37 protein-coding genes, 2 tRNA genes and 2 pseudogenes are annotated in these 43176 nt (G+C 59.9%); 31 read left to right on the top strand and 10 right to left on the bottom strand.

The features are described from left to right. Window positions 1-119: 119 nt before the first annotated feature. A pseudogene (gene lnt, locus KJP28_RS19420) lies at window positions 120-920 on the top strand (apolipoprotein N-acyltransferase); the annotation flags it as partial. A gap of 9 nt (window positions 921-929) precedes the next feature. Here the strand turns inward: lnt and KJP28_RS19415 are convergent. Continuing rightward, window positions 930-1442, bottom strand: coding sequence for a L,D-transpeptidase family protein (locus KJP28_RS19415; protein ID WP_018001713.1), 513 nt, complete (start codon window positions 1440-1442; stop codon window positions 930-932). A gap of 63 nt (window positions 1443-1505) precedes the next feature. Further along, window positions 1506-3860, bottom strand: coding sequence for a heavy metal translocating P-type ATPase (locus KJP28_RS19410; protein ID WP_018001712.1), 2355 nt, complete (start codon window positions 3858-3860; stop codon window positions 1506-1508). Between the two features lie 182 nt (window positions 3861-4042). Here KJP28_RS19410 and KJP28_RS19405 point away from each other — a divergent pair, with 182 nt between their 5' ends. Beyond that, window positions 4043-4327, top strand: coding sequence for a hypothetical protein (locus KJP28_RS19405; protein WP_038068706.1), 285 nt, complete (start codon window positions 4043-4045; stop codon window positions 4325-4327). 25 nt (window positions 4328-4352) lie between these two features. Here the strand turns inward: KJP28_RS19405 and KJP28_RS19400 are convergent, their stop codons facing one another. Both KJP28_RS19400 and KJP28_RS19395 read right to left on the bottom strand, forming a co-directional pair. After that, complete coding sequence (locus KJP28_RS19400; protein ID WP_026155629.1) at window positions 4353-5018, bottom strand: L,D-transpeptidase; 666 nt, start codon at window positions 5016-5018, stop codon at window positions 4353-4355. Between the two features lie 531 nt (window positions 5019-5549). Then, complete coding sequence (locus KJP28_RS19395) at window positions 5550-6620, bottom strand: hypothetical protein (RefSeq protein ID WP_038068700.1); 1071 nt, start codon at window positions 6618-6620, stop codon at window positions 5550-5552. A 299-nt stretch (window positions 6621-6919) separates the two neighbouring features. On the opposite strand from KJP28_RS19395, the gene KJP28_RS19390 reads away from it, so the two are divergent. The 11 genes from KJP28_RS19390 (at window position 6920) to KJP28_RS19340 (ending at window position 19082) form a co-directional block, all read left to right on the top strand. Continuing rightward, window positions 6920-9097 (top strand): ParB/RepB/Spo0J family partition protein, encoded by a 2178-nt coding sequence (locus KJP28_RS19390; protein WP_093455102.1) that lies wholly within the window; start codon window positions 6920-6922, stop codon window positions 9095-9097. A 126-nt stretch (window positions 9098-9223) separates the two neighbouring features. After that, a complete protein-coding gene (locus tag KJP28_RS19385) occupies window positions 9224-9604 on the top strand; it encodes a DUF3768 domain-containing protein (protein WP_093455101.1) in 381 nt (126 codons plus the stop codon). A gap of 116 nt (window positions 9605-9720) precedes the next feature. Beyond that, window positions 9721-10017 (top strand): hypothetical protein, encoded by a 297-nt coding sequence (locus KJP28_RS19380; RefSeq protein ID WP_093455100.1) that lies wholly within the window; start codon window positions 9721-9723, stop codon window positions 10015-10017. A 79-nt stretch (window positions 10018-10096) separates the two neighbouring features. Further along, on the top strand, window positions 10097-10480 hold the full coding sequence (locus tag KJP28_RS19375; RefSeq protein WP_103911894.1) for a DUF6878 family protein: 384 nt from the start codon (window positions 10097-10099) through the stop codon (window positions 10478-10480). A 1-nt stretch (window position 10481) separates the two neighbouring features. Next, the gene (locus tag KJP28_RS19370; RefSeq protein WP_093455098.1) at window positions 10482-10958 is read left to right on the top strand and encodes a DUF6915 family protein; all 477 of its coding nucleotides are present in this window, start codon (window positions 10482-10484) and stop codon (window positions 10956-10958) included. Between the two features lie 104 nt (window positions 10959-11062). Continuing rightward, entirely contained in the window at window positions 11063-11710 is a 648-nt protein-coding gene (locus KJP28_RS19365) for a hypothetical protein (protein WP_093455097.1), read from the top strand. A gap of 50 nt (window positions 11711-11760) precedes the next feature. Further along, window positions 11761-12012, top strand: a complete 252-nt coding sequence (locus KJP28_RS19360; RefSeq protein ID WP_036784147.1) for a type II toxin-antitoxin system ParD family antitoxin — start codon at window positions 11761-11763, stop codon at window positions 12010-12012. Then, window positions 12005-12304, top strand: coding sequence for a type II toxin-antitoxin system RelE/ParE family toxin (locus KJP28_RS19355; RefSeq protein WP_103911893.1), 300 nt, complete (start codon window positions 12005-12007; stop codon window positions 12302-12304). Before KJP28_RS19360 ends, KJP28_RS19355 begins: the two co-directional genes overlap by 8 nt. A 126-nt stretch (window positions 12305-12430) precedes the next feature. Beyond that, on the top strand, window positions 12431-16828 hold the full coding sequence (locus KJP28_RS19350; RefSeq protein ID WP_093455095.1) for a strawberry notch-like NTP hydrolase domain-containing protein: 4398 nt from the start codon (window positions 12431-12433) through the stop codon (window positions 16826-16828). Then, window positions 16825-17871: a DUF7146 domain-containing protein gene (locus KJP28_RS19345; protein ID WP_093455094.1), complete on the top strand. Its 1047-nt coding sequence runs from the start codon at window positions 16825-16827 to the stop codon at window positions 17869-17871. The genes KJP28_RS19350 and KJP28_RS19345 overlap by 4 nt, the downstream gene beginning before the upstream one ends. 299 nt (window positions 17872-18170) lie before the next feature. Continuing rightward, a complete protein-coding gene (locus tag KJP28_RS19340) occupies window positions 18171-19082 on the top strand; it encodes a DUF2493 domain-containing protein (protein WP_093455093.1) in 912 nt (303 codons plus the stop codon). A gap of 121 nt (window positions 19083-19203) precedes the next feature. On the opposite strand, the gene KJP28_RS19335 is transcribed toward KJP28_RS19340, so the two are convergent. After that, window positions 19204-19539, bottom strand: a complete 336-nt coding sequence (locus tag KJP28_RS19335; protein ID WP_234994833.1) for a hypothetical protein — start codon at window positions 19537-19539, stop codon at window positions 19204-19206. Window positions 19540-20138: 599 nt separating this feature from the next. On the opposite strand from KJP28_RS19335, the gene KJP28_RS19330 reads away from it, so the two are divergent. From KJP28_RS19330 to repC, 4 genes are all read left to right on the top strand, one after another. After that, entirely contained in the window at window positions 20139-20477 is a 339-nt protein-coding gene (locus tag KJP28_RS19330; protein ID WP_103911892.1) for a DUF736 domain-containing protein, read from the top strand. A 496-nt stretch (window positions 20478-20973) separates the two neighbouring features. Further along, window positions 20974-22185, top strand: a complete 1212-nt coding sequence (repA, locus tag KJP28_RS19325; protein ID WP_093455149.1) for a plasmid partitioning protein RepA — start codon at window positions 20974-20976, stop codon at window positions 22183-22185. Window positions 22186-22288: 103 nt separating this feature from the next. Beyond that, the gene (gene repB, locus KJP28_RS19320) at window positions 22289-23284 is read left to right on the top strand and encodes a plasmid partitioning protein RepB (RefSeq protein ID WP_093455150.1); all 996 of its coding nucleotides are present in this window, start codon (window positions 22289-22291) and stop codon (window positions 23282-23284) included. Between the two features lie 160 nt (window positions 23285-23444). Beyond that, the gene (gene repC / locus KJP28_RS19315; protein ID WP_093455151.1) at window positions 23445-24728 is read left to right on the top strand and encodes a plasmid replication protein RepC; all 1284 of its coding nucleotides are present in this window, start codon (window positions 23445-23447) and stop codon (window positions 24726-24728) included. 12 nt (window positions 24729-24740) lie between these two features. Here repC and KJP28_RS19310 read toward each other — a convergent pair whose 3' ends face one another. Further along, the gene (locus KJP28_RS19310; RefSeq protein WP_093455152.1) at window positions 24741-25850 is read right to left on the bottom strand and encodes a tyrosine-type recombinase/integrase; all 1110 of its coding nucleotides are present in this window, start codon (window positions 25848-25850) and stop codon (window positions 24741-24743) included. 113 nt (window positions 25851-25963) lie between these two features. On the opposite strand from KJP28_RS19310, the gene KJP28_RS19305 reads away from it, so the two are divergent. From KJP28_RS19305 to KJP28_RS19295, 3 genes are read left to right on the top strand one after another with little or no spacing between them, the layout of a single operon-like run. Further along, window positions 25964-26917, top strand: a complete 954-nt coding sequence (locus KJP28_RS19305; protein ID WP_204114541.1) for a DUF1403 family protein — start codon at window positions 25964-25966, stop codon at window positions 26915-26917. Beyond that, the gene (gene scpB / locus KJP28_RS19300; RefSeq protein WP_204114542.1) at window positions 26914-27519 is read left to right on the top strand and encodes an SMC-Scp complex subunit ScpB; all 606 of its coding nucleotides are present in this window, start codon (window positions 26914-26916) and stop codon (window positions 27517-27519) included. Before KJP28_RS19305 ends, scpB begins: the two co-directional genes overlap by 4 nt. Then, window positions 27516-28457, top strand: coding sequence for a DUF2971 domain-containing protein (locus tag KJP28_RS19295; protein ID WP_204114543.1), 942 nt, complete (start codon window positions 27516-27518; stop codon window positions 28455-28457). The genes scpB and KJP28_RS19295 overlap by 4 nt, the downstream gene beginning before the upstream one ends. A gap of 31 nt (window positions 28458-28488) precedes the next feature. Here KJP28_RS19295 and KJP28_RS19290 read toward each other — a convergent pair whose 3' ends face one another. Both KJP28_RS19290 and KJP28_RS20145 read right to left on the bottom strand, forming a co-directional pair. Continuing rightward, a complete protein-coding gene (locus KJP28_RS19290; RefSeq protein WP_204114544.1) occupies window positions 28489-29052 on the bottom strand; it encodes an ImmA/IrrE family metallo-endopeptidase in 564 nt (187 codons plus the stop codon). After that, on the bottom strand, window positions 29052-29408 hold the full coding sequence (locus KJP28_RS20145) for a helix-turn-helix domain-containing protein (RefSeq protein WP_133357971.1): 357 nt from the start codon (window positions 29406-29408) through the stop codon (window positions 29052-29054). The genes KJP28_RS19290 and KJP28_RS20145 overlap by 1 nt, the downstream gene beginning before the upstream one ends. Before the next feature lie 1018 nt (window positions 29409-30426). On the opposite strand from KJP28_RS20145, the gene KJP28_RS19280 reads away from it, so the two are divergent. The 5 genes from KJP28_RS19280 (at window position 30427) to KJP28_RS19260 (ending at window position 36116) form a co-directional block, all read left to right on the top strand. Next, entirely contained in the window at window positions 30427-30642 is a 216-nt protein-coding gene (locus KJP28_RS19280) for a hypothetical protein (protein ID WP_142494279.1), read from the top strand. A 152-nt stretch (window positions 30643-30794) separates the two neighbouring features. Beyond that, on the top strand, window positions 30795-31109 hold the full coding sequence (locus KJP28_RS19275) for a type II toxin-antitoxin system TacA family antitoxin (RefSeq protein WP_142494278.1): 315 nt from the start codon (window positions 30795-30797) through the stop codon (window positions 31107-31109). Continuing rightward, window positions 31099-31647: a GNAT family protein gene (locus KJP28_RS19270; RefSeq protein ID WP_142494277.1), complete on the top strand. Its 549-nt coding sequence runs from the start codon at window positions 31099-31101 to the stop codon at window positions 31645-31647. Before KJP28_RS19275 ends, KJP28_RS19270 begins: the two co-directional genes overlap by 11 nt. A 174-nt stretch (window positions 31648-31821) precedes the next feature. After that, window positions 31822-34611: an SIR2 family protein gene (locus KJP28_RS19265; protein ID WP_218394089.1), complete on the top strand. Its 2790-nt coding sequence runs from the start codon at window positions 31822-31824 to the stop codon at window positions 34609-34611. After that, window positions 34608-36116: an argonaute/piwi family protein gene (locus tag KJP28_RS19260; protein WP_218394088.1), complete on the top strand. Its 1509-nt coding sequence runs from the start codon at window positions 34608-34610 to the stop codon at window positions 36114-36116. Before KJP28_RS19265 ends, KJP28_RS19260 begins: the two co-directional genes overlap by 4 nt. Before the next feature lie 163 nt (window positions 36117-36279). Here KJP28_RS19260 and KJP28_RS19255 read toward each other — a convergent pair. Both KJP28_RS19255 and KJP28_RS19250 read right to left on the bottom strand, forming a co-directional pair. Further along, window positions 36280-36365: transfer RNA gene (locus KJP28_RS19255), tRNA-Leu, on the bottom strand. 1 nt (window position 36366) lies between these two features. Beyond that, window positions 36367-36442: transfer RNA gene (locus KJP28_RS19250), tRNA-Ile, on the bottom strand. A gap of 272 nt (window positions 36443-36714) precedes the next feature. On the opposite strand from KJP28_RS19250, the gene KJP28_RS19245 reads away from it, so the two are divergent. From KJP28_RS19245 to KJP28_RS19220, 6 genes and pseudogenes are all read left to right on the top strand, one after another. Next, complete coding sequence (locus KJP28_RS19245; protein WP_204114547.1) at window positions 36715-37638, top strand: ArdC family protein; 924 nt, start codon at window positions 36715-36717, stop codon at window positions 37636-37638. 90 nt (window positions 37639-37728) lie between these two features. Beyond that, on the top strand, window positions 37729-38118 hold the full coding sequence (locus tag KJP28_RS19240; RefSeq protein ID WP_043754039.1) for a DUF3768 domain-containing protein: 390 nt from the start codon (window positions 37729-37731) through the stop codon (window positions 38116-38118). A gap of 148 nt (window positions 38119-38266) precedes the next feature. Next, complete coding sequence (locus KJP28_RS19235; RefSeq protein ID WP_043754041.1) at window positions 38267-40240, top strand: ParB/RepB/Spo0J family partition protein; 1974 nt, start codon at window positions 38267-38269, stop codon at window positions 40238-40240. A 70-nt stretch (window positions 40241-40310) separates the two neighbouring features. Further along, window positions 40311-40904, top strand: a complete 594-nt coding sequence (locus KJP28_RS19230) for a hypothetical protein (protein WP_043754043.1) — start codon at window positions 40311-40313, stop codon at window positions 40902-40904. Continuing rightward, on the top strand, window positions 40904-41560 hold the full coding sequence (locus tag KJP28_RS19225; protein WP_043754045.1) for a DUF6927 domain-containing protein: 657 nt from the start codon (window positions 40904-40906) through the stop codon (window positions 41558-41560). Before KJP28_RS19230 ends, KJP28_RS19225 begins: the two co-directional genes overlap by 1 nt. 112 nt (window positions 41561-41672) lie before the next feature. After that, window positions 41673-43058: pseudogene (locus KJP28_RS19220) on the top strand (TRM11 family SAM-dependent methyltransferase); the annotation flags it as partial. Window positions 43059-43176: the final 118 nt, after the last annotated feature.

The raw sequence follows: 43176 nt of genomic DNA, 5'->3' as shown, positions 1-43176 counted from the left end.
CCTGTCTCAGGTTTAAGGGCAAAAATATCGGATTTAAAGGCAAAATATCATATTTAAGGGCAAAGCAAGGCCGTTGATTTCGTTGGATTTCTCATCTCACAATTAAGGGCTACGCGACAGCTCCCGAGAACCGCGAGGCGACCTTCGCGCGCTATCTTGAGCTTTCAACCCGGCCCGGCGATTTCGACGTGCTTCTCTGGCCGGAAACCGCCTTTCCGGGTTTCCTCGATGAGGATACGGAGGCACGGGCCCGCATTGCCGCAGCGCTACCAGACGGCAGAGTGCTGCTTACCGGTGTGCCGGACCGTGTACCGAGCGAGGATGGCACCCGATATTTCAACACGGTCCAGGCATTTGACGAGACCGGCGAGATCCTGACCGGATACGCGAAACACCATCTCGTGCCCTTCGGCGAATATGTGCCATTCCGCGGCTGGTTGCCCATCGAGCGGCTCACGGCGGGTCTGGGCGATTTTACGCCCGGACCGGGCCCGAGAACGCTTGCGCTTCCGGGTGTGCCGCTGGTCGCCGTGGCGATCTGCTATGAGATCATCTTCCCAGGGCATGTGGTCGACGACCTGTTCCGGCCGGACTGGATTTTCAACGCGACAAACGATGCCTGGTTTGGCACCAGCATCGGACCCGAGCAGCATCTGGCTTCCGCACGTATGCGCGCCGTAGAGGAAGGCCTTCCAGTCATCCGAGCCGCGAATACGGGCATCTCTGCGGTCATCGACGCGAGCGGAGAGATCGTTGCGCGGCTCGATACCGGCGAAACGGGCATCATCGACGCTAGCCTGCCCTCCGCGCGACCGCCGACACTCTACGCGAGCTTCGGGGACTGGATGCTGTTGGCGCTCATCTTGGCTTCGTGGAGCTGGGCAATGGCGCCAATGCGACGGCTCACTACCGCCGCATGAGAAAGACCGTCATGCAAAGATGTGGATAGGTGTCCCGTCCTTCACCATTGCATAGATGTCCTCGATCTCCCGATCCGTGACCGCGATGCAGCCAGCTGTCCAGTCGCGGACATTTGTCGGGTCGATGCCGGGGCGTGGGCCACCATGGATGAAGATGTCGCCGCCGGGGGAAAGGCCCTGCGCTTCGGCAAAGGCGATGTCGGCCTCGTTCGGATAAGAGATGCCAATCGAAAGATGGTAGGTGCTGTTGGGGTTTCGCCTGTCGATTGTGTAAACTCCTTCCGGAGTCCGGCCATCCCCCTCGAATTGTTTGTGACCCTCAGGAGCGAAACCCAGCCCGACCGGATAGGTTTGCAAGACGCGATCGGCTCCGTCGAGAACAAGCAAGCGCTGTCCCTTGTAAAGCCGAACACGGGTGACTTCGGGTCCGTCATAGCTGCGGAACTTGCTGGCACACCCGGACAGAAACGCTACCAGCCCGCCCAACAGGACGGCGCGGCGGGGAAATCGGATGGTTTTCACTGCTCGATGCCTCTTTCGTGAGGTCTGTTATGGACATTACGTTACCTTGCAAATGCTGCGTGATCAATGTCCGTGGGCAAGCGCGGCCTTTGCCATCTGTGGGCCAACCTGCTCACCGCCGGACGGCGGCGCCTTGGCCTCTTGGCTGTTCAACAGGCGCAGGGCATTGGCCACCACCAGCAATGACACTCCTACGTCGGCTGCAATCGCGCCCCACATCGATGCCAGTCCGAACGCGGTAGCGACAACGAAAACGCCCTTGGTCGCCAAGGAAATACCGATGTTCTGATGAATGATCGACATTGTCCGGCGCGAATGACCGATCAGCCAAGGCACCTTGCCGAGATCGTCGGTCATCAGGGCTATATCCGCCGTCTCGATTGCCGCGTCCGAACCAACGGCACCCATTGCGATGGCGTAATGCGCGCGCGCCATGGCCGGGGCGTCGTTGACCCCGTCGCCGATCATGGCCACCATGTCATGCGTTTCGACCAGTTCTTCGATGGCAGTCACCTTGTCTTCGGGCAGAAGCTCGGCACGGACCTCGTCGATGCCGACCTCGGCTGCAACAGCGCGCGCTGTCCGCTCGTTATCACCGGTCAGCATGACGATGGTCTTCACACCCTGCGCGTGAAGCTGCGCCACGATGCCTTTGGCATCCGGGCGGATACGGTCGCGCAATTCCAAGATGCCGGTGACACCGGTGTCGTCGCCCACGGCAACAAGGGTGCTGCCAGCCCCTTCGATGCGGTCGCGCAAATCCTTCGGAATGGCGTCGCCGAAACCCTTCTCCTCGGCAAACCGGTCCGACCCCAGCCAGATCGACCGGCCGTCTGTGCGTCCTTCAAGTCCCCTGCCCGGAACGGTTCGGGTATCTTCCGCGGCGGATACCTTGATGCCGTCGGCTTCTGCCCGCGCAAGAATGGCGCGCGCCAAGGGATGCGAGGAACGTGCCTCCAGCCCAGCGGCGAGGGTCATCAGATCTTGCGCCGATGCTTTGCCCAGCGGATGCACCGCCGCCACCTCGGGCTCGCCCATGGTGATCGTGCCGGTCTTGTCCATGGCCAGTGCAGTGGTCTTGCCCGGTGCCTCAACATATGCACCGCCCTTGATCAGCACCCCGGCCCGCGCTGAGGCGGTGAGTGCAGCGACGATGGAGACCGGTGTCGAGATGACCAGAGCGCATGGGCAAGCGATCACCAGCAGCACGAGTGCATTGTAGAACCAATAGTCCCAGGCCCCCCCGAAAATGAGCGGCGGCAGCAGGGCAATTGCAATGGCGAGAGCCATGACGATAGGCGTATAGATGCGGGCGAATTTCGCCACCCACTGCTCCACCGGCGCGCGGCGGGCATGGGCGTCGCCGACCATGCGGATAATCTTGGCCAACACGGTGTCCGAGGCGGCCTTCGTGGCGCGCACCGTCAGTGTGCCTTCGCCGTTGATCGTACCGGCATAGACTTCGTCGCCCCGTTCCTTTGGGACCAGCGCACTCTCTCCGGTGATCGGCGCCTGATCGACGGCCCCTGCCCCATCGACAACCTCACCATCCAATGGGATGCGGTCTCCGCCGCGCACGATGAAACGTGCGTTGATAGCAACCGCAGAAGCCGGAACGTCCGCTTCCGAGCCGTCATCATGAAGAACTCTTGCCGTCGGCGGCGCGAGGTCGAGCAGAGCTGAAACCGCATTCCTCGCACGCCCGACGCTCCAGCTTTCGAGGTAGAGCGAGAGCGAAAAGAAGAACGCGACTGTCGCCGCCTCGAAAAATTCGCCAAGCCCGATGGCACCGGCCACGGCGACCACCATGAGCAGGTTCATGTCGGGCGACAGCCGCCGAGCGGACGACCATGCCTTGGGTGCCACGAGCCAGACACCGAACAGGATCGCAACCGCGAACAGCCCTGCCTCGACCAGTGGCATCGGCGCTTCGCCGTGACCCGCGAAGAGGCCGAGCGCCCCGCCCATGCCGGTCTCGATGATGTGCCACAGAAATCCCGCGGCCCAGAAGCCTCCACTGAGCGCCGTAAACAGCCGCTGTCTTGCAAGATGGGCCGCCTGGTCGACCGACGCGTTCTCGGCATCCCAAGGCTTGGCGGTCATGCCGGTGCTTGCGACCAGTTCTGCAATTTCGCCGTCCGATAAACTCTTGGCGCTGTCGAGAATAGTCATCCGCCCATTGATCACGTCGAACGCGAGATGCTCGGCCCCGCCGATCTTCGGGCCGACCACCTTGTTCAGGATTGCTACCTCCTCGGCGCAATCGAGGCCGGACACCTGAAAACTGCGCCCGCCCGCTGGCGCGGGGGTCGCCGGAACGATGTCGCCGCACGTTCCGGCGCTCCCGCAGCAGCTGCCGCCGCTTGTCTGGGCATCTTCGGCGTGATCGTGGTCGTGACGATGGGTGTCGGGCGGCATGAATGGACCTCTGGATTCGGGTGCTTTACCATGACATAGCCCCTACAGTAGCTAGAGCTTCAAGAGCAAAATACGGTGGTATTTCAGTTTGTTTTATTGCTAGAGGATGCGGCGACCGGCTCCATCACGCCTTGAGGCATGAAAAGCCGATGCAAAGAAAAACAGACACGAAAGGAAGCTTGATGCGGGTTTTGATGCTGAAGCAAAAAATAATTGTTGCAGTGGCGCTGTCTCTTACGGCCGGGTGCGCAATCCAGCCGACTGGACCGGGCGACTCGGCAGACCGGCGGGGCAAAGTTCCCGAAGCCGTGATTGCAATGGCTGCCCCGGATCAGGATGTTGCAACCGCGCGCTTGGTGCCCGAGGACGGGTGCTACTGGTACAAACACAGCGGCCCCGTAGAAACAACCTTGCTGCCGCTGCGCACGGCGAACGGCAATCGTATCTGCACCCCTCGCGAAACTTAATTGCGTTTGCCGTCCGCTGCTTGGCTTAGCTGCGGGCAGTCACGCTGTCCTCCGCCGAGTAAAGATAGGCGGTAGAGCCGGTCTCGACGTTCGGGTAAAGATCATTGATATGAGCCATGACCATCCGTACGCAGCCCGAACTTGCGCGGCCACCGATACTCCGTGGGCTCGGAGTGCCATGGATGCGCAAAAGGGTATCGCGATCCCCGACGTAGAGATACAGCGCCCTCGATCCAAGCGCGTTTTCCGGTCCCGGTTCCATGCCATCGGCAATGTCAGCATAAAGTTCGGGGTCGCGATTGATCATGCTCTGTGTCGGTTGCCAGTGCGGCCACCTGACCTTGCGCTTGATGGTATAGACACCCGGCTCGTAGAGGTTCCCCCGCGCGATGGCCACGCCGTAGCGCATCGCGGTTCCACCCTCTTCAATGTGGTAAAGATATCGTGCGACCGCGTCGACATGGATATCTCCCGGCACGAGACCGGCCTTCGCGACCACACGTTGCGGTAGGAACCGCGGGTGCAATCCCCATGGGTTGGAAGTCTCGGCAACATAACCCTGAGGCGTCACCTGTGCGTCCCATTCAGCCTTCTGAGCCTCGGTGGGCCAAGTGTCGGCAAAAGCCATACCGGGACCGGTCACCGAAAAAAGCGCCGTTGTTGTCTGAATGAAGTGTCGTCTTGTCAGCATTTCGTACCCTTTCGGTTCTCACCGGCGATTGATGGCAAGAACGGTATGTGTTCTCCTTGAACAGATAGGACTTCTAGTGGCTAGAGGTTCAAGGGCAAATTTTCGTAAGTAGACATGCGATCCTTGCAGTTTCCAGTTTGCTAGGGAGGAGAAAACTGCTCGCACAATACCTGGTCCGAAGTTGCGCAGCGACAATTCGTTAAGTCGCAGATTGTCTGGAAATTTAGGCACAGCGGCTTCGATATCGCGACCATGAGATCGGGAACGTCACGGCACAGGGAACTTGCGCCACTCGCAAATGCTACGATGCCATCTCTGGCTCCGGCTCTCATTCCGTTATTTCGCCCCGTTACAACCTTCACCCACTGGAGCTTCAAGCGATCAATTGTCACAAAAACGTGAGACGAATGGCTAACGAACGCTTTGGGCTGGAAAAGCCTTGTCGCATTCGAACGGAAAGTGGCTTAAACGATCATCTGGGGCGGCACTAAAGCGTGCCAGGTCAAGCCGGTGTCAGCCTCGACAAATGACCTATATTAGGTCAGCTTTCCACATGCGATACCTCCCGTTCCCCGTCACCTCGCGGATCAAACCGCTTGCCTCCATCCATGCGAGATTGCGCTGAACGGCGGCGCGGCTGGCTCCGGTCATGGCCTCAGCCATCGGGGCGGAGACCAAGGGCCATTCCGTGAAAACCTTTCGCAAGGCAACCGGCGTGCGGCCAGATAATTGCGCCATGACGTTTTCTGCCCGCCCGATCCACACTTCAATATCATCAAGTGTTCGCATCGCCGTTAGAATTGCGCTGTTCATCCCATCCAACCAGCGGGCCAAACGCTCGGGTGGCAAGCCCGAAACGCGCAGCCCCCCGGCCCCGGCCATAGCGAGCGGCGCGAAGATGGCACCGCTTCCATCGCTGGTCGCGATCCTAGACGCGGTGACGGCAGCTTCGATCTGGTCGCCGTGGCGTCCGAGGCCCGCCAAGCTCCACAGGTGATACCCCATGCACGCCCGCGTGATCGGGTGGAGACCCTTTGCGGCTGCCATGACGTCCAGCCACCCACCCGCGCGATCCTCGAAACGCTCAGCGCTGTCTTCAATGTTCTCGGGGTCGCGGCGATCCAGAAAAGCGGCCAGGTCAGCCATCGGTCCGGGACCGCCTGTCAAGCGCCGAACAGCCCATCCAACGCGTGCCAAGGCATTTGGGTCATCCTGTGCACCTGACAGCCGCATGGATACCCAGAGCGCCAGACGATCAGTACTCACCCGATCTCCTGCGACCCAGCTGAGGGCCGCTGCCTCGACAAGAGCGAGGCGATGCCGCCAGCCTTCCGGGCCGCGCAGCAGCCGGTCATCCAGAGCTCCCAGGCGTCCAGCCACCTTTGCTAGCCGCGCAGCGTGAACGCCTTCTGCCTTTGCCCAGTCTTCGATGACGGCAGTGTCCGGCGGTTCTGCACGCGGCCCGGGAGGCAAATCATCTGGTTCTTCTTCGAATGGTCCCGGCAGAAACCAGAGATCCTTTTCGTGAGCCTCTGCATCCTCCTCGGTAGTGATGAGGGGGTCGTCGTAACCATCAGTCAAAATAGAGGCTCTCGTATTCATATGTGCAAAATACTTATTTTTTGCACATTACCCAAGTGATTTTGTGGCGGTTGCCTACGCCCTTTATATAGCACGCTCGCGCGACTGCCGGCGGAACCTCTCAGATCGCGCTCAGCGCTAGGGAACCAAGGGTCTTAGGATGAACGCGACGAGAGAGCACCTACTTGCATTCGTTTACAAACGGTCGATTGCTGACGTGTTTCGCAATTGCAAAGAGCCAGAGAAAGGGAAGCCCGTGTGCCGGGCTTGAAAGGAAAGAGAGAGCCTCTTCCGGGTCCGGCGCGACAAGGATCCTGACCATGGCCAAGACCAAAACCACGACGCGTTCGAAACCCGCCACCTCAAAGAAAACCGAAACCGCCGGATCGGCTGCGCCTGACGGCGCCGCCGACATCCGGATGATCCCGCTCGACCAGCTGGAGCCGAGCCAACTCAACGTCCGCAAAGTCGCCGCGAGCGCTAGCGACGACGCCGAACTCCTCGCCAGCATCCGCGAGACAGGCATCAAACAGAACCTAGTGGTTCATGCGCTGTCAGAGACACGTTTTGCTGTTGACGCCGGTGGCCGTCGCCTCAAATCGCTGAAACAGCTGGCCGAGGACGGTGTGATCCCCGCAGACCACCCGGTGCCCTGCCTCGTCGAGGACGAACGCAACGCCATCCTCACCTCCGCCACAGAAAACCTTCAGCGCGCAGCCATGCATCCGGCGGACCAGTTCGAAGCTTTCGACAAGATGATTGGCGAAGGGCGCAGCGAGGACGAAATTGCGCTGAAATTCGGTGTCTCCGTCGACCTGGTACGCCGTCGGCTGAAACTCGCCCGTGTCGCGCCCGAAATCATCGAGCGATTTCGCGCGGGGGATCTGACCCTCGAATGCGTGATGGCGTTTACGCTGACCGACGACCACGATCGGCAACTGGCGGTCTGGAACGCGGTGAAGGGCGGCTATCACATCCACCCGCAAAGCATCAAACGCCAACTGACCGAGACCGCGCATTCTGCGAACTCGGCCTTGGGGCGTTTCGTCGGCATCGAAGCCTATGAGGCGGCGGGAGGCGTTCTGCTGCGCGACCTCTTCGACGATCGCGCCAGCGCCCATATGGAAAACCCTGAGCTCCTCGAGCGTCTCGCCATCGAGAAGCTGCAGGCCGCGGCCAAACCCTTTGAAGGGACATGGAAATGGGTCGAGGTGCATCTCTCTGTGGATTACGGGGCGTTTCGCAGTTTCGGGCGTGTCTATCCGCAGGATATCGAACCCGATCCCGATCTGCTCGCCGAGGAAGAGCATCTCATCGCCCGCGAAGAGGAATTGGCGGCGCAGAATGACGGCGAGGATTGGACCGACGCCGAGACCGAAGAATACTACGCCATCGAGCCGCGTTTGCGCGAGATCGAAGCCCTGCAGCGCGAGCGGCAACCTTTCGCGGACGCAGATCGCGCCATTGCGGGCGTGGTTCTGACCATCGGTCATGACGGTGCGCTACGTGTCGAGAAAGGCCTGGTGCGGCCAGAAGATATCCCTGCTGCGGCCATGCCGGACGAAGATAGTGCTGATGCGGGTGATGCCTCCTCCCCCGCCCGCCCACATGTGACGCCGCCGACGTCCTCCACGCCAGTGCCGACCTCTGACCCCGCGGCCACGTTGCGCAAGGCGGACGGCATTTCGGCGAGCCTGGCGGATGATCTGCGTGCCACGCGCCAGCACATCCTCAGGGCGCATCTGGCGGCTGATTTCGAGGTGGCCTTCGATGCGATGCTCTACGCGCTCTGCGAACAGGCTTTGGGGCGGTCCTACGGCAACGAGGCACTCGACATCTCGATCCGGCCCTTCCAGGCGCAAGACCGCGAAGTGCTGCACGCGGACACCGTCGCCCAAAAAATGCTCGAGGCGCTGGAACAAGACCTCGCCACGGACTGGATGAAGCTTCAGAAACCCGAGGACTTCCGGACGATGTCGGCGTTGCCCATTGCGGACAAGCAGGCGCTTTTCGCCTGGGCGACGGGTCTCGCGGTCAAACCCCAGCTTTCCTCCGACAATCGTCCTTCCCCGATCATCGAGGAGATCGGCGCGCGGCTCGATGTTGATGTGGCTGCCTGCTGGCGCCCGACTGCCCAAAACTACTGGGGTCGGGTCAACAAGGGGCATGCGGTGGCCACGGCGCGCAAGCTGATCGGTGACGACTACGCCGAGGATCGCAATCGCGAACGCAAGGGCGATATCGCGGCCGCGATGGAGCGGGCGTTCGCAGAAGCGGCGAGCGAGACGGAAGGTTTCGACGCCGCGACGGTTGCAAAGACGACGCGGTGGCTGCCCGACGGGATGGTGTTTGCCGGTGCGACGGAGGCTGGTGCCGACACGGCAGGCGCTGCGCCGGAGACCGAGGAGGGAGATCTGTCCGCCGAAGATTCTCTGAGCGACGCTGAGAGCAATGAACCGTCGTCCTTGCCCGCCTTCCTGAGCGAGGATGCGGCCTGACGCGGCGAAAACCGATCCGATCATGACCTAAGCCTTGGGCCGTCCTCGCGCAGAGGGCGGCCCTTTCCCGCTGACGGGTTTCACGCAGCCGGTGTCTGATCGGCTGGCCCGTCCCGGAGAATTCTCATGACCACCACACTCGATATCGATCCCGTCAAGGAAACCGAATTGATCGCCGGGCAAAATGATGCCTTTCGTCGCTCCATTCTCAGGACCACCCCCGTCGCCGATGCGCCGCAGGGCCAGTTTGTCATGACCCGTGGTGTTGCAGCACTAGGGCCGGACGCCCAGCTCGCTCTCACCCGCCGCGTCGCTTCGTTTGACGCGTTCAACGCTGACAGTGACCCCCATGGTTGGCACGAGATGGGGGTCATCGACTTCGACGGGACCACGACCTGGTTCAAGCTCGATTTGTACGACGTCGACTATCAATATGGCTCTCCCGAGCCATCCGATCCCGCGCAAACCCGCCGCGTCCTGACCCTGCTTCTGCCGTCAGAATACTGACGCCCCTCTTCTTCAACATCACCTCGGATCGCCCTTGCACAAAGGGCGGTCCTTTCGCGCTGGCGGGTTTCCATGGGGCGCGATGGTCGCGTTCCGCCCGCCGCAGGAGACCAGAGATGGCCAAGACACTCGACTATCAGATCACCCTCTATCCCGCGCACCGCGACGGCGCCTTCGTCGTCACACAGTTCCAGATGATGGCGAATTACCCGGAAAAGCGCATCCAGGCCGCGGGCATGGACGACCTGATCGACCAAGTGACGCAGTTCGCGATGGAGCATGGCGAGAGCTGCAGTGCCTCAGTGCGCTGCCTCGCCCCGCGCAAACCGCCGGGGTTCAAGCGCGCGACTGAGAATCTGTATTTCAACCTGGTTGACCGGACGGGTGACGAACGCGGCGACGCCGCGGCTTGAAGCCCCCCGCAGGAAACCTCCTGGGCGATCTGATGCAAAGGTCGCCCTCCCCTTCCCTCAATTCCAAAGGATCGAAGACATGACACAAGTGAATGATTTTTACGCGCAGATGCTGGAAGCCCAGCAACGCGCCGCCGAACAGAGGGTTGTGACCCGCGTGGCCCTTCTCTCCGAACTGCGTGCCGTCGGCGTGACGAAGATCGAGGTGCAATACGAAGGCTACGGCGATTCCGGCAATATCGAAGATGTCGTCGTGACGCCAGACACGATCTCTCTCTCAGAAGAGTTGCGCCGCCGGGTCGAAGATTTCGGCTGGGACTTCGCCTATGCGCTCAGCCCCGGGTTCGAGAACAACGAAGGTGGCTATGGCGAACTGACCTGGGTGCTCGCGACTGACAACATCGATGTCAGTCATTCGAACCGCTACATCGCGACCAATACCACCGAACATGAGGGGCTTTGATATGGCACATCCCCTCCACCACGCCGAAAGCTCGGCCCGAAAGTTCGGAGGTGTTCCAGATGATTACCAATATGTGCACGATTGGTTCGACTCATCTAAGGAACACCTCGCACTTTTCACCCACCGAGCACATCGGCACCACACGCTCGGGATCTTCGAAGCTGAGCGTTTGTTTGGGCGAAGCCTGACCAACAGCGCGGGCCGGGTCGTGCCGATCCGCTGGATCGGCGAACAACATGTGCGCGAAGACTGCCAAGGGCGCATCCCGTCGCTGGCCGACTGGCTTGGACGCATCCAACCGGAACCGTGGATGGCCAACGGCCGGATCGACAACGACCCGACGCAGATCGGCAGCGATCCGCGCGCGGTCTGGAGCCACGCGGTGGCAAATCACCAGACCATTCTCGGCTTCGAGGAATGGCTGCTGAAGGTCTCGGTCGAACACGTTCAGCACCGCCAGAACCGCGCCGCCGCCTGATCCGACGGGCGGCAACCTCACCAACCAACTCATCACAACCAGATCGACTCGCCTGCGCCCAATCGGCCTGGCGAGTCGATTTCGTTCCAAGAAAGGACATCGACATGCACGACCCTGTCTATGAGGAGGCCTATCACGGCCACACCATCAAGATTTTCCATGACCCCGATCCCGAAAGCCCACGGGAGTGGTCGAACCTCGGCACGCTGATCTGCTGGCATCGGAGATACCGGCTGGGCGAAAGCCACCATTTCGCAAGCCCCGAGTCGTTTCTGCGCGATCTCGCGGGTGTCTCGGATCAGTGTGATCTCTCAATGGACCAGTTGCGCGAGCGCGCCGAGCGCAAGGCGATCCTTCTGCCGGTGTTTCTCTATGACCATTCCGGCCTCGCGATGAACACCATCGGGTTCCACTGCCCGTGGGATTCCGGCCAGGCCGGTTACGTCTATGTGTTGCTTGAGGCGGTTCGGAAGGAGTTCGATGTGAAGCGCGTCACCAAGGCACTGCGGGAAAAGGCAGCCGACATCCTGCGCGCTGAAATCGTCAGCTACGACGCCTATCTTGGCGGGCGGGTCTATGGCTATGTCATCGAGCGTGACGGCGAGGAGCTCGACGCCTGCTGGGGCTTCTTCGGCGACTATGAGCTGGACTGCCTGTCCGAGGCACGAGCGTTTGTAGACCATCTCGTTTTACAGGCGAGATCCAGAGCCGTCGCCGCCGAAGAACTGGGCGCAAGCCCACCTCCGAGTTGAAATGCGTGAAGTACTCATATATGTTATTCATGCGTATTTCGGAGGTGAACATGGCAAGCACAAGCGTCACACTGGGCCCCCATTGGGACGAATTCATTGCCCTGATGTTGAAGGAAGGGCGCTACGGGTCAACCAGCGAGTTGATCCGCGCCTCCTTGCGCCTGATGGAAGAACAGGAAGGTCAGCGGGCGCGGCTTCGCGTTGCGTTGATGGAGGGCAAGCAATCCGGCGACGCTGGTCCGCTCGATATGGATGCGATCAAGCGCGAGGCGCGGAGCCGCTCCGGCGCTTCTGATGCGTGACATCCATCTCTCTGAAGCGGCTAAATCCGATCTCGTCGATATCTGGGTCGAGACAGACCGACAGTGGGGCGCGGCGCAGGCGGACCGCTATCTCGACGACATCGAGCGTGCCCTGAAGGGGCTGATCGCCAATCCTCAAATGGGGTCGGACTGCTCCGATCTCCTGCAGGGTGCGCGTAAACTGATCACGGGCCGGCACCTCGTGTTCTATGAGGTGGACCCGGACAGGATATTTGTGATCCGGATCCTGCATCAATCGATGGACGTGCCTCGCCATCTGCGGCCGTCCTGACGCAGGGCAAATTCGCACCAGGGCTTTGCCATGAAAGAGCGAGAGACAGGGCGGGAGGGGTGACCCCTCCCGGGTGCGAGAGTGCGCGCGGGGCCTGGGGCCAACCCTCAACTCCGGAGATTGCCGATGAACGCTCACCCCCATTCCGTCCCGCTTGCATGTCTTTCAGAGGCCCCTGCCCTGCCCGAGGCTGCAGGCGTTGCTCAAAACCTGATGCAGGCTGCAAATGCCCTCGTCCCTTTGTTCGAGGCTGGCAAACCCATTGACGCCGCCGCTGTTCGCGCCGTGATGGAGGAGGCCTTCGGTGCCAGCGACACGAGCGGCGCCTGGGTTTGGAAGGACGCCTACGAGGCCGTCGAGGTTGCGCAAATCCTGATGCTCGCGCGCTATGGCGCGCTGATGCAGCGCCAGGCGGCCTCGCCGCAGGCCTTCCTCACCATGATCGAGCGGCTGGCCAGTCTGGCGCCCTCGCACACACGGCGTTCTGAAGATAGCGTCCGCCTGCAACAATTTTCGACCCCCCTGCCCCTTGCGGCGATTGTCGCGCAGGCGGCGGGGTTTCGCGAGGGCGACCTGGTGCTCGAGCCATCCGCTGGCACCGGCATGCTGGCGATCTTCGCCCGGACTGCAGGCGCGCGGCTTGTTCTCAATGAGCTTGCGGAAACGCGCCGTGCCTTGCTGGAACAATTGTTTCCGGATGCTGTTGTCTCGGATCACGATGCCGCCTCGATCGACGACCGTCTCGACCGCGCAATCACGCCCTCGGTCATCGTGATGAACCCGCCGTTTTCGGCTGCGAACCATGTCGAAGGTCGGTTTCGGCAGGCGACCAGTCAGCATGTTCTGTCCGCGCTGGCACGTCTTGCTCCGGGTGGGCGGCTTGTCATCATCACGGGCGAGAGCTTTCGGCCCTCCACCAAGAGTTTCCAGCCGACGTTTCAACGCATAGGCCAGAGCGCAGACGTGGTGTTTTCCGCCGCGATCGACGGCAAGGTCTTCGCGCGGCATGGGACCACGATCGACACGCGGCTGACGGTAATCGACAAGCGCGCGGCGGGCGAACGCGAGACCGCACCTGTCGAAATCGAGGCCGTCTATCATCCCATCTGCGCAACCACGGGCGATCTTCTCTCCGCAGTGCTCACCCATTGTCCCGCGCGCCGCAACCCCCCGCCCTGCCCTACCAGCGCGGCATTGTCTGTGCCGAACCGCCAGTCCCGCACCAACCTGTACGCTCTGCGTAACGCCGCCCGCAAGGAAACCCGCGCCCGCGCCGAGGAGCGCGCCCGGCATCCCTTTGATGATGTCGTGACGGCCCCGCTCGACTACCTGCCGAAAGCCTGGAGCGTACCGGGCGTCGCGCTGCAGGACACGGTTTACGAGACCTATAATCTTCAGGCGATGCGGATCGGCGGCGCAGCGGAGCACCCGACAGCACTTGTCCAATCCGCAGCCATGGCGTCTGTCCCGCCGCCCGTGCCGACCTATCGCCCAGTCTTGCCGAAGTCCCTTGTCGCTGACGGCCTCCTCTCCGCTCCGCAGCTCGAAAGCGTGATCTACGCGGGCAATGCACACGAGGCGCACCTGAAAGGCTGGTTCAAGCGCGGGGAGATCGAGGGTCAGCTTATGGCCGCGGCGGAGGGTGACGAAGGTGCCTTCCGTCTGCGCAAGGGCTGGTTCCTGGGCGATGGCACCGGCTGCGGCAAGGGGCGGCAGGTGGCGGGCATCATTCTCGACAACTGGCTCAAAGGGCGCCGCCGGGCCGTTTGGGTCTCGAAGAGCGACAAGCTCATCGAAGATGCGCGGCGCGACTGGATGGCCCTCGGGGGGCGTGAAAGCGATATCGTGCCGCTCTCGAAATTCCGCCAAGGGAGCGACATCCGCCTGCCCGAAGGCATCCTCTTCGTCACCTACGCCACGCTGCGCTCCGCCGAGCGGGAAGGCAAAGCCTCCCGTCTCGACCAGGTGACGTCCTGGCTCGGCGCAGGGTTCGACGGGGTCATCGCTTTTGATGAAAGCCACGCCATGGCCAATGCTGCTGGCGAAAAGTCCGACCGCGGCGACAAGAAGGCCTCACAGCAGGGCCTCGCTGGCCTCGCACTGCAAAACGCTGTGCCTGATGCACGCGTCCTCTATGTCTCGGCCACCGGGGCCACGGTCGTCGGCAATCTCGCCTATGCCTCCCGCCTCGGGCTCTGGGGCACTGGCGATTTCCCCTTCGTGACACGTGCAGAGTTTGTCGCCGCGATGGAGGCCGGGGGTATTGCCGCCATGGAGATGATCTCGCGCGACCTGAAGGCGCTCGGGCTATATCTGGCACGCTCGCTCTCCTACGCCGGGGTCGAATACGAGATGCTGGTGCACGACCTGACGCCCCCTCAGATCGCGATCTACGACAGCTATGCCGATGCCTACCAGATCATCCACACCAATCTTGAGGCCGCGCTTCAGGCGTCTGGCATCTCCTCCGAGACCGGCACGCTGAACGCCCAGGCAAAATCCGCCGCGCGTTCGGCCTTCGAGAGCAACAAACAGCGCTTCTTCAACCATCTCATCACCGCCATGAAATGCCCCTCGCTTATCCGCGCGATCGAGGCGGATCTGGCGGCGGGGCATTCTGCAGTGATTCAGGTCGTCTCGACCAGCGAAGCGGTGATGGAACGCCGTCTCGAGGAGATTCCGGCCTCGGACTGGGACGATCTGCAGGTCGATTTTACACCGCGTGAAAACATCATGGACTACCTGATGCACAGCTTCCCGACGCAGCTTTTCGAGCCCTACACCGACGAGAACGGCGATCTGCGGTCGCGCCCCGCCCTCGATGCTGACGGCAATCCCATCATCTGCCGCGAAGCGGAGCGGCGGCGGGACGATCTGATCGAGCACTTGGGTGCCCTCGCCCCGGTGCAGGGCGCGCTCGACCAGATCCTCTGGCATTTTGGCGGCGATGCGGTGGCCGAGGTCACGGGGCGCAAGCGGCGCATCGTGAAAACGCGCGAAGGGCGGCTCAAGGTCGAGAACCGCCCCGCCTCCTCCAACCTCGGCGAGACTCAGGCCTTTATGGATGACGCCAAACGCATCCTGATCTTCTCAGATGCAGGTGGCACCGGGCGCAGCTATCACGCCGACCTTGGGGCAAAGAACCAGCGCCTCCGGGTGCATTACCTGCTCGAGCCCGGTTGGAAGGCCGACAATGCCATCCAGGGGCTCGGGCGCACCAATCGCACCAATCAGGTGCAGCCGCCGCTGTTCCGGCCGGTGGCCACCAATGTGAAAGGCGAGAAGCGGTTCCTCTCCACCATCGCGCGCCGCCTCGACACGCTCGGGGCGATCACCAAGGGGCAACGCGAGACCGGCGGTCAGAACATGTTTCGCGCCGAGGACAACCTCGAAAGCCCTTACGCACGCGCGGCGCGGCGCCAGTTCTTCTACAAGCTGCGCGCGGGCAAGATTGACGCCTGCTCCTACGCCAAATTCCAGGAGATGACCGGGCTGACGCTCGATGACGCGGACGGCACGATGAAGGAAACCCTGCCGCCGATCCAGCAGTTCCTGAACCGCTGCCTTGCTCTGAGGATTGACGTGCAAGACGCAATTTTCGAGGCCTTCGGCGGGTTCCTCTCGGCGATCATCGAAGACGCGCGGCAGGCGGGCACGCTGGATGTCGGCCTCGAGACCCTGCGCGCGGAGAAGTTCGAGATCGTCGATCGCAAGGTCATCTTCGAGCATGAGGCGACGGGGGCGACGGCCACTGCGCTGACCGTGGAGCGCACAGACCGCAACGATCCTCTCGCCCTGCCCCGGGTCAAATCGATCTGCGCAAACACAGAGGGCGCGACGCTCTGCTGGAACACGACCTCCAAACGCGCGGCGCTGATGGTGAAGGCGCCCGCCTTCATGGACGAAGACGGTGTGCCGATCCTGCGGGTGAAACTGCTGCGGCCCATGGGAACCGAGATCCTCGCGGCCAGCGAATTTTCGACCTCGCATTGGGAGGAGATTGATGACTCGATGTTCGAACATCTCTGGCAGACCGAAGTCGCCGCCGTGCCGGAGTTCACCACCTCGAAGATCACGCTGATCTGCGGGCTGCTCCTGCCGATCTGGGATCGGCTGCCCGCTGACAACATGCGCATCTATCGCCTGCAGACCGAGGATGGGGAACGCGCCATCGGCCGTCTGGTCAGCCAGGATCAGCTTCTCAATGTCTACGCGCGCCTCGGTCTCGATTGTCAGATCGAGATGGCACCGCAGGAGGTGTTCGGCGCGGTGATGGACGCAAAGACGACCCTCAGCTTGCTCGGCGGTTACCAGTTGCGCCGGTCGCTCGTGATGGGGCAGCCGAGATGTGAGCTGATCGGCGCGTCCGGTGCGGCCCTGCCCGGTTTGAAGGCTTTGGGCTGCTTCACCGAGGTGATCCAGTGGAAGACGCGGGTGTTCATCCCGGTGGACGGCATTGACGTGCTGGCGCGCGTGCTCGGCGAGCATCCGGTTGGCGCAAACGCTGCGAATGCCGCCGCATGAACGCGCGGCGCAGCATCGCAGACCTCTCGGCCGATCTGGCAGATCGGGCCGAGAGCTTCTGCCGCCAGTATTTCCCCGAGGGGCGCAAGCAGGGCAACTATTGGCAGGTTGGCGATACCTCGGGGGCCAAAGGTCAAAGCCTCGCCATCCGGCTGCAAGCTCAAGGTGGGCGCAAGGCCGGATCCTGGGCCGACTTTGCGACGGGGCAATATGGCGATCTGATAGACCTGCTGCAGGAACGGCTTGGTTCGGTCACGCTCAAGGAAACGCTGAGGGAGGCGCAGTCCTTTCTCGGCGAGGCCCCCTGCGCTGCCGTACCTCGTGAAACCCGAAAGGCTGAGCGCCCGGATGCAGCCTCCAGCAAACGCATCGCGCGGGCGCGGAAGCTCTTTGCCGCAGGCAAGCCGGTCCTCGGCACTCTGGCGGCCACCTATTTGCAGGGGCGCGGGATCTCGCGCTTCGGTCCAGCGCTCCGCTATCACCCGCAGGTCTTCCTGCGCCACGGCGAGGACGGGCCTGATCCGCCGCACAGAGCCCCTGCCCTGCTGGCGAAGATCACGGACAATCGGGGCCAGATCACTGGCTGCGCGCGCACCTATCTCGACCCCTCCACCGGCGGTCTGGCCGCGATCGAGAACCCGAAGCGGATCCTTGGGCAGCTTCATGGCCATGCCATCCGCTTCTGGTCTGGCACCGGGCGCACTGATCTCATCGTCGGCGAAGGTCTCGAGAACACCCTTTCGGTTGGCACGGCTCTGCTTGAGTTCGACCTCGCGTCTTGTCTCACCGCCACCCATCTCGGCCTCTTCATCCCGCCGCCGGGGATCAAGCGTATCTGGATCGCGCGGGACAATGATGAAGCAGGACGCAATGCATCAAAGAGATTGCGTAACCAACTGGAATCGCGAGGAATTGCCTGTGGTGATCTCGTGCCGGCAATGGGCGATTTCAACGACGATCTGCGGGCACTTGGCAAGGATGCGCTGCGCCGGTCCCTTTTAGAGGCCATGAAAGCGCAAGGTCTGGAGATTGGGGGCGGATGACCGCCTGCCTACCCATTGATGTCCGACAGGGCAAAGGTTCCGCCGGTTCGATCTGATCCCGTTTGGACAAGGGGAGCGATGGACCAGCGGGTCGGGGCTGAGTGCCCCTCGCCCGGGCAGCAATGCGCCCGCTACCCGGAAAATTCCCCTCCCCTTTCAGGGCATTCCTCGCGGGACCAATTTTCCGGTCCGGGTCACATTCTCCGCTTCGCTCCGATCCTGACGGATGCGGCCCGGTCGCCGCCGGTCCTGACATCGCCCCATCCAAATCGGGTCAGATCAAACAGAGGAACCAGACAATGCCCCATCAGACAGACATCCAAGAGGAGACCGGCGTGACCTCCGCCATCCTCGACCACCTCGCACTTCACGGCGCAACACCGGGACCCGGCGAGACCGATCATCGCCCCCTGCCCCAACCCGACGAGGTCGAACTCGCCATGGCGACCCTCTTTGAGACCACCATCGGCCTCCTCACCGGCAGCCAGTTGGAGGACAATATTGAAGAGATGCTCTGGTCCCTCACCTCGATCTTCCATCGCCGGCTGACCCATATCCAGAAGCTTCTCGACGACAACGAATTCGAGGTCCGGGAAAGCCTCGCGATCCAGGACGGCTCTGAGGTCGCCTCGGTCGAGCTGGAACGCCTCCAGATGATCGGGCTGAAGCTCTGGGACCATCGCGACGCTTTCGAGCAGATGCGCGATCTGGCCGTGGACCATTTCTCGGCCGCCACCGGTTCGCCCTGGCTGCCCCGCACCGGATCCAAGGTCTCGCATCGGGGTCTGATCTCCGCCGTGGTGGACAGTCGGGCCTATCTCTCGGCCAAGCGCCGCAAGGAGACCGAGGTGCACTGCCCCGAAGGCACACGGATCGCTTTTTCGGGCGGCGACTATCAGGCCTACGACCTGATCTGGTCCGTCCTCGATGCCACCCTTGCGAAATACCCCGACATGGTGCTCTTGCACGGTGGCACGCCCAAAGGCGCCGAGATGATCGCGGCCCGCTGGGCAGATACCCGAGGTGTCACCCAGGTGGTCTTCAGGCCCGACTGGAAGAGCCACGGGAAGGCCGCCCCCTTCAAGCGCAATGACAAGATGCTGGAGACCATGCCCCAAGGGCTGATCGCCACCCCAGGTTCGGGTATCACAGAGAACATCGTCGACAAGGCCCGCAAGCTCGGGATCCGCATCAAGAGGATCGGGGCTTAGGCCCCGGTTCTACAATGACATCAGTCAGAGCGCCCAGTGCGGTTCGCACTTTGAGTTCGCGGAGGTGCGCAGTATTGCAGGATTTGGTCTGTCAGACTGCTGAGTGTGTGGATGAGTATTTCTAGTTTGTCGCTGTCGCGGGACTTCCAAAAGCCTCGTGACGCTCACGTCGTCCCGGGATCAGCGGGATGTTCGCCGAAAGGCGCCCCATTTCGGCCAGGAAACTGACCAATCCGACGATCGTCTTGAACTCGCGCAATTTGAAGACGCTGCGGCTCGTGACAAGCATCTTCGCGTCCTGGCCGTCCTTCGTCACCGCGTGCACGATCCACGCGCCATACCAACTGTTATGGCGCTTCTCGGCAGTCTGGTTGCAGATCACCTCGATGAGGTAGCCATCTGAGAGCAGATCGCGCAGGCCATCCTCGGTGACCACATTCTGTGTTGCGCCGTCCAACTGCTTATCCTCTTCACTCATCCCGACACGTGTCGGGATTGGAGCGGGCTCGGGCGTTTGCCTGATCTTCCGAGTCGCACACGTCGTTTGCTCAGTTTTGCGCTGCCATACGGGACATCTTCGAAGTTCGCAACGCGGCCGGGATTGAAGCTGTCGGGAAAAGATGTGCGCGTCCTCGCCTGGGCATTTCAACTTCTCCAGCCTGTGAGATCACTTTCTGCTCTAGGCCATTGGTAACTCGACCGAGGACCTCAAGACGGGCCGGTGTTGCGTTGCGACGGGTCGTGGTATGTATCGAAAGATCAGGTGTGACTGTGAAAGGATCGTTTCGGCGTTCTTAGTTGTCGGCAGTTCACCCACCTTCCTTCGCGGCCACCGCACTTCTCCCAATGTCTGAGTTGCATGACATGCTGGTCGCAGCTGTCGTCCCGTCCACAAAGGTTGTCGCCGATCTTTTTCCCCTGACCCTGCGGGTCTTTCCTCGCGCAGCAAAAAGACCGGCGCCTGCCCCTCTCCAGCTCACGCTTCGCCTTCGGTGTGGCCGGGCCTTGGCCAGCTGCAAAGTGACCATCATTGCAACGCAAACAAGGAGAAGAGCAATGACCACGAACTGCATCAAATTCACCAGCGCCGACATCGAAACCGCCAAGGGCGTCGGCTCCATCTCGACCCTGACCTTCGACCTCGACATCACGGTCGAACCCGTCGCGAGCGCGAACCCGATGGCCCCCACGCACCGCGTCCTCGGCCGTTCCCCGCGCGGCAAGCTGGTCGAGTGCGGCGGTATCTGGAAAAAGCAGAGCAAGGAGACCGGCGCCGACTACTACACGCTGACCATCCGCGACCACGGCTTCAACGCCAACCTCGGCAAGGCCGCGAACCAGGACGATCTGTCCCTGCAGGCCGTCATCCCCTGGGGCCCCAAAGACGCCGCGTGACGCAAAGAATCGGCCGGGGCAACCCAGCCGATTTCCCCCCGCGTCCCTTCGCATTGACATGCATTGCCTGCATGTTGGCGCGCACTGGTTGGTGTGCTTGGTGGAAGCAACTGAAAGCTGATCGGGCATAAGGGAGATGATGACGCAATCCGTTTCGGAGAAGACTTTTCCGTCGTCCCCCACGCACTTTAAGGCTTAGTACCTCTTGCATTTTGACAGCCGTGCAATGGAGGAAAAATAAATAATAACATAAGGTTGCGGTCGTGGTCATGTGACGCGCTAATTGGCTGGAAGTCAGAGCTTACGACAGGTCATCCCAAGATATTGGGTAGGAGCCATCCGTGATCACTACAGTTTGTCGAGGCATCTAGGCCCGCTGGCAGATTGGGTGGGGTCGAGCCGCCGGGCGAAAATCATTGTTAAGACTCATTTTTCCGTGTAGATGACACTTTAATGAGCGAAATCGCTGAAAAAGCGATATTTAGAGGGCAGTCAGATGCGACAACGGTCTTTTGAGGCTGATACGAAGGATCAACCCTTCGACGAGATCATCCTTCAGCAGGGAGAGCTGATTTCTGACCGTCTCAACATGTTGCGACAGGAACAGTATCCTCCAGACGCCCAGAAAGGTCTACGTCAGTTCTCTCTGGCAGAGGTTGCCTACTATCTCGGCGTGACCCAATCGACGATCAAGAAGCTTCACCTCGAGGGCAAAGGCCCCGAGCCCGAAACGTCGTCTTCCGGCAGGCGCAGCTACTCGGCTGAGCAAATGCTGGAATTGAGAGCCTATCTGGACAAGCATGGCCGTCCCGGAAGGCGCCGTTATGTCCCCTATCGACAGCCTGGCGAAGAACTGCACGTTGTTTCTGTCGTAAACTTCAAAGGGGGCAGCGGAAAGACCACTACCGCAGCTCATCTCGCTCAGCATTTAGCGCTGAAGGGCCATCGTGTTCTTGCGATCGACTTGGATCCTCAAGCCTCACTAACAGCTTTGCACGGTATCCAGCCTGAGCTCGACAACGTGCCCTCGCTTTATGAGACGCTCCGGTATGACGATGAGCGCAAGCCCATCTCTGAAGTAATCCGGCCGACAAACTTCCCAAACCTAGACATCGTTCCGGCAAGCCTCGAACTTCAGGAGTACGAATACGATACGCCGGTTGCTTTGACGAGCAGCGATCCCCATGAGGGCCGCACCTTCTTCACTCGGATATCCAAGGCGCTCAGTGAAGTTGATGACCGCTATGACGTGGTCGTAATCGATTGCCCTCCTCAGCTGGGCTACCTCACGCTCACTGCTCTGACGGCTTCTTCCTCGGTAATTGTGACGGTCCATCCTCAGATGCTGGACGTCATGTCGATGAGCCAGTTTCTTTTGATGCTGGGCGGGATCATGAAGACGATCCGTGACGCCGGAGCAAACATGCGCCTGAAGTGGTTCCGCTACCTCGTAACGCGGTTTGAGCCAACAGATGGTCCTCAAAAGCAGATGGTCGGGTTCCTCCAGGCGATGTTTCCAAACCAGATGCTTTCGGCTCCTGTACTGAAATCGACGGCGATCTCCGACGCTGGGATCACCAAACAGACGCTTTACGAAGTTGAGCGCTCTCAGTTCGTTCGAACCACTTATGACCGTGCAGTGACCTCCCTGAACGACGTCAACGACGAAATCGCCGAATTGATCCACAAGGCTTGGGGGCGAGAATGACTGTGGTTTTGACAGCCGTGCAGAGCGCCAATTTTGACAGCCGTGCAACTGTCGAAATGCAGACTGCGCGCCGGTTGGATTCTAACGAAGTGGAGATGACTTGATGGCTCGCAAAGACCTCCTGAAGAGCGTCATGGCTGGTTCGCCGGAGCAGCCCAAGGATTCCGGGCGCTCCGGATACGCAATGCGCGGAGCTTCGAAGTCGATGAAGGTTTCGATTGATAGCCTTGCGGAGAACTCGAAGCGTCTCCTTGAAGGCGAAACAATAGTCGAGATTGATCCGCAATTGATCGATGTGTCATTCGTTTCGGATCGGCTTAGTGATGACGATGTTGCTTTCAACGAACTGAAAGCATCGATCGCGGCCGGTCGCCAGGACACACCGGTTTTACTTCGACCGCATCCAGAAGCAGATGGTCGTTACATGATCGTCTTCGGGCATCGCCGTGTGCGAGTTGCATCGGCGCTCGGCCGTAAGGTTCGCGCAGTTGTAAAGCCGATGGACGACGTGGCCCACATTCTTGCTCAAGGGCAGGAGAACACTGCGCGCGCAGATCTCTCATTTATTGAGAAGGCCCTATTTGCGAAGAGCCTTTTGGATATGGGGCAAGCAAAGGACGTGATCCAGTCCGCCCTGACCATTGACGGTACTTTGCTTTCGCGCATGCTGTCAGTGGCGCAGAACGTCCCGCGGCACGTCATCGAACAGATTGGCCCAGCCAAGCAGATCGGGCGCGATCGTTGGGAGGATTTCAAGAAGTTGGCCTCGGAGCCCAAGAATGAGAAGATCCTCAAAGGAGCTTTGGAGTTCGACGGTTTTCAGGGTCTCGACAGCGATGCACGCTTCGAGTTCCTGCACAGCAAGCTAGCAGAAGCGGGCAGGGCGCCGAAAAGCCGAAAAGCGCGTGCCGCGCCCAAGAAACGTACTTGGACCGCCGGCAAAGGCCGCATCAAAGGCGTCATCGGCCGATCCGGAAAGGCATTCAGCATTTCACTCACGGCGCAAGACTCGACCGAGTTCGGGGATTTTCTCTCGGGCCGGCTTGATCAGCTGTACAGTGAATTCCTCGCGACGAAAGAGGAGCAGTCAGAACAATGATCTAGGCAAAAGAAAAGCCCCCAAGCAGCGTGGCCTGAGAGCTAATCTGAAAAGTTTGGTCGCTTAGAAGATATCTCTCCCGCGAATCACTGTCAACAAGAACGCCACTTCGGCGAACGGCTTTCTTTTGCCTCCACATAACTGGAGGTGAGAAACAGGCATGAAACATACAGGTTGGCGCAAGCCGACACCGGGTCTTGGCATTGCAGAGCAGCTTGCCCAAGCCGGTGAACAGTTAGCTGTACCCAAGACGCGGGCCTTCGTGGCCGTAAAGCGGGTCGGTGCATACATTGGCCTCAAGGCCGGAGACATGATGCTCCTCGACACGCTCGGGGCCTTTACTCAGGCCCAGGACTGGGAGGAGGGGCAGCGCCCGATCGTCTGGGCATCAAACGCCTATCTGATGGAGCAGACGGGCTTCTCGCTCTCGGCTCTCAAACGCCATGCGCGACGGCTGGCCGAGATCGGCGTGATCTCCTTCCAGGACAGCCCGAACGGCAAGCGGTGGGGGCGCAGGGACGCCGATGGGCGCATTATCGAGGCCTACGGCTTCGATCTGTCGCCGCTGTCGGCCCGTGTCGAGGAGTTCGAGGAGTTGCATGCCGATTTACAGGCCGAACGTGAGCTCTGTCAGCGCCTGAAGCGCCAGATCACGGTGGCACGACGGATGATCAGGGCGCGGATCGAGGCTGCCGTCAGCAACGCGCTGCGCGGGCCCTGGGCGCAGTTCACGGGGCTCTTCGAAGAGCTTTTGGACCGGCTTCCGCGCCGCCACGAAGCTTCCGAACAGCTTGTCCGGCTCTTGACCTGGTTCAAAGAGCTTCAGGAGCGTGTCGAGGCAGCTTACCTTAAGGCAACTGAGGCTGTCCAACCTGTGGAAAACACGCCTGCAACCAAGGCACAAGTCTTCGAAAAGACTCAAAAAATGAACCCCAGGGAGGTCATTTCTGACCCCCATATACTAATTACAACCCAACTAAATCCTGTAACCTGTAATCGCTCAGAAACTGAGCAAGCGGCGGGCGTGGTGCCAAATGCGCCACCGGAAGAGCAGGTTGATAGGGAGTTGGAAGAGTGGGTTGCTGAGACCCGCAAAAAACGTGGAGCAGCGCTTGATTTGCCGACTGTGATGCAGGCTTGTCCCGAATTCGCGTCCTGGGCGCGCAATATGGGCGGGTATCTCAAAGATTGGGGCGATCTGCACCGGGTTGCTGGCCAGTTGAGGCCAATGATTGGCGTCTCGGAGCATGCCTGGAACCTCGCGCAGGTTCGTCTTGGGCCTCAAATTGCAACCGCCGCGCTGGTTCTGACCTTCGATAAGCATTGCGCCGGCGAAGTCGCGTCTCCGGGCGGCTATCTCCGTGGTATTGTCCAGAAGGCCGGGGCAGGGGAGTTGCACCTCGAGCGTAGCTTCTACGGTAGGCTCAGCGGGCAGGCGGCGTAATGGGGCAGCGGATCAAAGCCCCGCGGCCTTGGTCAGGTTCACCCGGAATCTGTCGCGACGGCGTTGATACCGGCGGGTCATCTCGGCCGATGCGTGTCCGAGCTGCTTCTGGACATAGCGTTCGTCGACTTCCGCGCTGCTGGCGAGACCGGCGCGCAAGGAATGGCCTGAAAACAGCGCTAAGCGGTCTTTTTCCGGCAGCTCGGCGCGAATGCCGGATTTCAGGACGGTGGATTTGATGAGGCGGGCGACATGCTTGTCGTTGAGGCGTTTTTCCAAGGCCTTCTTTCCGTCGCGGGATGTGCGGACGAAGACCGGTCCGAAGTCGATCTTCGCGAAATGCAGCCATTGTTCCAGCGCATGAACGGGGCAGGTTTGGTTCGAAGAACCGCGGCCAATCTCCACCTCGCGCCAACCGGCTTTGGCATTCAGAGTCAGCACAGCACCGTCACCGAGGATCTCGATCCAACCGCCTGAATCATGCGTATCGTCTTTACCGACATCGAGGCTGATGATTTCAGAACGGCGCAACCCGCCAGCATATCCCAAGAGCAGGATGGCTCGGTCACGCAGGCCGCGCAGGTCGTAGGGCAGGGTGGCCACCATTGCGAGGATGTCTTCCGGCAGGATCGCTTCTTTCTGTACCGGTGGCCGCGCATGTTTGCGCTTGATGCCGGCCAGGACGGTGGCGATGTGGCGATCCTTGCGGTCCAGCGCGAACCCACGTTGCGCGTAGTTCCAGGCAAGCCCAGAAAGGCGGCGATCTAAGGTGCTCACCGAGAGGGCAGGGGACCCATTGGTCGGCGCGGCCAGGTCCGTCAGATAGAGACCAATCATCTCTGGAGACGGGGGTAGGGGCTCCGCGCCTTTCAATCTGCACCAACGCGCAAAGTGCTTCCAGTCGGCGGCGTAGGCCTTGTTGGTGTTTTCGGCGGTCGAGGCCTTGGCGTAATCACGTGCGTTCTCGGCCAGTCGATCCAGCGTACCTGAGCCGGCCACATGGGAGGGCAGGGTCAGAGCCTCGCTGGATGTCGGGTCTCTCGCGTCGTCTTCGTTGATGGAAGACCCGATTGGTGCGTCTGAGATCGATTTCTCATTCATTTTTGACATGTCGCTGAGCATATCTTTTGAGGTCCGATAATGCAAACTTATTGGACGTAATTGCGCGCGACATAGCGGGGCGGTTTGCGCATCATATTGTGGACGAAAGCGCCGCGAGAGACTAGTGTTGTGGCATGACATATCAGCCCGCCACCATCTCTGACGACCTGAACACCCTACCGCAGCTGCCGGGCTGGGTCACCTCCAGGCGTGCCGAAACCCTTGAAACTGTGGCCTTTCGGTCGGGGGCGGCGCTGACGGTGCTCGATCAGCTGATCAGTGATCCCAGGCATGGTGTGCCCGTGAAACTGCTCGCCAACCGGCTGGCACTGAGTGCGGCGACGGTCACCTCGAAACTGGAAGGGCGGCTGGCGAGGGAGGCGGACATCCGCGATGCCTATCACCTAGCACCGCCAGGCGAGGCGCGGGGCCCGGATGGCGATCTGCTGGCCTTCTGGCGCGAGGCCGTGCGGCTTCGGGTGAGCGGGACTGGTGAGATCGTCGACCTAGTTGGTCTGGACTTCGCGGGCGAGGTGGGTGCATGGCTTGACGTGGGATTGGAACGCGCACGGACCCATGGTCCGTTGTCGGGTTGCGTCGCAACTCTGCGCGCCGTGCTCGAGGTCGACGACCGGGCTGAACGGACCGCCTGCCTTCTGTCGGATTTGGTACTGGCGCGGGCGCTAAACCGGAGAACCCTGCTGCCGGTGTTAGCGCAGCGGATGACAAAGGCGGCGCTGCGAGACCTAGTTGCAGAAGGGCAGGGGGCCGATCTGGCAGTCGAGGTGCGAATCCTCGAGGCTATCGAAGAGTCGATCCGGTTGGCGCGGGACCTTGCCCGTCGTGCGTACACGCTTCGCACCGTTGCGCCGAAGCTGCGGGCGAAAGGGTCAGATGCAGCGGTTGACCTGTTCCTGACCGAGGATGCCGTGGCCCCGGCGTCGGTGCTGTCTCCAAGAATTCGCGGGACCTCGATTCCGATGACCGATCGCGCCGCGCGGCGGTTTTGCGACCGGCTGGTCGAGCTGGGCGTGGCCCGGGAATTGACCGGACGGCCGAGTTTCCGACTCTACGGGATCGCATCATGACGACAGCGACCAGGAAACGGAAACCGGCGGATGAGGGCGGCGCTGCCTTTGACCGGGAGCTGGACGACTTGCCGCCGGAGTTGCGCTGGCGCGAATGGATGGGGCGGATCGAGGCGGTTCTGTTCGCAAGTGCGTCGCCGGTCGGGCGCGAGGATCTGGCGCGCGTGGTGGGGCAGGGGGCCTCGGTCGAGTTGTTGATCGAGGATATTCAGGCCGAGTTGGGAGGCCGCCCCTATGAACTCACGCAGGTAGCCGGTGGCTGGATGTTCCGGACGCGACCGCAGTTCGCCGAGGCGATCAAGGCGGCGGCCGATCTCGGCGAGCAGTCGCTGGCCTTCACCGAGATGGAAATGGGGGTGCTCTGCGCCATCGCCTATCACCAGCCGATCGACCGGGCGGGCCTGGCGGATATCTTCGGCAAGGAGGTGAGCCGCGATCTGCTGGCCCGGCTGCGCTACAAGGATCTGATTACGAGCGGACCCAGGTCGCCGCGTCCCGGAGCGCCGCATACCTTCGTGACGACCGAAACGTTTCTGGTGACGTTCGACCTGCAGAGTTTACGGGACCTGCCGGAGCTCGAACTAGGAGGTGAAAGTAGTTGAAAACCCCCCGTCGACTCTACAAGTATCGGGCGTTTTCGGACAGAACGCTCAGCGGCTTGGTCGAAGACCAACTCTATTTCGCTGACCCCAGTACCTTCAACGATCCTTTGGACACGAAGCCAAGCATCGAGATCGATTTGGCTGAAGATCAGTTGGAAACCATGCTGATCAAACTGATCGAGCATCGCGTGCACGGCGAGTTGAGTGCGGCAGCTTCGACGATACGATACAGGGGGCCGAAGACACGTGATCACATCTTAAAGCTTAGCCGGCGTCAGGCGGAGCAGATCATTTCTAATATCCGGTACAACGCGACAGATCCCGATCTGCGATTGGAGAACCCGGTTGCCTTCCTTCTCGGTCAAGCCATCCAGCAAGAACTGCTCCGTCGATACGATGGTGGCATCGTGTCCCTTGCCGAACGCAATAATTGTCCATTGATGTGGAGCCACTACGGCGATCAGCACCGAGGCCTCGCCATAGGGTACTCGCTGCCCGAACAAGCCGCCAACAAGGTCTTCAAGATCAAGTACGGTGGCAGCAGTATGGTCGCGGCCAGTATGGTTCTCGCGATGTTAGATGGTGATCGCGGCGCCCGCCAGGTCGTCGACGACGCTGTGCTTCTGAAGAAAGCTCAGGACTGGCGCTACGAGAAAGAATGGCGGCTTATCGGTCGACGTGGTGCACAGGACTCTCCGATCGAATTGGAGGAGGTTGTCTTCGGGATGAGGTGCCCGCTGGCAGTCAAATATGCTGTCGTTAGGGCGTTGGAAGATCGGCCCACGACGGTGAAATTTTACGAGATCCGCCGAAAACCTGACACCTTCCTACTGAACCGATATGCGCTCGATGTCGATGAGATGTTGGCTACCCTGCCCAGGCGATCCCTATCCTTATACGAGGCATTTGAAAGCCTCGATCGAGACAGCTCGAGCTAGGCGGAGGTTTATGCGAGGACGTGATAAGACGTCAACGCCAGCCTGCCGCTTTAGCACGCTTAAACGCGCCAGATATGTTCAACCGCATACGCATTAACTCCTTACTCACACCATACTGCGCTGCCGCCATTTCAATCGAAAGGCGTTGTCTCGCAATCGCGTGGGCGGAGGGACCTGGAACCAACAGGGTTGGTCCCAGCCAATGCGCCTCCTCTTCATCTCGGGCATTGAACATGCGTACACCAGTTTCATCACTCAAAGGCAGCGGGACGTGATGAAGGAGTCCGTGTGCCAGTTCGTGAGCAAGATCCGCCGTTTGACGTGGCTTCTCGTGGCCATCGTTCAAGATCACAAGCCGTGCAGTACCCTTGTGAATGGTGACTGCAGAAAATCCCTTTGCGCCTGTGCATTGCCGAAGGCGTGCGACGTCGAGTGGGTGCTCTTTCTGGAATGACGAAAGATCAACAACGATGTGCTCAAGGTGTTTTGCGAGGCTCCATGGGCACAGTTTTCCGGTTTCAGGGATGCCGAGTTCGCGTCGAACATCCTGAGCGTACCATTCCGCATCGGTCTTGAAGCCCCGCCTTAGTGCCATCAGTGCGTCCTCAGGCCCTCATATGCGGATTGAATGATGCGCTCGAGAGCGTCTGCCTGTTCTTTTCCTAAGTTTGGGTCTGCGCGGAACAACATCAGTGCTTTGGTCAACGACGAGGGCTCGCCATTCTGACTGCTGTCGTGCGCGCGCATGAAATCGTCGGCGCTCAGTTTCGCCCATGAGCACAGAGATGCTAGGCTGTCTACATCCGGTCTCTTCCCTTGCGAGATCCGCGTGAGCGATGAAGCGCTCACCCCCGACTGTTCTGCAACCTTTCTCCAGGTGAGCTTCCGTTCCTCCCGTACCGCGTCCAACGCGGCGTAGAAGCCGTTCCCGTCGAATTGCACACTAGGCATGGTGTTCGACTCTTGCAATTTTCATTTTGGCCCCGTATGTGTTGTTTCAGGATTTCATTATAGCAACGCTGTTGCGAATCCGTAAAGCACAGACACTGCGGCAAATGGGGCGGTTCAATATGAGGAAGAGCATCGAGGACGACCTGAAGGCCATCGGCTTGGGCCTCGACGCTGGCATCCTGCCGACCGTGTTCAATCGGGGGGTCATTCGGCCCGACAGCTCCTCGGTTGTCTTGAAACCTTCGGGCCAGGAGATAGCTGATGCACGGCACCAATCGACACGATCCGCAACCCGACCGTGGGAACGGACCGCCGGAGGGCAAGGGACGACCGGACAATCCCGGGCGCCCGATTCCGGAGCACCGTTCGTCCAGCCAGGACTACGGTCTCGCTATGCGGAAGGCATAGGGGAATGCCGGGACGCGTACCCGGGTCTGCTCGCGTTTCCTCAAGAAAGGCAGATGTGGCTCTTCGCTGAGAGCGATCTGATCGAAGGCCTAGGTAGAAGAGCCGCATTTGCCATTCAACTTCCCTATACCACCAGAAGGCCGGTTCAAGCCTGGGGCTTTTGGACCACTGCTGTCAGTAAAACATGGATCGGGCCGAGGCATACGAATTTTCCCGATGGCTCGATTTGCGCATTCGAGCCGCGAGACAAGACATGGCTTCCCGGCGGTTCGGTGACCGGACTGCTCGACCTATATAGCCTCTGGGCCGTGCGGCATCTCTACCTCGAGAAATACGGAAAATGGCCCGGCCGGCAATCTGTGCCGATTGCAGCTGAGAGACTGCTCGAACTCGGCGACGATGAGTTTTGCGGATGTGAACATCCATTCGGGAAATACGCCCAGTGCTGTCGGTCATCTGACCAGAAGAACACCTCCGGTTCTGAGCTACTGGATTTTGCAATGAAGACCCGCAGGCCTCCAGCGGAGGTTCTTCGGTTTGTTTGGAACCCAACCAGCCCTCCGCCTCGGAGGGACCCAATAACACGCCAGACTTGAGAAGGAGAATTCAGATGGCAGGCAAAGGCAACGGCGGGAGCTATCGCGGCGCGAAATCGGGGCGGTACGTGACAAAGGCTTATGGGAAGTCACATCCGCGCACGACGGTAAAAGAAGCGCCTGGCAAGAGTGGTTCTACCGGTGGCAGCTATCGGAGCGCAATTTCCGGGCGCTTCGTGACGGCAAAGCATGGCAAGGCGAACCCGGGTACGACCGTTCGAGAAAAGTGAGTTTGCCTCTCGCCCAGAGAACGTGTTAGTCAGGCTTTGTTTTAGCGTACGGAAATTCGCCGTACACTTGACATGTACGACGATATGCCGTACATAGCTGCGTGTGAGTGGCATCTTGCCGCTTGACGTCGTTTCGGATCAAGGAGGCAACCATGTTGGCGTTTGAGGATAGCACTGTCGCTGTCGACGAGCCCAAGAGCGCTCGGCTGGAAGCGCGTACACAGCCTTCGGTGAAGGATGCGATCAGTCGCGCAGCAACCTTGAGCGGTGTTGAGGTAAGCTCCTTTGTTGTGAGCGCTGCATACAAGGCCGCGCAGACGACGATTGAAGCTCATAAGTTGACGGCGTTGGAGAGCGAGGCGGATCGTGCTGCGTTCTTTGGCGCGCTCGAAAATCCTCCGAAGCCGAATAATCGGCTGAAGCAGGCTTTTGCATTGCGCGAGACGCTGATCGCGAATGCCGACTGACGCCGCCGTAGACGCCAAGTTCACAATCGAGCCGTTCGATGCCAAGAGCCAGGATCGAACGGCTTTTTCCTGTGGTGTCCCCCAGATCGACAATTACCTGAAGTTGACGGCCAAGAAGGGGTCCAAGGCTGATGTCGTCCGGATCTGGGTCGTGCTAGACGATGACCGTAGAACCCTTGGGTTCTACGGGATCAACATGCATGCGGTTGTTGCGGAAGACATGCCTGATGAGCTGGCCAGGAAGGCGCCAAGGCATGGCATGCTGCCAGCTGCATTCATTTCCATGATCGGCGTCGATCAAACGATGCAGGTAAAGGGCTTGGGCAGCGCATTGCTTGCCGATGCGCTCAACCGGATTGGGCGCGTCTCAGACGAAATTGGAACCTGTGCCGTCCTTCTCGATGTGTTCGACTGCGGAAACCCCGAAATCGTGGCGCGCCGAAAAGCATACTACGAGGCGTTCGGTTTTACCCCGTTGCCAGATCAGCCGTTGCGCCTGTTCATGCCGATCCAGACAGTGCGGGCGCTGTCCGGTTGATCGCTCATTGGGCGCCGAAAGTCATGTGCATGACGCGAATGCAAAAAATCTGAACTCAAAGGAAAGTGACTAAGACATTCTGACCCTATGGTTTGCGACAGTGAACAGTCTAGCATGTTCTGAATTTGTTCCGCATAATAAACTAACAAAACCAAAACAACACGATTCGAGCAGATGGACAGCAAGGTTCTATCATCAATTAGACATGCAGAGGTTGGACGCCTGCAAACACTGCTCGCCGAGCACCGCCAGCCGGTTCTGTTGCTAGGAGCAGGGGCTTCCGTTACATCCGGTGTGCCAGCGGCCGGTGAAACAGTGAACCGCGCAGCGAAGTGGGCATACTGTAAGTCGCATGGTCGGTCTCCGATGGACCCAGGCGTCGTTGATTCTGATTGGATACCTTGGCTTGAACAGCAGTCTTGGTTCAAACGGGGGGTTGGTCTCCCCGACCAATACCCTGTTGCGATCGACAACCTTTTGGGAATTGGACAGGATCGAAGAGAGTTCTTCGAGCAACTTATCAGCCGTGGTGTGAAGCCCGGACAGGGGTATCGGGCGCTAGCACGGATTTTAGACAACGGTTGGGTTGCAACGGTTCTAACGACAAACTTTGATCATTGCATTGATCGAGCGGCCGTTCTTGAAGCAGTGCCGCCCTTCTTGGTCAAGATCCGCACTGCGTCGGATTGGGTCCAGTTCAAAACGTCGCCAGCAAACCCGCAGTTAATCCACATCCATGGATCGGTTGAGCACTACTCCGACAAGAATTTGGCCGAAGATGTATTGAAGTTGGACCAAGAGACCGTCGAGCATATCAAGCCTCTTTTGCGTGATCACCCATTGATTGTAGTTGGGTATCGCGGAATGGAGCCATCGGTCATGAAAGACCTTCTTGAAAACCAAATTGACTATGCAAATGGGTTCAAAAACGGGGTCTTCTGGTGCGATATGAAGCGCAGCATAGGCGAATCCCTCTCGCCTCTGGTACAATCTTTTGCGGACAAGATTGGTTCAAACTTCAATCGGGTTCCAATTGATGGCTTCGATCAACTATTGAAGACGGACCTGCTGGAGCAACTCGTTGCTCGGCAGACTCCCTTGAAACAACTTGGGCCGGTCAGCGCCCCGAGTTCTCTTCCTTTGGACATGCGCCCTTTTCAATCCGGGCGGTTCGAAGATCTGGATGAACAGGTTCTTTTCCAGCGGTTGAAGCAGTACGCCGACAAGCACTACGAACCTTATCCTGAGCGCTTTAACTCTGATTGGGTCAAAGAACGCGCGGTTGTTAAGAAGCTCCTGCATCAAACTGAAGGTGATCCGGAAAGTTCGGCGCCTACGCTCGCTGCTTGGGTCATGTTCGCTCGAACTCCTAACAAGCGCCTCGCCCAGGCAATGGTCAAATTAACCATTGTAGGTCCGGAATCATGGCTGCGCGGAGCCTTCGGCGATGACGCTGATCTCATCGACACCGGCGAGGCTGACGTTTTTTGGGTTGAGCGAGAAATTGGTGGTACTCTTTGGAACCAGCTAAACACACTTGAGGAGACGATCGCTCTCCTCAATTCGCCGTTTCTCTTGAAAGATGGAAAATCCCGCCAAGTAACTCCCTATCATCCGTTGGCTATCCATGAAATGATTGTGAATGCACTAGTGCATCGGGATTATGCGGTTGAAGCGCCAATAGAAATCAGGATTTCACCGACTGAGATTGAAACGGTAAGTCCAGGGGGTCTCATAGATGAAGTCGCGCTACGGACCGGCGCAGAGTCGATTGAGAGCCTTGTACGCGGAGGTTCGCGGGGTGTTTTGAAGGGCTATCGAAACCCAGTCATTTCGAGTTTCTTTTACGGTAGCAACGAAATGGAAAGGCGCGGCTCAGGCCTAGCCGACATGCTTCAATACACAATCGACAATAATGGTGATGTGCATTTCTATCCGATGGAGCAGAATTCTGCGTTTAAGGTACTGATTTTTGCCCGACCAGAAGCAGTAGATGAAATTACTCGCACGGCGGTAGCAGATCAGTCTGAAACAGTACGGTTCACGACAAATCTTTTGGAATTTGTTGGTTTGCCGGAAAAGATTTGGCACGCCGGTACATCCGCGCGATCAGCATCAGGGCTTCGGAAAAGCGCCGGAGATCTTCCAGTTCCTCCAGGATATGTCCAAGATGGGCGCTTCTTTAGTTTTTACGATCTGGAGCGGATCACAAGTGACTATGTAACGCCATTTGACGATGGAGACATCGAAGAACTGACAATCCCAGAGCTCTTTGAGCAGGGAAATGGTTTGAACATCATGCGTAGGCTACTGCATGAGCTGTTGAACGAACACCTAAGGGCAATCGGCCTGGTTGTTGACGAGGATCGTCGCCGGGCGCACTTCCCCAAAACCGACGAGCCTGAAAGAAAAATCACTTATCAGGGACGCGTGAAGCGCGCTACGAGAACCATTGTGAAGGCTCGTACAAGGCGAGATTCTGACGATCTTCTCTACTACGAACATAAGGCCTTCACATACTCCTTGATGGCCTTTGGGATTGACTGGGGTCTCTTTATCAACCCGGGTTACGTCTTCACTCGCGACGGCAATCGCCGGTACTTAGGAAGAGATAGAATAAATATTCTTTCGACAAAAAGGGCTGCCCGAGACTTTAATCCAAGTGTGATGCACGATGTGACTTTCTGGATGGCATGTTTGTCCGAGGAGGCTGAAGGTGTGTTTGCCTTGAAACCTGATACGAGGAACACGCTTTCGGATTATGCGCCAACAGTACTACTCAACAGTGCGTTCCCCGGAATTGCTTATAAGTCGACAGCATTTGGTGATGGTCGAACCCTTGAGGACGAACTGGAACGGAGGGTTTTGGAGGCTGATCAAGAGTTGGAAGATCTTGCAGCGATTGACGACGTTGATGCAGCACAAGATGTTCCCGATGATGATAGTGGGGACGATGGCCAATGACGCTAGAGCTGTCAGTCAAAGAGTTGGCGCCCCCAAACCTTCAATTTGGTGGTGCTCTTTCGGTTTCGGATCCCAAGGTAGGACTGGCACAGGCGGGGCCATTCGACCTCCATTTTGGGTCGGCTTCAAGGAAGCAGAAGATTGGCGTCGGAATAATTGGCCCGCAATGGATGATCGATCTCACTAGGGCTTGGTTAGAGCGCTGCATGAACCCGATCCCAGTTTTGGAAGGCGAAACACAACTGAGACGGATGTTTCCTGGTTTCGAAGAGACGTTCCACAGCGCACTGGTGACTAAAGACAGTTGGACTGTTCGGCTAGACGAGGGCGGGGTAGGCGACAAACTCGGCACTGCGCTCGCAATCAGTGATCCATTCCGCCGCTTCGAGCAGGTGCTGGACGCTTACGCTGATGCATTGGATAGCCTTGCCGCTCGCGACTCCAATCGACCTGACTTGGTCATAATGGCGATGCCAGACGAGGTTCTTAAGAAGTCCCACTCTGTAGAGCGAAGCGCGACAACCGAGGAAAAGAAAGCTGCAGCTATAATTCGAAAGTCTCGGGCCAATGGTCAACTTGATTTGTTTGATCTATTTGAAGAAGTCGAGCAGACGGAAGAGGACTTTCTGAAGAGAGACTTGCGCCATGCACTTAAAGCGCGTGCGCTCAGAGCCAAGCTTCCGATACAAATGGTCACCCGGAACCTTCTTGAGGACACGCCTCGTGGTCAAGATGCTGCAACCAGAGCATGGAACTTTTCAGTTGGTGTCTACTACAAAGCGGGTGGAGTTCCATGGCGATTGCCCCAAACGGGGCCTGAGACGTGCTTTGTTGGAATATCTTTCCATCACCTGAGAACAACCAAGCGCCACATTGTTCAATCCAGTTTGGCGCAGGCTTTTTCGAGCGAGGGAGAAGGATTTGCAATCCGGGGTGATGGCGTACCAGCCACACCCGATCAGAGCCGCAATGTTCACCTTTCCGAAGAGCAAGCATACGATCTCTCAAAAGATATCGTGGCGGAATATGCAACGCGTGCGGGTGGTCCACCGGTACGAGTGGTAATGCACAAGACCACATATTTCGATGCCGCCGAACTTGCGGGTATTAAGGCGGCACTAACTGACATCCCCATTGTTGATCTCGTGACGCTGGTTCCGAGCAGTTTGCGTCTGTTGAGGCTGGGGGTCTATCCTCCGAATGTCGGAACACTTTGCACTATCAATTCTGGTACCTCCTTCTTATTCACGTCAGGCTTCATGCCCGAGTTGGGTACGTATCCTGGCCCTCATGTTCCGCAGCCGTTTGAAATCCGAATGCAGTCAGGTGGTAGTAAGACTGAGGCTGCTCAAGACGTATTGAATCTCACTCGCATGAATTGGAATACGGCTGATATTCGTGGGAAGTGGCCCGTGACTTTGTCGTTCGCGCGTCGAGTCGGCGGCATCCTTGACGAGTTCGGAGACGCTGAGCCGGGCGAGACCTCATTTCGCTACTTCGTCTGAGAGCCCGACGGATACTTGCTTTCCTTAGTCTCAATGCTCGTGGACTACTCCGAGCACGGTAACGAAAATGGCTCCTCCTATTGACCTGAACGTCTTTGCAGGCCGCCTGTTGGCCAGCCTTTTTGAGGGTTCGAAAAGTGCTGCAGCGTTGCGGGGCCGATTCTGGTGCGGACAGCGGGACTCAAACCCGCACGCTCGATTGTGCAGGAGATTTTAAGTCTCCGGTGTCTACCATTCCACCATGTCCGCGTGGTGCCTCGGGCAGGATTCGAACCTGCGACCTAACCGTTATGAGCGGTCAGCTCTAACCGCTGAGCTACCGAGGCACGTGGGGATCACTGAATGAGCGAATTCGGTGTCTTGCTCAAGGGTCTTAGCGTCAGCTTGGCGAGATTTCTGGGCTTCCGCTGGACGGATGCCGAAAGGCACTTCGTGTCAGTGATATGAAAAAAGTAAAAGCAAGCTTTGGGTTTTGCCGGATCCAGAGTCACGGGGTGGGGGTCTGGCAGGGTTCTGGACGGACCCTGCCGTCCCCACCAAGGGTGTTTCCCCAACGGTACCTCCGGGTCTGCACACTTACCAGACATCGGAGATCATCATGGCCAAATCCAGCAAGCCAAAGTTCGACGCCGCGGCATCGATCACCAACGAACTCATTAAGATCATCGACCGGGGCGTGCTGCCCTGGCGCAAGCCCTGGACCGTCGGCGGCAGTTCCGTGCCGCTCCGTCAGAACGGCGAACCCTATCAGGGCGTCAACAACTTCCTGCTGACCATGCGCACCATGATGGCCGGATACGCCTCGCCTTACTGGATGACGTTGAGGCAGGCGAACGAGCTCGATGCGAAAGTCATCAAGGGCTCGAAATCGTCGGTGGTCGTCTACTACGGAACGGCCGAGCGCGAACAGGTCGAAAGCGCCCACGGCGGGGAGGCGGAAACCGAAGACCCCAAAACCATCCCCTTCATGAAATCCTACCGCGTCTTCAACGCCGATCAGATCGAGGGGTTGGACCCTCGCTTCCATCCCGCTGCGGCCGAACCGGAAGTTCATCCCGAACGCGCACCGATCCCGCATATGCAGAGCTTCTTCGAGGCAATCGGTGCCAATGTCAGCTTCTCTGGTCGGGAAGCATGTTATGTCCCGAACCTCGACAAGATTTACATGCCCCCGATCGAGCTCTTCGAGAACCCGCGGAATTTCTACGCCGTCTGGGGTCATGAGCTGGGTCACTGGACGAAACCCCGGCATCGGTTGAACCGAAGCTATGGCGACGCTCGGTTCGGGAACACGGCATATGCCCGCGAAGAGATTGTGGCCGAGCTCTGTACGGTGTTTTTGGGTCAGAAGCTGGGGTTTTCGGCGCATACGCTGGAGCTGAATGCGGCCTATCTCAGCAACTGGGTCCGGGTGCTCCGCTCAGACAAGCGGGCGATCTTCAAACATGCGGCGGACGCGCAGCGCGCCTGCGACTATCTCGTCGCCGTGTCGGAGGCGGGGCAGGGGGAACAGGCCGCATGACGTCCGAGGCTGTCCGGGCTGGTAGGGCGTGTGAAAGGAAAAGCTGGCTTTGGGTCTGGTGGTTTCAACACATCCCGAAAGGACAGCCCCATGAGCCATGCCGAACCCGCAGAGTATCCCCGACCGAACGCCACCGTCATCGCCGCCCATAACGATGCCTTCCGCAGGTTTGCCTGTCTGGGCATCGCCCCGGATCAGGCGATCCAGGGCCGCCTCGTCGTGACCCAGTCCCTGATCGAGGCCGGCGATGGTTTCGTGACGGAAGCCGTGAAGGCCACCGGTGCGTTCGATACATTCGAGCCCGACAATGACCCTGACGGCTGGCACGATTTCGGGGCGGTGACGATCCGCGGCGAGACTGTGTTCTGGAAAATTGACCTCTACGAGGCCGGTTCCGACTTCCGCTACGGCGCCGAGGCTCCCGACAATCCAGAAACCACCATGCGCGTTCTTACCATCATGATGGCGCGCGACTGGTAGGGCAGGCCGCACCCCAACCTTACATCACCGACAGGCCCGCTGACCCTCCGAAAGGGAAAGTGGGCCTCTTGTCCTGTTGGTTCCCGGATCCGGGGATCGGTCGCACGGAAACTCGCGGCCCTCTCAATCACGTCGAGAAGGACATGCCATGACTCAGTCGTTCAAACCCACCACCGTCGCCATCGGCGATCTTGTCGCCCATCCCGCAAACGTACGGACCAATTCCCCCGAGACCTACGCCTCCGAGAATATCGCGCATCTCAAGGCCAGCATCGCCGTATTGGGCCTCCTGCAACCGCTGCTCGTCCAGAAGATCGACGGCAAGTTCGGGGTGCTCGCCGGTGGCCGTCGACACGCGGCCCTGCTGGAACTTGCTGCGGACAAGGCCGCCAAGGGCTTCACCAACAGCACGAAGATCGATTGCCGACTGGTCTCCGAAGATTGTGATGTGACCACCGCGCTCTCGCTCGCCGAAAACATCACCCAGGCCCCGATGAACGCGATCGACGAGTTCGAGGCCTTCGCCCGGATGATGGAGGTCGATGGTCAGACGCCGGAAACCATCGCCAAGACCTTCGGTACCACGGTCGCCGCTGTCAAAGGCCGTCTGCGCTATGGGCTCATCCATCCCGACATCCGCGCCGCGGCCCGCGCCAAATCGATCACGCTCGATACGATGAAGGCTTTCGCCGATCATCCCAGCCAGGAGGTGCAACGCGAGGTCTTCGAGGCGCTCACCAAGGAGGACAACCATGTCCAGGCCTACACCGTGCGGAACGCGCTGAAGTCCCGCGGTGTCCAGGTCAGCGACGATATCGGGGCCTTCGTGCGTAAAGACTACGAGGCGCGCGGCGGTGCCATCGCGGCCGATCTGCTGGACGAGCATTCCGTGCTCGAGGATTCCGCGCTGGTCGAAACGATCCTGCTGGAAAAACTCGCCGCCGCCGCCGAAGAGGCTCGGGCAGAGATCGGCTTTGCCTGGGCCGACGCGGTCATTCAGTACGACTATGCCGCCATGGCGGATTATGGTCGGGTCTATCCGGGTCCGGTCGAGCCCGACGAGAAGGGTTCGAGGCGCGTCGACGAGATCACCGCCGAGCTTGAGAAACTCGAACACGAGATGGAGAACGAAGAACTCGAGGACGAGGCGTACAATGAACTCTACGAACGCGTGGACGCGCTGGAAGCCGAGGCGCGGGACCTCCGGGAGGCCTATAGCACCGAGGATCTTGCCAGCTCCGGCGTGATCGCGTCCTGGTCGCATGGCAAGATCTCCCTGCATGTCGGGATGGTGCGCCCTGAAGACAAGACAGAGCGGTCTGGCAAAGGCACCGGCGCACCGAGTGACAAGGGCGCCGCAGACGGCGATGAGATCACCTATCCCGCCTCGCTCACCGAGGATCTCAAGACCGAACGGGCAATGGCGCTCGGCGCGGCCATGGCCAAGCACCCGGAGGCGACGCTTGATCTCACGCTCTTCAAGCTGGTTACGGATGTGCTTACCAGCGGTTTGGGCGTCACCCAGGCGATCAAGGTCGACGCGCGACAGGAGTATCGCACCCACGCGAAGATGGACGAGATCGACGGCACATCGCTCGAACAGGTGGCGGCAGCGCATGACGCGCTCAACCTCTCCTGGGCCGATGACGCGAAGTCCCCTGCCGACCAGTTTGCGCTCTTCCGGGCCCTTGACGCGGGCGAGAAGGCGAAACTCGTCGCCTACGCTACGGCCGCGACCACGCAATCCTGTTTCGCACGGGACAGGCAGCGCGACAGCTTGATGCATGACTTCGAAGTCGAGATCATGCCGGACATACGGGCGCATTGGACGCCGAATGCGGCGCTTTTCAACCGCTTCAAGAAGGCCTGGCTTCTGAAGATTCTCGGCGAGGAGCTGGGGCTCGCACAAGAGGCGGTGACATTGGCCTCTTCGACCAAGAAGCAAGTCGTCGAATTCTGCGAAAAGCTCTTTGCGGAGCCTTTCGCCACGCTGACGGAGGCGCAGCGCGCGGCGGTCGCGGCCTGGTGTCCTCCGATGATGCAGACGGCAGGTGTCGAGCCGGTTGATGCTGGCGAGTCCGAGACACCCGTAGACGCAACCGGGGTCGCCAAAGCGGCCTGATCGAGCAGGCGGCCCGCTCGGCATGTCCGGCGCGGGTCGCACCCTTCCCTCCATCTTACAGGTAAATCCCATGTCCCTTCTTAGCTTCACTGCCGCGAGCGTCGCGGCGCAGATCGCGCATGCGCGCGGCTGCTCCACCTTCCTTCCCAACTGGAACGGGCCGGTGGGCAAACCCGCCCTGATCCTGATCGTCGGCACTGGTGTGCATCTGCGCTCCAATGGCATCGACGGTTCGACCACGCGGATCGTCACCACCGAACGCGCCGATCCCACATATGCCTTCGCCAAGGGCATCAACCCGTTCCGCGATCCGGATTGGATGGCGGCGCGGCAGGCGGCGTTTCGCGATTTGACGGGCCAGTTCTACACCGACATTCTCGATGACGTGCAGATGCTGATCGACCGCGGTCACGACACTATCCGGCTGGCAACCGATGGCCACACGATCTGCGTTTTCCTGCGCCGCGCCGCTGACTACCTGATCGGCGGCACCTACGACGTGCCCTCCGGTCTCGGCGGGACGTTCCGGGTGATCCTGAAGGACGCCACCGACACCCACGCCCTCGTGCAGAATAGCGGCAATTGCGAGGATTTCGACGATATGCTGCCTTACCGCGTGCCGCTCGATGCGCTCATCGAAATCGATGACCGGAGGGCGGCATAGTGGGTTGGCTCTTCTACACCGACCGCCGCGTCAAAACCTACGCGGAGGAGAAGGCAGAAATCGCCCGGCTCTGCACCTTCGAGACGGATACCCGCAAGACATTGTTGCTCAAGGCCTGCAAGGTCGGCTCGACCTGGTATGCAGCTTTGAGGCTCACCAACATCGATGGCGGACCGGTTGAAGACAGAACCTACGTGACCGATGCCGACGGGTCGATCACCTTCGGCGCCGTCTTCCTCACCCGCTATGACGAGGGCTGCTGGGGCTACAAGGACATGGAGGAGAGCGTCGGCCCGGTCGAGTCCCGCGCGCCGCTCAGCCTTCTGGTGTTGCTCTCCGAGTTGAAGGATCCCGACAGCTATGCCCATGCTTGGCGTCAGCGCTGCCGCGATTGGGCGGCAATCCCGGACTACGACGAGGGTGACAAGATCAAACTGGCCTCACCGGTAACGCTGACCGATGGCAGCACCTGCCAGATCGTGACCGCCACCCATTACCGGCGCGGAGGGCAAAAGCGTCGCTGCTACCGCATCGAGGAGACAGGCGACCTCGTGCGTCTGTCGAAAGCCTCGCTCGCCGGGTCCGAACTCCTCAGCTCGGCGAAGAGTGCGGCGAGTCCGGTTCTGGCCGAATTTTTCGCCGGGAAGGGGTCCTGACCGCCGGCAGCGACGTCATCTGTCCGGCCTTGAGCCGCCTCCGCGCGTTTGAAAGCGCAGAGGCGGCTTTCTGTCCTGTCGGACCCACAACCTGACTCAAAGGACAGACGATATGGACAACCGAAGCCTGGCACTCGCACGCGATTTCCCATCGAAACCTCACCTTCTGCAGGCCATTCGCCTGATCGGCAGCGAGATTGAGAAGCAACCGCTCAAGAGCTCATCGCTCGCTCGGATCATGCGCGAGACTTTCGGTGGCAGCGATGCCGGCGGCGCGTGGTCCTGGCGCATGGCCTATGACCTGATGCAGGCCGCCACGGTGACGACGATCATGCAGGACAGCGGTTCGGACGTGCTCGCGACGGCCAGATTGCTCGCCTCACGGCTCCTGACGGAGACCCGGCGCTCCGAGCAGCAAATCCGTCTGCAACAGTTCTCGACGCCGCTGCCCTTTGCGGCACTGGTAATACGCGCAGCCGCCATTCGCCCCGGCGAAACCGTCCTCGAACCTTCCGCCGGGACCGGCGCGCTGGCTGGTTTTGCCGTGCGCGCGGGTGGCAAACCGATGCTGAACGAGATCGATCCCTTCCGCAGGGCGCTTCTCGAGGCGACCATTGACACGCAGGTGACCGGCTTCGACGCGGAACATATTGATGATCTCCTGACGGTGCCCGACCTTCCCGGTGTCATCGTGATGAACCCACCCTTCGCCTCTTCGGTCGATCGCTCGCGGGACAGGCACATCGCGGCGAAACATCTGATCTCCGCGGCTAAGCGCCTCGCGCCGGGCGGGCGTCTCGTGGCAATCATGCCGATGGGATTTTCGCCGGAACGGGACGCGGCCCATTGGTCACGGGCCTCGGCCATCGCAAAGCCGCGCCTAGCGCTCACGATCCCTGTCCACGTTTACCGCAAACTCGGCACCACGGTGGAAACCCAGCTCATGGTCTTCGACAAGGTGCAGGAGGAGATCGAGATCGTCCGTGCCATGGTCGACGATCTGGACGCGGCGCGCCAAATCATCGATGACATCGCCGCAACCCGCACTGCCACTCCCTCGATCCAAACCGGTGCGCAGTTTCGGACTGGGTCGCGCCGGGTCGGTGTCCCTGTTGCACGTCAGCGCCCAATCGCCCAAGCGGCGTCTGCCAAACCCAAATCGCATGCCGCCATCCCGCTGGCCTTCACCTGCCTCGACACACCCCGCGAAAACACCCCGGTCTCGGACATCTACGCTCGCTACCGCCCGCAGCGGATTGAGATCACGGGGGCTCAGGAACATCCCACGCCGCTCGTCGAGAGTATTGCCATGGCCTCGGTCGCGCCCCCGGTTCCGTCGAATGAAGCCGCCTCGGACCTGCGGCTGCCTGGCCATCTGATCGAGGGGGGTCATCTTTCCGAGGCCCAGCTCGAGACCATCCTGATGGCAAACGACGCCCACGGGCGCGACCTGCCGGGCAGGTTCACGATCGACGAAGACCAGTCCCGGATGACCCGTGTCACTGTACCCTCATTAATCAGAATTGCCTTTAAAATTATCGTTTGTTTTCAGCGGCACGATGTACCCTTAATTTTCATATTGTACCGTTAATTGCCATACTGTACCCTTTATTAGC

The sequence above is a fragment of the Maritimibacter dapengensis genome, from assembly GCF_019218265.1.
GTDB lineage: Bacteria > Pseudomonadota > Alphaproteobacteria > Rhodobacterales > Rhodobacteraceae > Maritimibacter > Maritimibacter dapengensis.
This window is presented reverse-complemented; position numbering and strand designations above follow the sequence as displayed.

Excerpts from the sequence above, each read along its gene's own strand:
- KJP28_RS19410 (WP_018001712.1), bottom strand. The coding sequence starts at position 3,860 with ATGCCGCCCGACACCCATCGTCACGACCACGATCACGCCGAAGATGCC.
- KJP28_RS19405 (WP_038068706.1), top strand. The coding sequence starts at position 4,043 with ATGCGGGTTTTGATGCTGAAGCAAAAAATAATTGTTGCAGTGGCGCTG.
- KJP28_RS19400 (WP_026155629.1), bottom strand. The coding sequence starts at position 5,018 with ATGCTGACAAGACGACACTTCATTCAGACAACAACGGCGCTTTTTTCG.
- KJP28_RS19395 (WP_038068700.1), bottom strand. The coding sequence starts at position 6,620 with ATGAATACGAGAGCCTCTATTTTGACTGATGGTTACGACGACCCCCTC.
- KJP28_RS19390 (WP_093455102.1), top strand. The coding sequence starts at position 6,920 with ATGGCCAAGACCAAAACCACGACGCGTTCGAAACCCGCCACCTCAAAG.
- KJP28_RS19385 (WP_093455101.1), top strand. The coding sequence starts at position 9,224 with ATGACCACCACACTCGATATCGATCCCGTCAAGGAAACCGAATTGATC.
- KJP28_RS19380 (WP_093455100.1), top strand. The coding sequence starts at position 9,721 with ATGGCCAAGACACTCGACTATCAGATCACCCTCTATCCCGCGCACCGC.
- KJP28_RS19375 (WP_103911894.1), top strand. The coding sequence starts at position 10,097 with ATGACACAAGTGAATGATTTTTACGCGCAGATGCTGGAAGCCCAGCAA.
- KJP28_RS19370 (WP_093455098.1), top strand. The coding sequence starts at position 10,482 with ATGGCACATCCCCTCCACCACGCCGAAAGCTCGGCCCGAAAGTTCGGA.
- KJP28_RS19365 (WP_093455097.1), top strand. The coding sequence starts at position 11,063 with ATGCACGACCCTGTCTATGAGGAGGCCTATCACGGCCACACCATCAAG.
- KJP28_RS19360 (WP_036784147.1), top strand. The coding sequence starts at position 11,761 with ATGGCAAGCACAAGCGTCACACTGGGCCCCCATTGGGACGAATTCATT.
- KJP28_RS19355 (WP_103911893.1), top strand. The coding sequence starts at position 12,005 with ATGCGTGACATCCATCTCTCTGAAGCGGCTAAATCCGATCTCGTCGAT.
- KJP28_RS19350 (WP_093455095.1), top strand. The coding sequence starts at position 12,431 with ATGAACGCTCACCCCCATTCCGTCCCGCTTGCATGTCTTTCAGAGGCC.
- KJP28_RS19345 (WP_093455094.1), top strand. The coding sequence starts at position 16,825 with ATGAACGCGCGGCGCAGCATCGCAGACCTCTCGGCCGATCTGGCAGAT.
- KJP28_RS19340 (WP_093455093.1), top strand. The coding sequence starts at position 18,171 with ATGCCCCATCAGACAGACATCCAAGAGGAGACCGGCGTGACCTCCGCC.
- KJP28_RS19330 (WP_103911892.1), top strand. The coding sequence starts at position 20,139 with ATGACCACGAACTGCATCAAATTCACCAGCGCCGACATCGAAACCGCC.
- repA (WP_093455149.1), top strand. The coding sequence starts at position 20,974 with ATGCGACAACGGTCTTTTGAGGCTGATACGAAGGATCAACCCTTCGAC.
- repB (WP_093455150.1), top strand. The coding sequence starts at position 22,289 with ATGGCTCGCAAAGACCTCCTGAAGAGCGTCATGGCTGGTTCGCCGGAG.
- repC (WP_093455151.1), top strand. The coding sequence starts at position 23,445 with ATGAAACATACAGGTTGGCGCAAGCCGACACCGGGTCTTGGCATTGCA.
- KJP28_RS19310 (WP_093455152.1), bottom strand. The coding sequence starts at position 25,850 with ATGCTCAGCGACATGTCAAAAATGAATGAGAAATCGATCTCAGACGCA.
- KJP28_RS19305 (WP_204114541.1), top strand. The coding sequence starts at position 25,964 with ATGACATATCAGCCCGCCACCATCTCTGACGACCTGAACACCCTACCG.
- scpB (WP_204114542.1), top strand. The coding sequence starts at position 26,914 with ATGACGACAGCGACCAGGAAACGGAAACCGGCGGATGAGGGCGGCGCT.
- KJP28_RS19290 (WP_204114544.1), bottom strand. The coding sequence starts at position 29,052 with ATGGCACTAAGGCGGGGCTTCAAGACCGATGCGGAATGGTACGCTCAG.
- KJP28_RS20145 (WP_133357971.1), bottom strand. The coding sequence starts at position 29,408 with ATGCCTAGTGTGCAATTCGACGGGAACGGCTTCTACGCCGCGTTGGAC.
- KJP28_RS19280 (WP_142494279.1), top strand. The coding sequence starts at position 30,427 with ATGGCAGGCAAAGGCAACGGCGGGAGCTATCGCGGCGCGAAATCGGGG.
- KJP28_RS19275 (WP_142494278.1), top strand. The coding sequence starts at position 30,795 with ATGTTGGCGTTTGAGGATAGCACTGTCGCTGTCGACGAGCCCAAGAGC.
- KJP28_RS19270 (WP_142494277.1), top strand. The coding sequence starts at position 31,099 with ATGCCGACTGACGCCGCCGTAGACGCCAAGTTCACAATCGAGCCGTTC.
- KJP28_RS19265 (WP_218394089.1), top strand. The coding sequence starts at position 31,822 with ATGGACAGCAAGGTTCTATCATCAATTAGACATGCAGAGGTTGGACGC.
- KJP28_RS19260 (WP_218394088.1), top strand. The coding sequence starts at position 34,608 with ATGACGCTAGAGCTGTCAGTCAAAGAGTTGGCGCCCCCAAACCTTCAA.
- KJP28_RS19245 (WP_204114547.1), top strand. The coding sequence starts at position 36,715 with ATGGCCAAATCCAGCAAGCCAAAGTTCGACGCCGCGGCATCGATCACC.
- KJP28_RS19240 (WP_043754039.1), top strand. The coding sequence starts at position 37,729 with ATGAGCCATGCCGAACCCGCAGAGTATCCCCGACCGAACGCCACCGTC.
- KJP28_RS19235 (WP_043754041.1), top strand. The coding sequence starts at position 38,267 with ATGACTCAGTCGTTCAAACCCACCACCGTCGCCATCGGCGATCTTGTC.
- KJP28_RS19230 (WP_043754043.1), top strand. The coding sequence starts at position 40,311 with ATGTCCCTTCTTAGCTTCACTGCCGCGAGCGTCGCGGCGCAGATCGCG.